The following is a 56,068-nucleotide window of genomic DNA, read 5'->3' on the forward strand; positions in this document are numbered from 1 at the left end:
CGGCGTCGAAGTACCTCAGCACCTCGGTGACCCCGGGGTGCTCCCGCTCGTACCCGCGCACCGACTCCCCGCTCCCCACGCACGGCAGCGTGAGCCGCAGCGGGTGGTTCCCGAAGGTGGGCACCGTCAGCTGCGCGGCCCCGAAGCGGTCGTCCCACGGCAGGGCCAGCGCACCGAGGCCCCCGCCGAAGCTCTCCCCCAGGTAGCCGAGCGGGCCCGCCCCCGCCAGCTCGGGTACCAGCTCGTGCAGTGCCGACGCCGCACACCACAGGTCCGCCACGCAGTCACCGATCACATACGTCTCGCGTGACCCGATGCCGTGCAGCACATGGGCGTCGGCGACGTCCGGGATGCCCGCCACCAGGCCGCGCGCCCCCATCCCCCGCACACAGGGCAGGATCGCGGCCGCCCCGGGCAGCGGCAGCGGCACATCGCGGCCCGGCTCCTGCCGGCCCCCGTAGCCGTGGCCGATGACGAAGCCATGGCGGGCCGGCCCGTCCGCGGGCAGCACGAGCCAGCCGCCCAGGCGCTCCCCGCCCACCGAGGCGAATGTCACTCCGTGGATGCGGACGCCGTCGCGCTCATCCTCCAGCGGCCCGATCTCCGGCTCCGTGGCGACCTGGCGAGCGGTCTCGTGCCGGGCGCGCCAGAAGTCGGCGAAACCGTCCGGCGCGGGGGGTGCGGGGATGGCCGACAGGTCGTCGAGAGTGCGCCCGCAGGACGGGTCAAAAGGGAAATCATGCACGAATGAAGGCATGACCACGACAATATCCCTCCCTTTCTCCGCACTCCAGGCCGCCGGTGGCCGCCTGTTCCAACCATGCGAAATCGGTCACATCGCTCCCTTTTCCGCAAACAGCACACTTACCGTTCCAAGTTGAACATTCAGATGTCCAATACGTTGCACGAGTGTGACCCAGACCCCTCTTGCGGATTCCCGAATCCCTGCCGCACAGTGATGTATGCGCTTACAGGCAGCGCATACATCCGGATTGCTCGAGGAGGAGCCCTCCATGCCCCGCACCGCCAGAACCGCCTCCACCGGTATCGGTATCGCAGTCGTGCTCGCTCTCGGTCTCACCGCGTGCGGCAGCTCCGGTGGCGACGACGTCGCCGCGGACAAGAAGCAGACGCTCACTGTCTGGGCCATGGGGGCCGAGGGCGAGAAGCTCGCGGATGTGGCCAAGGTCTACGAGAAGGCCAATCCGAACATCACCGTCAAGGTGACCCCGGTCGGCTGGGACGTCGCCCACCAGAAGCTGGTCTCCGCGGCCGCCGCCGGCAGCATGCCGGACGTGGCGCAGATGGGCGGCAGCTACATGGGCGAGTTCTCCGAGCTCGGCGTTCTGGAGCCGGTCGACACCAAGACCTTCCAGGAGAAGGACTTCTTCCCGTCCGGCTGGAAGCAGGGCGAGGTGGACGGCCAGGCCTACGGCGTGCCGTGGTACGTCGACACCCGCGTCCTCTACTACCGCACCGACCTGGCCGAGCAGGCCGGCATCACCAAGGTTCCGACCGACTGGAAGGAGATGCAGGACCTCGCCACCGCCTACCAGAAGAAGGCGGGCACCAAGTGGGGCCTGTCCATCCAGCCCAGCGGCCTGGACACGGTGCAGAACTTCTACTCCTTCCTGTACTCGGCCGGCGGCGAGATCGTCAACGACAAGGGCGAGGCCGTCATCGACAGCCCCGAGGCCGTCAAGGCGCTCAAGGAGTACGGCTCGTACTTCTCCAAGGGGCTCTCCAACAAGTCCGTGCAGCCCGGCTACGACGTGGTGAAGGACTTCGGCAACGGCCGCGTCCCGATGTTCTTCGGCGGCCCCTGGCACGTCACCCTGCTGAACGAGGGCCAGCCGCAGCTCAAGGGCAAGTGGGCGGTGGCCAACGTCCCCGCCGACAAGTCCTCCGTCTCCATGGCCGGCGGCTCCTCCCTGGTGATCTCCAAGGACAGCGAGCACAAGGCCGCCGCCACCCAGTTCATCAAGTACCTGACGGACACCAAGGGCCAGGCCGACTGGTACAAGCGCACCAAGGACCTGCCGGCCAACACCGCCGCCTGGACCTCCGGTGACCTCGCCGACGACGCCGATCTGCAGATATTCAAGAAGCAGATGGACTCGGCCAAGTCCTCCCCGTCGCTGCCCAACTGGACCGAGGTCACCGACAAGGTCGACCAGGCCATCGCGAAGGTGACCCAGGGCAAGGCTTCCGCCGAGGACGCGCTGAAGACGGCGCAGTCCCAGATCGAAGGCCTCGTGAAGTAGGAGCCATGAGCACCACGACCGGAAAGGCCGCAGAGCCGGCCAAGGTGTCCGGGCCGGGGACCGTGAAGTCCCCGGCCGCCGGGCCCAAGGGTTCGCGCATGCGCAGGAAGCCCTCGCTGGGTATGCAGAACATGGCCGGCTGGCTGTTCTCCACTCCCTTCCTCGTTCTCTTCCTCGTCTTCATGGCCGTCCCGATCATCGCCACCCTGGTGATGAGCTTCACGGACTTCGGTCTGCGCAACGTGACGCACCCGCTGGACGCGAACTTCATCGGGTTCGAGAACTACACCAAGCTGTTCAGCGACGAGAAGTTCCTCAAGTCGCTGTTCAACACGGCGTACTTCGTGGTCGTCGGCGTCCCGCTGACGATCCTCCTCGGGCTGGTCGTCGCCGTACTGCTGAACAACGGCATCGACCGGGCCCGGACCTTCTTCCGCGTCGGCTTCTACGCCCCGGTCGTCACCACCATCGTCGCGGTCGCCGTCGTCTGGCGCTTCGTGCTGGATCCGAGCGACGGTCTCGTCGCGGGTCTCTTCTCCGAGGTGGGCCTCACCGCTCCGGACTTCCTGGGCTCCGAGACGCTCGCCATGCCGTCGATGATCGCGATGGCGGTCTGGCGCAATGTCGGCACGGTCATGGTGCTCTTCATCGCAGGTCTGCAGGCCATTCCCACCGAGGTGCGGGAAGCGGCCCGGCTGGACGGCGCCGGCCTGTGGCAGGAGTTCAGGGGCATCACCGTCCCGCTCCTGCGGCCCACGATGCTCTACGCCACCGTGATCACCACGATCGGCTACCTCAATGTCTTCGAGGAGCCCTTCGTGATGACGCAGGGCGGGCCCTCGGACTCGACGCTCACCGTCTCCCTGAACATGTACCGCGAGGGCTTCAACTTCTTCCACATGGGCTATGCGAGCGCCATGGCGTATGTCCTCTTCGTAGTGATCATGGGCATCACGGTGCTGCAGCTCCGACTGCTGAAGGACAACACGAAATGAGCGCCACCAATGCACCGGGCGCCGTCTCGACGGCGCCGTCGAAGAAGCCCGGGGACGACTGGCGGAAGGGCAGGGTCAAGGAGCCGAGGTCCCTGAAGCGGATCTTCGTCTACGTCCTGCTCTCGCTCGGCCTGCTGATCATGTCGGCGCCGTTCCTGTGGATGGCCCTCTCCTCGTTCAAGACGACGAGTGAACTGACCGCGAGCCCGCCGGTCTGGATCCCGACCGAATGGACCCTGGACAACTTCCGGGACCTGCTCGACAAGCTCGATCTGCCGCTGTACTTCATGAACTCGGTGATCGTGGCGGTGCTGGTCACCGTGTCGAACCTGGTGTTCTGCTCGATGCTCGGCTACGCCCTCGCCAAGCTGAGGTTCGCGGGCCGCAACAAGATCTTCGGTCTGGTTCTCGGCGCCCTCATGGTGCCCGGCAACCTGATGCTGCTGCCGCTCTTCGTCCTGATGAGCAAGCTCCAGCTGATCGACTCGTACGCCGGGCTGGTCCTGCCCTTCGCGGCCGGGGCGTTCGGCGTCTTCCTGATGCGGCAGTTCATGCAGTCGATCCCGGACGAGCTGCTGGAAGCGGCCCGGATGGACGGCGCCGGCGAGTGGTACATCTTCTGGCGCATCGTGATGCCGCTGGTGAAGCCCGCCCTGGCGACGCTGTCGATCTTCACGTTCCTCGGTTCCTGGAACAACTTCGTCTGGCCGCTCATCGCGACCAACGACCCCGACAAGTACACCCTTCCGGTCGCCCTGGCCACCTTCGCCACCGACCCGAACAAGGCGGGTGGATCCAACGGCATGCTGATGGCCGGCTCCTTCCTGATCGTGCTGCCGGTGCTGGTCGTGTTCATCGCGCTCCAGCGGCACTTCACCCAGGGCATCGCCACCGCCGGCATGAAGTAGTCCACCCCCGGGGGCGGCCCTGCCCCGCCTCCGGACGCCCCATCGATACGTACGGGGCCGCGCGCCCCACATCCCGCCGGCCACACCCCTCTCGCACCAGAAAGACAGTTTGCGATGACTCACACCCAGGTCCCGTTCCCCGAAGGCTTCCTGTGGGGTGCCTCCACGGCCGCCCACCAGATCGAGGGCAACAACACCAACAGCGACTGGTGGGTCAAGGAGCACACCGCGGGCACCCACATCCAGGAGCCCAGCCTGGATGCCTGCGACAGCTACCACCGCTGGCACGAGGACATGGACGTGCTGGCCGGGCTGGGCTTCACCGACTACCGGTTCTCCATCGAGTGGGCCCGTATCGAGCCCGCCGAGGGGCAGTTCTCGCGGGCCGAGCTCGCCCACTACCGCCGCATGGTCGAGGGCGCCATCGAGCGCGGACTGCGCCCCATGATCACCCTGCACCACTTCACCGTGCCACAGTGGTTCGAGGCACGCGGCGGCTTCACCGCCGAGGGCGCGACCGAGCTGTTCGCCCGCTACGTCGCGGCCTGCGCACCGGTGATCAGCGAAGGCGTCAGCCACGTCTGCACCATCAACGAGCCGAACATGATCGCCGTGATGGCGGGCCAGGCCAAGCGCGGCGACATCGGCTTCCCGCCCGCCGGTCTGCCGACCCCCGACGACGAGACCAGCCAGGCCGTGATCGCCGCCCACCACGCGGCCGTCAAGGAGGTCAAGGCGATCAACGCCGACATCCAGGTCGGCTGGACCATCGCCAACCAGGTCTACCAGGCCCTCCCCGGCGCCGAAGAGATCACCGCGGCCTACCGCCACCCGCGCGAGGACATCTTCATCGAGGCCGCCCGCGGCGACGACTGGATCGGGGTGCAGTCCTACACCCGGACCAGGATCGGCACGGACGGACCCATCCCCACCGCCGACGACGTCGAGCGCACCCTCACCCAGTGGGAGTACTACCCCTGCGCCGTCGGCCACGCGCTGCGCCACACCGCCGAGGTCGTCGGCCGCGACGTTCCGCTGATCGTGACCGAGAACGGCATCGCGACCGACCGGGACAGCCGCCGGATCGACTACTACACCGGCGCCCTGAACGAGGTCGCCTCCGCCATCCAGGACGGCCTGCGCGTCGAGGGCTACCTCGCGTGGAGCGCCCTGGACAACTACGAGTGGGGCTCCTACGCGCCGACCTTCGGCCTCATCGGCTGGAACCCGGAGACCTTCGAGCGGCTGCCGAAGCCGTCCGCCGCCTGGCTGGGCGAGATGGGCCGTACCCGCACGCTGCCGCGTATCGCCGACTGACGTCGGCCCTCCGACCGGGAGCCCCTGACGGTTCCCGACCGTGCGGGGACCGGCGGTACCTGACGGCCGCCGGACCCCGCGCCGATCCACCCGGTGCGGCCCGAGCCCCACAGCTCGGGCCGCACCGGCAGCCCCACCCGAGAACGGCGCCGCACAGGCGCGGCACCACCCCGGGCGGCCCTCCTCGGCCGCATCGAGCACGCCACGAAACGCCCCCATCCCCCTTCTGCCAACGGGAGCTGGACCTTCATGGACCGTCGCACGTTTCTCACCGCCACTGGGACCGGGGCTGCCGCCCTGTCCCTCGGGGCCGTATCCGCACCCTCGGCGAACGCCGTTCCCGCCGGTCGATCCGCGCCTTCCGCGGACGCCGCTCGCCCTGTTCATGCCTTTGACGCACCGCTGCTGCTGCGCTGGTTCCGCGATACGTACCACTCGATCGAGGCGATGACGACCGATCTGGGTCTCGCCGTCGACAAGACAGACCTGAGCGGTCCGGGCGGCCCGGTACAGTCGCGCCAGACCTCGCCCACCAATATCGGCTGCGGTCTGTGGTCGACCGTCGCCGCCGGCGGGCTCGGGGTGATCAGCGACGCCACGATGCGGCGCAGGCTGGAGCACACGGTCCGGTCCGTGGAGAAGCTGGAGCGCCATCACGGCTTCTGGCTCAACTGGTACGACGCGCACGACGGTTCGGTGCTGACCGAGTGGCCCGGTACCGGCGACCCGGTCCGTCCGTTCCTCTCCTCCGTCGACAACGCCTGGCTGATCACCGGTCTGCGCATCGCCGCGGACGCGGCTCCCGCGCTGCGTCCCCGCGTCGACCGCATCCTGGCGGGCGCCGACTGGTCCTACTACTACACGCCCTTCGACCCGGCCGACCCCGTCGCCGGGCCCGGCCAGCTGCGCGGCGGCTTCTGGACCGACACCGAGGAACCCACGGGCCACCACTACGGCGCGCTCAACACCGAGCCCCGGATGGCCAGCTATCTGGGTATCGCGGACGGATCCCTGCCCGCCGACCACTACTGGCACCTGCTGCGCACCATGCTTCCCGGCAATGAGCAGGAGCAGCAGCCGCAGGGCGGATACGTCGCGATGGACGGCATCCGCGTCTGGCAGGGCCACTACACGCACCGCGGCCGCAAGCTCGTGCCCACCTGGGGCGGGTCGATGTTCGAGGCGCTGATGGTTCCGCTGTTCGTGCCGGAACCGGAGTGGTCGCCGAAGTCGTGGGGCCGTACCCACCAGCGGTACGTACGCGGCCAGATCGAGCACGGCATGACCGAGGCGGGGTACGGGTACTGGGGGTTCTCGCCCGCCGACATTCCCGAGGGCGGGTATCAGGAGTACGGGGTCGACGCGCTCGGGATGCAGCTCGACGGCTACGCCTCCAACACGGACCGCACGTACACCACGGACGGCGCTCCGCTGCCGCCCGCGTCGGCGTTCACCAACGGTGTGGTCACCCCGCACGCCTCGTTCCTCGCCCTGCCGTACGCGCCGGCCGAGGCGGTGGCGAATCTGCGGGCGCTGGACCGGGATTTCGGTGCCTATGACGACGGCTACGGGTTCCGGGACTCCGTCAACGTCTCCACCGGACGGGTCAGCGACTACCAGCTCGCCCTCGACCAGGGGATGATCGCCGCCGCCCTGGCCCAGGCTCTCCGGCCTGGGCTCCTGCAGCAGCCGTTCCGGACCGGCGGGTTCCGTTCCCGGGTACGCCCACTGCTCGTCAAGGAGCGCTTCAGCATCTGAGCCCACGCGGGACTGCCCGACGCGGCCGGGGACGGTGGCCCACCCTGGGCCACCTCTCCAGGTCGCGGGTCACCAAACGTGGACATAGCCTCGCAAACGTGATCTCGCCCGTGAGCCGAACCCGGATCCTCATACCGGGCCGGGCCCTGCTCGCCGTCCTGATGGCGGTGTGCTGGCTGGCCCTCCCCTCCGTGCTGACCGCGCGCGCCGACGCCCCCGTCACGCTGTCCCGGAACGGGCAGATCACCGACAAGGCCGGCGCGCTGGGAGACCGCAAGGACCAGGTCGTCTCCGCACTCGACCAGCTGTACGACAAACGCCGTGTCCAGCTCTTCGTGGCGTACGTCCGTGACTTCTCCGGGCGGTCCGCGCAGAGCTGGGCCGACGAAACGGCCAACCGCAACGGGCTCGGACGCGACGACATCCTGCTCGCCGTCGCCACCCACGACCGGCAGTACGCGTACTCGGTCGACCAGGGCTCCCGCTTCACCGACGCCCAGCTCCACGATGTGGCGAGCACCGCCATCGAGCCGGCGCTCAAGGAGAACGACTGGGCGGGCGCCGCGATCGGGGCGGCCGACGGGTACTCCGCCGTCCTGACCGGCGCGGCCGTGCCCACCCCGACGATCACCCCGGGTGCCGACGCCCCGGGGACGGGGAATTCCGGCGGGACGTCCGTCGGGGACCTGATTCTGCCGATCGTGGTCGTCGTCGGAGCCGGGGCGGTCGCCGTCTACGCGTACACCCGGCGCAAGCGGCGCACCGCCACCCGTACGACGCCCGGTGCGACCGGCTGGGGACCGGGAGGCACCGACCGGAGCGCGTCACCGCAACCGCCCACTCCGCTGCCGGAGCTCGACGCGCGGGCCAAGGAGACGCTGGTCGACACGGACGATGCGGTCCGCACCAGCGACGAAGAACTCGGATTCGCCACGGCCCAGTTCGGAGAAGAGGCCGCGGCACCGTTCACCGAGGCCGTCACCTACGCCAGGAGCGAGCTGACGGCCGCGTTCCGGTTGCGCCAGCAGCTCGACGACGCCTTTCCCGAGGACGACGCCACCCGCCGGCAGATGCTGGACGAGATCATCAGCCGCTGCGAGGAGGCCAACACGCGCCTGGACGCGGTCTCCGAGGACTTCGACCGGCTCCGCGCGCTCGAACGCAACGCCCCGCAGGCACTCGCCGCGGCCGAGACCGCGTTCCGTTCGCTCGCCGGCCGGGTCTCCGCGGCCGATGCGACCCTGACCTCCATGCGCAGCCGATATGCGGAGTCGGTCTCGGCCCCCGTCGCCGGCGACATCGAACAGGCCAAGGACCGGCTCGTCTTCACGACGTCCTCGCTCAATCAGGCCCGGCAGGCGGTGGACGGCGGTGACAGCGCGGCCGCCGCCGTATACGTACGGGCCGCCGAGGGCGCAGTCCGCCAGGCGGCCACCCTCGCCGACGCCGTCGACCGGCGCGCACGGGAAGCCGAGGAGGCGGCGGGCAAGCTGCCGGCCGCGCTCACCGAGACGGAGACGGACCTGGCCGACGCGGGCGGGCTGCTGGAAGGCACCGCCGAGGGAGTGCCCACAGCGGACCTCCGGGGCCGGATCGCCCGTGCGCGGTCCGTGGTCCGCGACGTGCGGGAGGAGCTGCGGGCCGGTCCGTACGACCCGATCGACGCGCTGCGCCGGGTGGAGGAGGCGGACGCCGCTCTGGACGAGGCGCTGGCCGGTGCGCGCGAGCAGGAGCAGGGCAACCGGCGGGCCCGCTCGCTCCTGGACCAGGCGATGCTCACCGCTCGCTCGGCGATCGGCGCCGCCGCCGACTACATCAGCACCAACCGGGGAGCGGTCGGCAGTCAGGCCCGGACCCGCCTGGCGGAGGCACAGCGACGGCTGGAGCGGGCCCGCGAGCTGGCCGGGACGGATGACGCGCAAGGGGCACTGGCCGAGGCGCACCAGGCGGACTCACTGGCCAGGCAGGCGCAGAGCACGGCGGAACAGGACGTGCGGGCGTACGGGAACAGGAACGGTCCGGGCGGTGCACAAGGAGGGGGCAGCGGGGGCGGGGGCATGGGCGGTGCGGTCCTCGGCGGGATCATCCTCGGCGGCCTCCTGGGCGGGGGCGGCCGAGGAGGCGGATTCGGGGGCGGATTCGGGGGCGGATTCGGAGGGGGAGGCGGCCTCGGCGGCGGGGGCGGCGGGCCGGGCAGCTTCGGCGGCGGGGGTACCCGTGGGCGGCGGGGCGGCGGCGGCCGGTTCTGACCACCCCGCGCTCGCGGCGGCAGCGTGCGGATCACTCGTATCACCAGGACGCATACGCAGCACTGGACACACAGGAGAGGTGCCATGACGAAGCAGACGGTTCTCGGACGCGTCACCCAGCTGGCGAAGGCCAACATCAACGCGCTGCTCGACCAGGCCGAGGATCCGCAGAAGATGCTGGACCAGCTGATCCGCGACTACACGTCCAACATCTCGGAGGCCGAACAGGCCGTGGCCGCCACGATCGGCAACCTGCGGCTGATGGAGCAGGACCACCGGGAGGATGCCGGGGCCGCCAGGGAGTGGGGTGAGAAGGCCCTCGCCGCCAGCCGCAAGGCGGACGAGCTGCGCGCGGCCGGGTCGGCGGCCGACGCCGACAAGTTCGACAACCTGGCCAAGGTCGCGCTCGGCAGACAGCTTCAGTCGGAGAAGGAGGCGAGCACCGCGGAGCCCACCATCGCCTCGCAGACGGAGGTGGTGGACAAGCTCAAGTCCGGCCTGGACCAGATGAAGGCCAAGCTGGCTGAGCTGAAGTCCAAGCGGGACGAGCTGGTCGCACGGGCCAAGTCCGCCCAGGCGCAGAACCAGATGATGGATTCCGTCAAGAACATCAACGTCCTCGACCCGACCAGTGAGATCAGCCGGTTCGAGGACAAGGTGCGGCGTGAGGAGGCGAAGGCGGTGGGAAAGCAGGAGCTTGCCGCTTCGTCCCTGGACGCCCAGTTCGAGCAGTTGGACACGCTGGGGGCCGGCGCCGAGGTCGAGGCGCGTCTCGCGGCACTGAAGACGTCCTCATGAGTCCGGGCCTCTTGAGCCCCGGCCGGGCCCCTGTTCAGAACATGCTCAGAAGCTCCTCCACCGTGCGCTCCGCGGCCGGCCGGCCATCGGGCAGCGGCAGTTCGAACCAGACCGTCTTGCCTCGCGGTGTCCGCCTCGATCCCCAGGCCGCGCTCAGCAGGCCGACCAGTTGCAGACCGCGGCCGCCCTCGTCCGTGTCGCGTGCCCGCCGTCGTCGCGGCTGGACGAGACCCGCGTCCCATACCTCGCACACGAGGGTGCGGTCGCGCAGCAGTCTGAGCCGGATCTCGCCCTCGCCGTACCGCAGGGCGTTGGTGACCAGCTCGCTGACGAGCAGTTCGGTGGTGTCCACCAGGTCGTCGAGGTCCCAGGCGAGCAGCTGGCCGCGGGCGAGCTCGCGGGCGCGGCCGACCGAGCGGGGTTCGGGGGGCAGCCGCCAGTCGCCGACGGCTTCGGCCGGCAGCCCCTGGATGCGGGCCATCAGCAGGGCGATGTCGTCCTCGCCGTGGCGGGTGTCGAGGCTGCTCAGCACCCGGTCGCAGACGTCCTCGAGAGGCCGCGCGGGTTCGACGAGTGCGCCGCGCAGCGCCTCAAGACCCTCGTCCAGCGGATGGTCGCGGGACTCGACGAGGCCATCGGTGTAGAGGGCGAGGAGGGCGCCCTCCTTGAGTTCGACCTCGACTTCCTCGAAGGGTTCGCCGCCGACGCCGAGCGGCATCCCGGGCGGGACGTCGAGCAGCAGCGCCGCTTCACCCGGCTCGACCACGACCGGGGGAAGATGACCGGCGTTGGCGAAGGTGCACCGCCGGGTGACCGGGTCGTAGACGGCGTAGATACAGGTCGCCAGATAGACCTCGGAGAGGTCTGCCTCGCGGGACTTGTGGGCGGCCCGCGAGGGCCACTGGGCGCCGCCGATCCCGCCGGACGAGGTGCTGCCACCGGGGGTGCCGAGGCCCCGGGCGACCTCGTCGAGTGCGGAGAGGACCTCGGCGGGTTCCAGGTCGAGCAGGGCCAGGGTCCGTACGGCGGTGCGCAGTTCCCCCATGGCCACCGCGGCGCGCAGTCCGCGTCCCATCACATCGCCGACGACGAGGGCGGTGCGGTGCCCGGGGAGTTCGATGACGTCGAACCAGTCGCCGCCCACCTCGGTCGCCGTGTTGCCGGGCAGATAGCGGCAGGCGATGTCGAGGCCGGCGGCCTCGGGGTCGCCGGGGGGGAGCAGGCTGCGCTGGAGTATCAGGGCGCGCTCGTGCTCGCGCCGGTAGAGGCGGGCGTTGTCGATACAGACGGCGGCGCGGGCGGCGAGTTCGGTGGCCAGGGCCCGGTCCCGTTCGCCGAAGGGCTCGCTGCCCTTCGTACGGGAGAACTGCACGAGGCCGACCACGGTGTCGTGGGCGACCATCGGCACGGCGAAGGTGGACTGGACGAATCCGCGGTCGTCGCCGGGCACGTCCTCGACGTGGCCGGTGCGCAGGGCCATGGCACAGGGCGAGTTGAACGGGTAGCGGTGCACCGCGCCGAGTACGGGCGGTCCGGCGGCCGTCCCGGCTCGCGGGGCGTCGCCGGCGGCGGTGTCGGGCATGGCGTCCGACACGGCGCTGGCGAAGGCGACGCGGCGCAGTTCGGCGGAGCCGCCGACCGCTTCCTGACGGAGCGAGCTCCAGCTGCCCGGCGGCGCCTCCTCGCCGGTGACGAGCGCCTGGTAGAGGTCGACGGAGGCGAGGTCGCAGAAGCCCGGTACGGCGACGTCGAGGAGTTCGCGCGCGGTGGTCTCCAGGTCGAGGGAGTTCCCGATGCGCGCACTGGCCTCGTTGAGCAGAGCGAGGTTGCGCCTGGCGCTGGCCGCCTCGCGGGCGGCGATATGGCGCCGGGTGACGTCGGTGGCCAGTCCGGCGACGCCGATGGGGCGGCCCGTTCCGCTGTGCACCCGGTACAGGTTCATCGACCAGTGGCGGCGCTCCGTGTCACCCGGGGCGGTGCCGACGAGCTGGAGGTCGGTGACGGACTCGCCGGTCGCCAGGACACGGCTGAGCGTGGCGCCCAGCCGGTCGGCCTCGGCACCGGCGAGGTAGTCGTGGACGGTGCGGCCGCGGTGGTCGTCGGCCCGGCCGCCGAAGACGGTGGCGAAGCGATCATTGGCCCGCAGCACGGTGAAGTCGGTGCCGAACAGGACGAAACCGAAGGGAGATTGGCCGAAAATCGCCTGCGAGGCCGCGAGGTCGGTCTCGATGCCGCGGAGCGCGCGGACGTCCACGACGATGCAGACCGCGGCCCGTTCGCCCGTCGCCGTCTCACTCGGCATCACATAGATCTCGGCGAGCCCGTGCAGTCCGTCCTCGCCCGGTACCCGGAAGGGGACGAGACCCGTCCACTCCTTGCCGTCGAGCACCTCGCCGATCCGGCGATGACCGTCCCGGCGCAGCTCGCCGGGCAGGAAGGCCTCGACCGGGTCCTTACCCACCGCCTGGTGAGCGGCAACGCCAAAGAGACCGGCGGCCCGGCGGCTCCACTGCTCGATCAGACCGTCGGGGCCGATCGAGAAGGAGGCGACCCTGATGTAGTCGTAAATCGAGCCAGGCGGACTGCTCTGCCACACGACGTCGCCCGCTGTCCCAGGTATTTCGCTCACGCGACCGTCCCCTCCAGCTCACACACCGGACCGGTCCTGCCCGCAGTATTCAGCACTACGGCCCTCACCGACACGGCGTTCACGATCACAGCACGGTCTCAGTCCCTTTCAGCCAGGTTCTGCATGACCTCTGGTGATCGCTGTTCGTCCCACCCCACTCCTAACCAGGCAGGGCCAGCTCGAACCACACCGTCTTGCCACTCTTTCCGTGCCTGATCCCCCAACGCCGGGCGGAACAGGCCACGAGCTGCAGTCCTCTGCCGCCTTCGTCATCGGGTCCCGCCGTACGTTCGGTGGGCGGATCCGGAAGCGGATCGGAGACTTCCACCAACAGGCCGGGGTGGGCGGCGGGGCCGTCACCGTTGAGATGAGGGCGCACCAGTCGCACATCGATGGGCCCCGAGGCATAGCGCATGGAGTTGGTCACCAGCTCGCTGACCAGGAGTACGGCCACATCCCCGACCACCGTGTCGAGCCCCCAGCCGCACAGCGCCTCGTGGACGGCGTGCCGGGCCGTGCGCACGGCACCGGGAACAGCCGGAAAGCTCCACTCGGCGCAGTCGCCTTCGGTATCGATCACGCCGATCACTTCCCAAGACCAGCAACGGAGAACGTCCTGTTTACGGGGGTTAAGCAGGACATACCCGATATTCAGCACGGGATACCGCCCGGCGCCGACACGTGGGGCGTACGGGTGTAAGGCCATGCGCACGAACGGGTGTGCGCGCGAAGAAAGGGCGCACGGGCATCGGTGCGCGCCGCACGGCAAGCACCCCGCTCAGTGGCGTGCGCCGCCAGGCAGTCGCCGTACGGCTTCGGCGACAGCGGGCCGGTCCTGCTCCAGCCAGTCGACGCTGTCGCTCTCGCCGGGGCCGAGCCAGCGCAGCTCGTCGTGGTCCTGAAGCGGCGCCGGCACGCCGGACACCAGACGGGCCGTCCACACCCGGAGCACATAGCCGGGCTTCAGCGGCCACTCGCCGGGGATGCGCTCCAGCGGCTCCGTCTCGATGCCGAGCTCCTCGCGGAGTTCGCGCACGAGCGCCTGCTCGCCGCTCTCCCCCGGCTCCACCTTGCCGCCGGGCAGTTCCCAACGGCCGGCCAGCTCGGGCGGGGCGCTTCGGCGCGCGGCGAGCAGCCGCCCCCGGTCGTAGACAGCCCCGGCCACCACCACACGATCACTCATGCCCCGGAGCGTAATACCCGGCCCCGGCACCGGAGATACGGCGGACTGCCGGACCGGCGGGCCGGCGCACTACGGCCGCGCGGTCTGCCCGATGCGCTCGACCCAGTAGAGCTGCTTGTGTCCGCGTTCATCGAGCTTGTCGGCGGTCCGCTGCGCCTCGTCCTGCGTGGCGTACCTGCCCACGCGGTAGCGGCTGCCGTTGTCGTCCTGCCGTATCACCAGCCAAGGGAGCACGGCACCGCTGTCGCTCATCGTGTCCCTCCCGAGCATTGCGCCCCTCCCCTGAACGGCGTGCATGTTTCTAAGGATCCCCAGGAAACCGCAGTACGCATATGCCCGAGCGTACGCCTGACCTTCACGGAACGAATACGTAATTGCACAAAGAGATACGGATCCGGCCAGGAGTGGACCAACTCCAGGGGGCGCATCCAACTGGATGCGCCCCCTGGGCGGTTCGGGCCGAACCAGGCGGCCCGCACTCGGGGACTACGCCTCCACCGCTCCCGCCCCCGCGCAGCAGCGGCCACCAGCGCCTCAGGAAGGCCCGGCACGGGAAGTTAGGAGCAGGACATGACAAGCCATCACAGATGACGATCGCCCAGCCGTTACGGGACCCGGGCGGGCGTCAACTCGTGGTCACGGGCGCCGGACGGGCGCCACCAGGGTGACCGAGGCCTTCCGTGGCCGGTCACCTGACAGGCAGGTGGTAGGCGATCCGGTAGCGATCGGCGGGCACCACGACATCGGCGGTCTCGACCGGCCGCCCCGATGCGTAGTACGTGCGCTCGATCACCATCACGACATGGCCCGGCACCCCGCCGAGCGCCAGGAGCTCCTCCGCCAGCCCCGGGCGCGCGCCGACCTGTTCGGCCACGTTGTCCACGACCACGTCGATCGCGGCCATCCGCTCGACCACCCCGCAGCCGCCCAGCGGGCCCTCCTCCGGCAGCATCACCGGCGTGCGCCCCGTGACCGCGAGGGTCTCCCAGGAGGTCGAGAGCATCATCGGCTCGCCCGCCTCCCGGAACACGTAGCGCGTCCGCATGACACGGTCGCCCGGCTCGATCCCGAGCCGTTCGGCGATCTCCGGGCTCGCCCCCTCCTGCTCGCTCCGGGACTCCCAGGTCCCCCGCGCCCCCTCCGCGGTCTGCTCCTGCCGGAACGGGCTGGCACCGGTCTCCGAACGGAAGCCGGAGCGGGCGATCCGGCGCGGGACCGGGCGCTCGCGCACATACGTACCGGAGCCGGAGCGGCCCTCGACCAGCCCCTCGGCCATCAGCACCTTGCGCGCCTCCAGCGCGACGGTGTCCGAGACCCCGTACTCCTCGCGGATACGCGCCTGCGACGGCAGTCGCGTATGCGGCGGCAGTGAACCGTTGACGATCTTCTCTCTCAGATCGCCCGCAACGCGCAGATAGGCGGGCTGCTCACCGAAAGTCACAAGCCACTCCCCAAGAGGTTGACAGACTGCAACAGCGTGGCAACCCTCGGTTCCGGACCGCAAGCGCAGGCCAGAGATTCACTCGAAGTGATGATTCGCCGTCGACGTGCGCATACCCGGCACGAGCCGCCAGGGCGCTTGCGGCCATCGTCTCGACGGCGAGCTGACGGCCGCCGCCGGCCGAGAGCTCTCCGGGCGGCAGGAGCTCCCCGCCCTCCTCCTGGCATGCTGGCTGCCATGGCCACCGCATACCGCTGCCCACAGGACGGAACCCGTGCTGACGTCACATCGCTGACCTGGTGCTGTCCGGTCTGTCGCGGCCCCTGGGACCTCGACTTCGAGATCGCGGGCCCCCTCCGTCCCGAGGCCCTGGCCGGCCGGGTCAACTCGCTCTGGCGCTACGAGGAGGTGCTGCCGCTCGCGTCTCCCACGACCACGCTGGGCGAGGGCCGCACCCCGCTCGTGCCGCTCACGGGTACGGTCTCGGCCAAACTCGACTTCCTCATGCCGACGCTCTCCTTCAAGGACCGCGGCGCGGTGATGCTCGCCGAACTGGCCCGTCGCCTCTCGCCCGAGCGCGTGGTGGCGGACAGCAGCGGCAACGCGGGCACCGCCGTGGCCGCCTACTGCGCCCGTGCCGGGCTGCCCTGCACGGTGTACGTCCCCGAGGGCACGTCCCCGAAGAAGACCGAGCAGATCCGGGCCCATGGAGCCCGGCTGGAAATCGTCCCCGGAGACCGCGAGTCGACCGCCCTGGCCGCCCGAGCCGCCGCCGACACACCCGGCACCTTCTACGCCTCGCACGTCTTCAACCCGTACTTCCTGCACGGCACGAAGACCTACGTGTACGAGCTGTGGGAGGACCTCGGCGGCAGGCTCCCCGACGCGCTCGCCGTACCGGTCGGCAACGGCACCCTGCTCCTGGGCGCGGCGCTGGCCGTCGCGGAGCTCCGTGCCCAGGGCCTGATCGACACCGGTCCGGCCCTGATCGCCGTGCAGGCCGAGGCCGTCTCCCCGTTGGCCGCCGCCTTCCGCGCCGGGGCGGACGTGCTCCCCGACACCCCGCCCGGCGCCCTCTCCCCCACCCTCGCCGAGGGCATCGCCATCCCGCGGCCGCCGCGGGCCCGGGCGATCCTGGCGGCGGTGCGTGAGTCGGGCGGCACCTTCCTGACCGTGACCGAGGATCAGATCCGCGGCGCACAGCTGGATCTGGCCGCCCGAGGCTTCTACGTGGAGACGACGGGCGTCGCCTGCTGGGCCGCGGTCGGTGGCTGGACGGACCGCGGCGTCGTCGTACCGCTGTGCGGCGCGGGCCTCAAGACGGGGCTCGCGGCCTGAGCCGGGCCACCCCCACGTCCTCGGGCCCACCGCTTCGGCCGGATCCTCGTTCGGCCGGCTGCCTCATCAACCGTTCACCCGCGCGCCGTGCGCCGCCGCGCGGTGCACGTTTGCCTACGTTCGTACCGTGAGCCTCTCGCGCATCTCTCTCCTCACGTCACTGGTCGCATGCGCTCTGATCGCGCCCTTGCCGCCCGTCTCCTACGCCTCGCACCGGGCCGCGTCCGCTGCCGCCGCTCCCGATCCCGACGTGGCCTGCGGCCTCGACACCGACCCCGCCTGGGCCCCGACATCCACCACGTTCGGCGAGGCCGAGGGCTACGACCCCTACGTCGGCAACGGATACCTGGGCCACCGCGTGCCCGCCGCGGGCGCCGGATACGCGGAGCCGGGCGAGAAGACCGGCTGGCCGCTGTACACGCCGCGCTACGACGGGGCCTTCGTCTCCGGACTCTTCGGCCGCGACCCGGACCTGGCGGCCGGCCGCGAGGTGGCCGCCGCGCTGCCGAGCTGGACCAACCTCGACGTACGCGTGGGCGACGAGACGTACGGCTCCGCCACCCCGGCGGGCCGGATCTCCCGGTACCGCCAGACGGTGTTCCTGCGCTGCGGACTGGTGCGTACGTCGTTGCGCTGGACGACCGCCGACGGCCGCGCGACCGACCTGACGTACGAGGTGCTGACCGACCGCGCCTCCGTGCACACCGGCGCCGTACGACTGCGGATGACCCCGCACTGGAGCGGCACGGCGACGGTCACCGGCCGGCTCGACCCGCGCGGCGCACGCCGGATCGCACTCGATGACGACGGGACGTTCCGCACGCGGGGCACCGGAACGGCCGGCGCGATCGTGCAGACGATGCGCCGGGACTCCGGCGTCACGGGCCGAACCTCCGACACCTCAACCCCGGTCGCCGGCACCACGACCGCGAATCCGTCCCAGGTGAGCGCCGGGCGCACGTATACGTTCGAGAAGTACGTCGGGGTCGACACCACGCTCACCTCGCGCGCCCCGCGCACCACCGCGCGCGAGACGTCCCGGCGCGCGGCTCGGCTCGGCTGGTCCGCCGTCCTCGCCGAGAGCGCCGCCGTCTGGCGCCGGGACTGGTCCGCGGACGTCCTGGTACCGGGCAGCCCTGACCTCCAGAAGTGGCTGCGCTCCGCGCAGTACGGGCTCCTCGCGTCCACCCGCACCGGTTCCCGCGACAGCATCGCCCCGGCCGGGCTGACCAGTGACAACTACGCGGGCATGGTGTTCTGGGACGCCGAGACCTGGATGTACCCCGGGCTGCTCGCCACCCGTCCCGAGCTGGCCCGTTCGGTGGTCGAGTACCGCTACCGCACCCGTGACCAGGCCCGTACCAACGCCGAGAAGCTGGGTTTCGAGGGGCTGTTCTACCCCTGGACGAGCGCGAGCGAGGGCAACCTCTGGTCCGAGTGCCAGAGCTGGAACCCGCCGCACTGCGTCACGCAGAACCACCTCCAGGGCGATGTCTCACTGGCCGTCTGGCAGTACTACCTGGCCACCGGCGACCGCGACTGGCTGGCCGGTCACGGCTGGCAACTCCTTCAGGGAATCGCGGACTTCTGGGCCTCGCGCGCCACCGCGAACGACGACGGCAGCTACTCCGTGAAGGAGGTGGCGGGCCCGGACGAGTACAGCAACGGCGTCACCGACGGGGTGTTCACCAACTCCGTCGCCGCGACCGCCCTGCGCAACGCCACCCGCGCGGCGCAGCTCCTCGGCCACCCCGCTCCGGCCGGGTGGAACAAGGTCGCGGACGGTCTGCGCATCCCGTACGACCCGGAGCGCAAGCTCTTCCTCCAGTACGCGGGCTACGACGGCTCGACGATCAAGCAGGCCGACACCGTGCTGCTCATCTACCCGCTGGAGTGGCCGATGGAGCCGGGTGCGGCGGCCGCGACGCTCGACTACTACGCGGCTCACACCGATCCGGACGGCCCGGCGATGACGGATTCGGTCCACGCGATCGACGCGGCCGCGATCGGGGAGCCCGGCTGCGCCACGTACACCTACCTCCAGCGTGCCGTGCGCCCGTTCACGCGCGGTCCGTACGCCCTCTTCAGCGAGGCGCGGGGCGCGAAGTCCGGCGCGCAGGATCCCCTGTCCGGGTTCCCCGCCGAGGACTTCCTCACCGGAAAGGGCGGCTTCCTCCAGGTGTTCACGCACGGGCTGACGGGGTTGCGGCTGCGGGAGGACGGGGTACGGCTGGACCCGATGCTGCCGCCGCAACTGCGCGAGGGCGTCACGCTGACGGGCCTGCGCTACCAGGGGCGTACGTACGACATCGCGATCGGCCCCCGGACGACGGAGGTCCGGCTGACCTCGGGTGCCCCGTTCACCCTCGACACGCCCGCCGGCCCGCGTCTCCTGTCCACCGCGCTCACCCTGCCGACCCGGCGCCCCGACCTCACCCCGACCACCGACGCGTCGCGTTGCCGCCCGGCGACGGCGACCTCGGAGACCCCCGGCCTGTACGCGGCGGCGGCGGTGGACGGCAGTACGGCGACGGCCTGGTCCCCGGACGGGGCGACGGGCACGCTGACCGTGGACCTGGGGCGGACGGCGGCGGTGACGGCGGTCGTGCCGGAGTGGACGGACGTACGCCCCGCCACGCACCGGCTGGAGAGCTCGGCCGACGGGGAACGCTGGGAGCCGTACCGGGCGGGGGCGGTGGCCCGCGAGGTGCGGGTGACGGTCCGCTCGGCGGATGCGGACGAGCCCACGGGCGTACGGGAGTTGAGGGTTACCCAGCCGTAGACGATCCGGGTGCCCCGGTGGGCCCGGCGGGTCGCCCGGCCCCGGTGGGGCACTCCTCGGCCGAGCTGCGGGCTGTCGGCCGGCCGAGGAGGATTCCGCCCAGCACCAGGACGAGCCCGCACACCTGTCTGAGGGTGAGCGACTCCCCGGCGATCAGGGTGCCGAGCAGCACTCCGGTCACCGGGTTGAGCAGTCCGACCAGGCCGACGGTCGCCGCGGGCAGATGGCGCAGGCCCGTGAACCAGGCGGCGAACGCGACCGCGGTCGCCACCACGGCGACGTAGCCGAACCCGAGGACGGCCGGCCCGTCGAGCGCGGGCGGCGCGCCCTCCACCACGGCGGCGAGGGGCAGCAGCAGGAGGCCACCGGCGATCAGCTGCCAGGAGGTCGAGGCGAGCACGTCGGCACCGGCGCCCCAGCGCTTGACGAGGATGTAGCCGAGGGACGACATCAGCATGGCGGCGACCGAGGCCAGCACTCCGCGGGCGTCGACGGAGACCGAACCGGTCAGCAGCATGAGGCACACCCCGGCGATGCCCGCGGCGGCGCCCAGCAGGGGCAGCAGGCCCGGCCGTTCCGCGACCAGCGCCCAGGCGATCAGCATCATGGCCACCGGCGAGGCCGCCATGATCGTCGAGGCGGTGCTGGTGGGAAGCAGTTGCGCGGCGACATACACGAGGGCGAAGAACCCACCCATGTTGAGGACTCCGAGGACCGTGGCCTTCCACCACCAGGAGCCGCGGGGCAGTTCCCGCCGGACGGCCAGGAGCAGCAGGCCGGCGGGGAGGGCCCTGATCGCGGCACCGTACAGCGGGGTCTCGGCGGGCAGGTAGGCGTGGGTGACGTAGTAGTTGGTGCCCCAGGCCACCGGTGCGATCGCCGTGATCAGTACCCATCGCAATGTAGCTTCCATGGAAACTATTATGCCTTCCACGGAAGCTATAGTGAAGCCATGCAGGATTCCTCCCCCGCCTCCCCCGCATCCCCCTCCTCCTCCGCCTCCTCCCCCGCCCCTCAGCCCCTGGACCACGTCGCGCGCATCCAGGCGGAGTGGCACCGTGAACGCCCGGACCTCGATGTGAGCCCACAGGGCGTGATCGGACGGCTGCACCGGCTCGGCCGGCTGCTCACCGAGGAGCTCTGCGTGGTGTACCGGCGATTCGGCCTGAGCGAGGGCGAGTTCGACGTGCTGGCCGCTCTGCGGCGGGCCGGGGCCCCGTTCGAGCGGGCCCCCGGGGAGCTGGCGACGCACACCATGGTCACCACCGGCGCGATGACCAAGCGCATCGACCGTCTGGAGCACGCCGGCCTGGTCACCCGCCAACGCGCGGCCGGGGACGGCCGGGGCCGGGTCGTCGCCCTCACCGACGCGGGCCGGGAGCTGATCGACCAGGCGTTCACGGAGCACATGCGCAACGAACGCCGCCTCCTGGACGCCCTGACCGGGGACGAGGCGGCGGCGCTGGAGCCGCTCCTGACCGCGTGGCTGGCGCGGGTGGAGCCACCGCAGGAAGGCTGAACCCGCACTCGTCGGGCGACGGGCGGAGGGCGGCGACCTCCGCCCGGCTGCGCCGCCGACCGGTCCGGACGGTCAACCGGTCCGGACGGTCAGACGGGAGGCCGTGGCCGTGTCTCCAGGACCGTCGCGGTCCCGCCCGCCTCGGCACTCTCGTACAGCGTGATCCGGTCCCCGGGGACCGGGTGGCCCCACCTGCCCGGGTCCTGCGCCGTACCGCGGGCACTTGGGTGAATCCCGGCCGGGCCGGGAATAGCGGGCGCGGGCCACTGTTGGCCACTGCATGACTTCTGAGACGCGTGAGGCATTCGGACGGGTCGGAATCTGGAGCAGCGCCCTGCACGGGTCGCGGGCGGACGACGCAGGGAGGCAAGCGATCACGGAAGCCGTCGCCGAGCTCGAAGAGCTGGGGTACGGCACGCTCTGGATCGGCGGCAGCCCCTCGCCCGACGACGCCGCGGCGGTCGTCGCCGCCACCCGTAAGGCCACCGTGGCCACCGGCATCCTGAGCATCTGGGACCACACGGCACAGGACGTGGCGGCACGGATCGCGGCGATCGACGCGCAGGCGCGCGGGCGGTTCGTCCTCGGCCTGGGCGTCAGCCACGGCCCGATGGTGCCGCAGTACGCGAAGCCGTACAGCGCGATGGTCGCCTACCTCGACGCGCTGGACACCGCCACCCCGCCCGTGGACTCCGGGCATCGGGTTCTCGCGGCGCTCGGCCCGAGAATGCTGAAGCTGGCCACCGACAGGGCGCTGGGCGCGCACCCCTACCTCGTCACCGCCGAGCACACGGCGGAGGCGCGCGAGGCACTCGGCCCCGACGCACTGCTCGCCCCGGAGCTGTCCGTCGTGCTCGACACCGACCCCGACCGGGCCCGCACCACCGCGCGGACCATGCTGGGACGGTACCTCCAGCTGCCCAACTACACGGACAACCTGCTGCGCCTGGGGTTCGTGGAGAGCGACTTCGAGGGCGGCGGCAGCGTCCGCCTGCTGGACTCCCTCTTCGCCCTGGGCGACGCCGAACAGGTGAAGGCCCGGACCCAGCAGTACCTCGACGCCGGCGCCGACCACGTCGCCCTCCAGGTACTCACCGCGGACGAGGGTGGCGCCGGCCTGCCGAGAGCCGAATGGCGTGAGCTGGCCGAGGTCTTCGGTGACGCGCTGTAGCCGGTCCGGTCGGGGCGGGGCGGGGCGGGGCGGGGGGCCGGGAGCGGGGGGCCGGGAGCGTCACCGTGCGTGGGGTAGTTGTCCTTGCAGTAGAGGGTGTGCCAGGGCACTGAGGAGGTGTTCCAACTGGGATCGGCCAGGTCGATGTCGGGGTAGTTGATGTAGGACCCGTCGCTGACCCTGCCGGTCACGGGGACACCCCGGTGTCCCCGTACACGTCCCGGTAGAAGTCACGGACCCAGGCGAGACGGGCCGCGTCGTCGGCCTCGTCGAGCCAGACCGTGTGGAAGTCGGCCTCCATGACCGAGTCACGCCGGGCCACCTCGGTCCGTCCGGGCGGGACCGTGTTCACCTGACCCCGTACCCGAACAGCTCCAGGCCGTCACGGCGGACACGAAGTCCGTCACCAGGCCGTCCGCGCCCGGGACGTCCGCGTCGATCTGGACGATCACGCGGAAACTGCCCGCGCTGCGGTGCGCCGCTTGCAGGATCGCGTACAGGTTCACCTCCGGGGTACCGGCCGCGCCGTTCCGTTCGTGCCGGACCTCGAAGTCGCGCAGCAGCGTGGTGAACACCCCCTCGGTCATCCGCTCGTCCCAGGCCCAGACGACCACGCACGCCAGGAGCCTTGCGGGGGCGCGCGGCAGCAGCCGGGATCGGTACCGGTGGTGGCGTCCGGTGCGCGCGGCCAGTACTTGGTGACGACCCCGAAGTTGCCTCCTCCACCGCCGGTGTGCGCCCACCACAGGTCGGAGTTCGGATCGTCCGGTTCACGGGTGGCGGCCACGGTGCGCACGGCGCCAATGGCCGTCGACGACCACCACCTCGACGCCGCAGAGGTGGTCCACCACGGATCCGTACCGGTGCGAGAGCGGCTCCGCCGTTCGGCCGGACGGCTCTGCCGCGGCTGCGGCACCCGCTCCGCGGCCGGTCGCCGGCGCCGGCACCGTACCGCCGGCAGCCAGCGCCCCGGCGGCGGCGAACAGGCCGCGCCGGTTCACTCGCGGACCATCCCCCGGCCGGTCCGCTGAACCGGCTGCACTGACTGAATCCGTCTGCGGTTGTTCCCTTGGGCCATTCCAGTCACTGCACACGGAGCAGACCTGGTCATTCGCGCTAGGGGCCCCGTAACGGCGTGGGGATTCCCGGTGAGCCTCACCGTGTGCTCAGCTCCCGGACGGGGGGCCTTGTTGCGGGCCGAGGGCCGGTTCGAACGCGGCGGTGTAGCGGTCGAAATGGCCCTTCCAGGCATCGGTGGCGACGGTTTCACCAGTTTCACCAGCGAGGTGGCTCAGACAGATCTGCCAGCCGGCCGCGTTGCGGGCAGCGATATCCGGGGGCGTCTCGTCGGTGAACACCAGGCGGGTGCGGCCGTCCGGCTCCGGCGTCAGGGTGAAGCGGAGGGTTTCCTCGCCCCAGGTGTAGGCGAGAGTGTGGGGCTCCTCCGCTTCCAGGACAATGCCGGTGAGGGTCATGTCGGTCCCGGGGAACGGGAAGCTGATCCTGGCGCCGGCCTCCCAGGAGTCGGCGATGACCTCGGACGGAAACCACGCCTTGAGTTCCTCGCGGTCGGTGATCGCACGCCAGACCGCCTCGGGAGGCTGGGCCAGAACCCGTTCGAAGCGCAGAACCGGCCGGGCACCGCCCGTGCTCAGCGTGACCTCGGCCGGGTCGGTCGGGTCCATGGAGTCCGTGGGTCCTGTGGGTCCTGTGGGTCCTGTGGGTCCTGTGGGGGTGTTCATGATGCTCCTTCCTCCAGATGCCGGCCCAGGCGGTCCAGGCTCGTGCTCCACAGGCTGCGGTAGGAGGCGAGCCACGCATCGAGCTCGGCCAGCGGCTCCGGGCGTATCCGGTACAGCCGCCGCTGGGCGTCGACCCTGGCCTCGACCAGCCCGGCATCGCGCAGAGTGCGCAGGTGCTTGGATACGGCCGGCTGCGTCAGCCCCAGCGCGTCGACCAGCTCACCAACGGGCCGCTCGCCGTCCTTGAGGAGGTCGAGTATGCGCCGGCGACTGGGCTCGGCGAGTACTGCGATGACGTCACTTGCCGGGGTACTCACCAGACGAATATACGACGCCAGCTATATGCCTGCAACCGCATATACGCCCTGGCGCAGCACAGAGCACGGAACAGAGCACGGCAAGCACCAACCAGCTGATGTCTGTGCTGACGAGTCGGTTCTCCCCACGGGGAATCCTTCCCGTGGTGCACGACTTGTTACAGGGGGCATCCGCTGCGACAGGCGACGTCCGGCACGTGAATTCCGACACGTGACGTCCGGCTGAAGGAGGCAATTTCATGACGCTCAGTCACACTGATGCTGATGCGTCCGCCCAGGTCAGCGACGAGGCGCGCCCGCTCCCCGAGACCCGCGCCGCCTACGACGCCGCCGCAGGGAAAGGTATGAGCCCATGAGCCTCCGTCAGTTCGAGTACGCCCTGGCCATCGCCGAGGAGGGCTCGGTGACAGCGGCGGCGGAGCGGCTGCACGTCGCTCAACCGTCGGTGTCCCAGCAGATCCGCGGCCTGGAGCGGGAGCTCGGCGTGCAGCTGTTCGCCCGCACGCCGGCCGGACTGGTGCCCACCGTGGTCGGCCGCGCGTTCCTGCGGGAGGCGGAGGTCGCGGTGAGCGCGTCGCGGCGGGCGCGGGCGACGGCGCGGGCCGGTGCCGATGAGCTGGTCGGCGAGCTGACGGTCGCGGTGCAGATGGGCTTTGGCACCCGACAGTTGCCGGGCGCGCTGGGCGCGCTGCGCCGCCGCTACCCGCGACTGGAGGTCACGGTCTTCGAGGAGCCGAGCTCCGCGGAGCTGGAGCGGCTGTGTCGCCGGGGTGTGCTGGACCTCGCCCTGATGGCGGCGTGCGAGCGGAGCCCCGCCGACGCCCACCACCTCGGCGACGAGGAGTTCGTCGTCGTGCTGGGCCCCGGGCACCGGCAGCTCACCGCGGACCGGGTAGAGCTGCGCGAACTGGCGGGGGAACCGTGGGTGAGGTTCGACCGCGACAGCGCGCTCGACAGCGTGCTGCTGAACGTACTGCGGGACAACGATCCGGCCCCGGCCACGGCCGCCCGCGTGTCCCAGACGGCGACGGCCGTGCGCTGGGCCGCCCAAGGGCTGGGAACGACGCTCGTCCCGGCCTCCGCGGTACCCGGCGGTCACGAGCACCTCGTTCGCCCGGTGTTCCCGGTCGTGTCCCAGCCCGTCATCGCCGTGCTCCGGCACGGCGCGGGCCCGGCGGAGACGGCCCTACTCGAACTCCTGCGTAAGCAGACCTGGTCCGAATCCGAGTCCGCTTCCGAATTCGAGTCCGAATTCGAGTCCGAGTCCCCGTCCGGGTTCGAGTTCGCTGCCTTCTCCCCGGCTCCCTGACAGCCGGGAGAGGGCGGACGCGAGCGCCACGTAATTCCCTTTCCGGAAAACCGTGTTCCGGAATGCCGTCGGCGTTTACCTCAGCCCCTGGGGAATTCGCCGCCGTCCACGATGAGATTGCTCGCGGTCAGCCAGCTCGCCCGATCGGACAGGAGGAACAGCACCGCATTGGCGATGTCCTCGGGCCGGCCGTCGCGCCCCAGCGGCGTGGTGTCGGCCGCGTTGGTCAGGTCCGGCCCTCCGCCCATGCGCGCGGACACCTCCGCCCACTGCTCCCGGGTCGTTTCGCCGCCGGGGGTGGCGGTTCTGCCGGGAGACACGGTGTTGACCCGGATTCCGAACGGGGCCAGCTCCAGAGCCAGTCCCTGACTGTAAGTCTCCAGCGCCGCCTTCGCCGCCACGTAGTGCAGGAACGGTCCCACGGGGGTGAGGACCGCGGCCGATGAGATGTGCACGATCCTCCCCGAGCGCCGCTCCCGCATCCCCGGTACCAGCAGCGAGTTCAGCCGCACCGAAGCCAGGTAGTTCAGGTCCAGCGCGTCCTGCCACTCCTCGTCGGGGATGGCCAGGGCACCCTCGTGAGGCTGCGCCCCACCCGCGTTGTGAACCACGATGTCCACCCCGCCGAGCATCTCCTGCGCGGTCGCGGCGAGCGCCTCCGCACCAGCCCGTGTCCGCACATCGGCCGCCACGAAATTGGCCCCCTCCGGCACTGTGCCCGTCGCCGACCTGGCGGTCGTGAGCACCTCGGCGCCCGCGTCCAGGAGCTGGCGCACGACGGCTGCCCCGATTCCGCGAGATCCACCCGTGACCAGGGCCCGCTTTCCGGCGAGTTCCTGCGTTCCCGGCCCGTTCTCGACTGTGGTCATGCCACTGGTCCTCTCGATCGCTTTTTAGTCCGCTCGAAGAAAATGGATCGACGCACACAGAGCGCGAATTCCGGTGAATTCACGGTGAGCACCTCGTCGAGCCCGTTTTACGGTACGGCCGGAAGGGAACGAGGGGCAAAGACGAAATGTCAGCAGACGCCATAGGGAACTCCTATGGCATCCCGGTCACGGAACGGCACGTCCAGGGGTTCAGTTGGTGCGGCATGGCGCGTGACGCCGCACCCGGGACGGTGGGGTGTGCGGACTGCCTGAGCGGGCTGCATGCGCTGCCCGCCGGGGCGGGGGACCTCGCTCAGTTGGGGACCTCGCTCAGTTGCCCGCTCCGAGGGCGCCGCCCGGTCCGGCGCCCCGCCCGAGGAGCGGGAGCATCACGCCCGCCAGCTCGTGGCCGACCTGCGCGCCGCCGCGGGCCGCCGCTCCGGCGATCCGACCGTCACCGGCCTGGTCAAGCGGCTGCACGCCGTGAGCGACGACTTCAGCCGGCTGTGGGCCGAGTACGAGGTGTCGGTCAGACGCGCCGACCGCAAGACCATCCTGCACCCGCGGGTGGGACCGCTGCTGATGGACTGCGAGACCCTGCTGACGCCCGACCTTGGGCCAGCAACTGATCGTCCTCACCCCGGCGGACCCGGAGACCCGCGAGCGGCTGGACCTGCTGCGGGTGCTCGGCACCCAGTCATTTCCCACGGGTCACCCCACCCCGCCGGCACGGCGACCCGACCGCCCCCTGCCCGGCAGCAGCGCCCTACCGCACCACCTGTGGAAACACCGTCCTCCCGGTCCCCCGTCAGCGAACGGCGCCCCAGCTCTCCGGCCGCGCGGCGGCCACCAGCCCCGCCAGCGGCAGCGTCGATGCCTGGGCGTCCCGGGCCGGCCGCGCCAGATCATCCCTGGGAGACGCACGGTCGCGGCGTAGAACAAGAACGGGGCTCCGGAGTGCTCCGCGAACCGCTCGACCAGTCGCGACTTACCCACCCGTCGCCGCCCACGCAACATCACGCACCGACCTGGCCGCTCCCCGCCGGCCCCTGCCGCCACCTTCCGCAGCTCTCGCTCCAACGTCGCCGGCTCCCGCCGACGGCCTACGAAATCCACCACGCCTGTCGAACCTTGCGGCACCTGACCGGTCCCACCAAGGAGGGGCCAAGGCCGACATCCCACAAGGAAGTCGCCGCCGTCGTGTCCATCGAGGTGCTCCGGAAGCACCAGGAGCGGGAAGAGCGCGAGATCAACCGGATCGTCGATGAACGCATGGCGAATCCGGCAGCCGGCATCCCTATTGAGGACATCATGAAGGAGACTCTCGCGCGCGGTGTAGTGAGTACCGCACCGTCTTCCGACCCGAAGCCCAGGCGGAACTCCGCAAGATCCCCCGAGACATGGCGCTCCGCATCCTGGCCAAACTGACCGGGCTGGAATGCGACCCGCTCGGCTTCAGCACCACCGCACTCGCATCCCGGCCCGAACACCGTCGCCTAAGCTTGACGTTTATCCAGTTGGGCTGGCGATGCGGGCGGTGGGCGGTCAGAATCCGCTGGAGGTAGCGGCACCAGTGTCCGCACCGGCCGTGCGGGGTTGTCAGTGGCGGCTGCTCCCATGACGCCATGAGCACTGTGCACGAGACCGCCTCCCTCCTCCTCGACCCCGCCGAACTACGCAGCTATTTGCGTGCGTTGGCCGTTCTGGACGCCACGATCGGCGACGACCCGAGGCTCTGCCACTACGCCTTCGACGCCACCTGGGGCCCCGGCGAGGAAGCGGCCTTGATGGAGAACGGCTCGGGGGACGACTTCTCGGTCCTCTTCACCCCGGACGGCGTGCTCATACGCGACTTCGACCACGAGTGGGAGATGAGCCCGTACGGGACGGACGACGAGCAGGTCTGGCCCGGCGTCATCGACGATGCACCCGCCGCACTGCGCCCGCTTCTGGACGAACCCGCCTTCTGCGATGAGGGCGCCGACGCCCCTCGGATCACCGCTTGCCTGTGGCGGGAGACCGGCGACACGGCCTGGCGCACCGGCTCGGGCATCGGCTTCCCGCCCGGCAGCGAGGACCCGGACGGCTCCGGATTCCTCTTCCGCCTCCTCGCCGACCGCTCCCCCGAGGCTGTCCGGACCCACTTCGAGGACTACTACGAGCGCCCCGTCCCTCTCGGCGCCGTCCGCCACGTCCTCGCCGGACATCCCCTCACCCCTGCGGTCGCCGCGGCACTCAACCCGGCCGCCCTCTCGGGCGACGCCCTGCTCCGCAGGGTCGCCGCGCATCCCGAGGTCGCCGCCTACCTGGCCTGCGACGGCGAGTTCGACCTCGCCCGCACCGACCCGATCGAGTCGATCGCCCTGCCCAACGGCGTCCCGGTGGAGCCTGTCGCCGGCTGCAACGCGGGCGGCACCCACTACCTCTGCGGCCCAGAGGTACCCGGCGGCCCCCGCCCGGTCCTCTACACCGACTCCGAGGGCCAGGCCTCTCCGACCGCCGAGTCCCTCGCCGAGGCCCTGACCCTCACCATCACCATCACCCTCCCGTCCTGGCACGACGCCCTGGCCGGCTTCCGACCTCCGGCCCTCAACTCCGACTACCTCGACGACCACCCGGACCACCCCGTCGTCCGCGACCGCCTCCTCGCCGCCTTGGGGCTTCCTCCGGCAACCGACCAGGAAGTCCTGGACCGCCTCCTCGCCGCTGCGGCCCGCACCATCCACGACGGCTTCCTCCCGTACGTGCCCGATGAGGAGGACTCCCCCTTCGAGCCGATGCTCGGACTGCCTGCCGACTGAGGCTCCACGCAAAGGTGATGGTGCGTCAGGAGTTCCGGCACCCATCCAGCGCGGGAAGCAACAAAGGGTCGACTCCCGAAAGAGTCAGCCCCTTGCCACCTGCGAACTCGACGAAAAATGGCGCGCAGCAATCAATCAACTACACGCTGAAGCGGAATGTATGCGGGCTGATCTTGCACCTGCGGCAGAACCCAGTTCAGGGCGCTTCCCTGCGGTTTCGCCGTCTTCGTTGCGTTGACCTCCGACGGACGTGTACGAATGTCCTGCGGACTGGCTGGTCCTCCAACGGCCTGGAAATACGTGGCCCCAGGACCGGCCCATCGATGAGGCTGCGCGGGTGAGCGGTCCGCCCTCCGGCCGAGGACGAGCCGCTCGACCCCGCCTGGCGACCCATCGGCCTGCCACGCGCCTCCTTCGAGGACTGGGACACGGACGAACGCGCCCCGTGGCCCGACGACCGCTCGGTGCTCTACTGGTGGCCCCGACCCTCTGGCGCCGCAATCACCCGGCTGGCGTCCCCCATCGAATCCCTCGTCCAACAGCTCGACGGGGATGACGATGCCCTCGTGCGCCGCGCTCGCGCAGCTTGTCGCCATCGGTCGTAACACGACGCTCACGATCGGCGGCGGACTACCCCCCGGGGGGCTCGGTCAGCTGACCGCCATCGAGCGTCTTTGAAGAGGTAGGGGGCCCACGCTGCGGCCCCGCCCCACGAAACGGACGAGAAACAACCAAGAACGAAAGAGGCAACGGGCAACACCGCCGAACCCCGATTCTCCAGGCGCGCGCCATGCCAGACTCACTTTCGGATGCGGACCGAAATGACGCCGTCACAGCAGGTGTTCGGCGTCGGGCTTCGTGTCGACCGGTGATCGTCGGATGACGGTGCCCGTGAAGGCGGACGGCTCTCACGTTCACCGTCAAGGGGAGGTTGATGATGAGCACGAATTTACGTTTTGGCCCGGAACTTCGCCGTTTACGAGTAGAAGCGGGGCTGACTCTGACTGAGTTCTCCGTGGCGCTCAACTACGACAAGGGGCACATGAGCAAGGTCGAGCGTGGGGAGCGTTCCGCGTCCCCCGAACTAGCCCGGCGGTGCGATGCCTTCCTCGGCGCGGACGGCGAGCTGCAACGCCTGGTCACCCGTCCCGAGACAGACTCGGGCACCGCTGAATCCCCCGCCGGTCCGAGCCGCTGGCTCGTCGGGCGCCGGGCGGTCCTCTCGGCGGGTGCGGGAGCCCTGATCGACGTCGGCCTGAACCTCGGCAGTCAGGCGCTGCCCTCCACCGACACCCCCCTCCTGCCCTCCTTCCGCATGCAGTTCGACCAGTTGCGGAAGCTGGGTCAGTCCACCGCGCCCGAGGTCCTGCTGCCCCTGCTGGAGACGCAGACCCGCATGATCGCCGGACTGGCCGCCGACGCCCGGTCCGCTTCTCGGGCCCCCGCGCTCCTGCTCGCCTCGCGGTTCGCGGAGTTCACCGGCTGGATGGCCCAGGAGGCGGGCGACAGTGACGCAGCACTCGGTTGGACGGGCGAGGCCGCCGCACTGGCGCGCGCCGGGGGTGACCCGCACCTCGGTTCCTACGCACTGGTGCGACGCGCCCTGGTCACAATGTACGGCGGCGACGCCGCTGGCACCGTCGCCCTGGCCCGGCGTGCCCAGAGCAGCGAACTCCCGCCGCGTATCCGGGGACTCGCGGCCCAACGGGAGGCCCAGGGGCACGCGCTCGTCGGCAACGAAGTCGACTGCCTACGCAGCCTCGACAGGGCGCGGGAACTGCTCACCAGCGACGACGCCCGCAATGGCGCTGAGCCTGTGATCGGCACCTCCCATGTAAGCGATCCGGCGGCAATGTCGACCGGCTGGTGCCTGCACGACCTCGGCCGCCCCAAGGCCGCCGCCGAGGTACTCGACCGGGAGTACCGCCGCCTTCCGCCGCACGCGCTGCGTACCCGCGCCCGGTACGGCTTCCGCCGGTCCTTGGCCCATGCCGCCTCCGGGGAGGTCGAGCACGCGTGCGCGATCGCCGGAGATCTCCTGGGCGTGATGCCGGCCGTGCCCTCGGCGACGGTGAACAGCGACGTCCGGCGTCTCGCACTGGAACTCTCCCGGTTCCGGAGCAGCCGCGCCGTACGTGATCTGCAGCCCGCGCTGGCCCGCGTACTCGCCCCCGTGCACGGCTGACCCCGGCTCCACCACTGGCACCGGCTCGAGTCGCCCGACTCGCCGGCCCTCTCGTCCCGACCCAGGTCCGTCCGGACCTGCGGACTCTCTGATCCGCTCCCGACGCAGAGTGCCGCGCCCCCGCTTTCTTCGGGCTGCCCGCGACCAGTGACGCGCTGGGCGGTGTGCCCTCCTCCGTACGCCTTCCCATGACTGCCCCATGCCGTCATGAGGTCACGCCCTCCGTCTTCGTCTTCCATTGCTTTCACGAAGGGAATCCGTATGTCCGACGTCTTCATCAACTACCGCACAGGCGACGAGGAGTCCGCCGCGACCCTGATCGCCCGGGAGCTCATCCGGCGGTTCGGCCGCGAGCACGTCTTCTTCGCCAGCGACTCGATCGAGCTCGGACGCCGCTTCCCAGCGGAACTGGCCGGGGCGGCGGAGAAGTGCGACGCGCTCATCGCGGTGATCGGCCCGCGCTGGGCGGAGGTCCGGGGGCCCGACGGCCGCCCCGCACTCGAAGCCGAGCAGGACTGGACCCGCCGTGAGATCCGGACCGCGCTCGACCGCGGAGTTTTAGTCATTCCCGTGCTCGTCGGAAAGGCCACGCGGATCGACCGCGTGGCCCTCCCGGAAGACCTGCGTGAGCTGGCGGACTGCCAGTACAAGCGCTTCGACCACCGCAACGACGACGCGGACCTGGCGGTGCTCGGCAACACCCTCGCCCGACAGTTGCCCGAGCTGGGCAAGGTGGACCGCGACGCCCCCGCAGCGCGGGACAGGGCGGAGACGAAGTCCCGGAAGGGGTCGGCCAAGGACGCGGGGCACACCAGGATGCGGACGCGCGACGTCGAGCAACGCGTGCGCGGCGGCATCGGAAACCTCAACGGCGACCTCGGCACGTTCATCACCGAGCCGCAGGGGCCGGTGAACACCGGTACGGGGCCCCAGTACAACGCCCCCCACTTCGAGGGCGACAACACCGGCGTCCAGTTCACCGCGGGCGACAACAGCGGCACGGTCCACCAGCGCTTCGAGCGCGAACGCCGGTACTCGGACGACGGACGATGACCGCACAGGACCGCGTCACCGTCAACGATGCGCGTGGCCCGGTGAACAACGGTCCGGGGCCCCAGTACGTCATCTACAGTGGAGCCACCCGGAAGATCCGCAGAAGTGCGAAACCTCTGCGAATCGTCCGTGAGGACCGGCTGTATCTGGCCGACCGGTTCGCCCCGCCGGCGAACTACCGCGTCGCCGCCGACCGCCTGGAGAAAGCCGGCTCGGTGTTACTGCTCGACGCTCCGCCCGGCACCGGCCGTCGCGCCGCGGCGATCATGCTGCTGCATGAGCTCGGTGAGGACGGGGACACCGACGAGGGAGACGTCCGGTTCGAGGAACTTCCCGTCCCGGACAAGCCCAGGGACGGGGGCAAGAACGAGGACGAAGACGGGGAACCCGCTGCCCCCGGTGCGGGGGACCGCTTCCTCCTCGACCTTTCCCGAATCGCCGACGAGGAAGCGTATGCCGGGACCCAGCACCGCTTGGCCGTGCTCCGGTCACAGGTCCAGTCGGCCGGAGCCCACCTGGTCGTCGTCCTGCCCTCGGGCATGACACACGCCCATCGGCCGGAACTCGCACCGCACACGGTGACGCTGGGACGTCCCCGGGGCATTGCCGTCATCACCCGGCACCTCCGGATGGACCTGATGCCCTTCCACCCCACTGAGCTGGAACGCCCTGACCTCCGGCTTCTGTGCGACCGCTCCCCCATGCGGGAAGTGGCGCGGCTCGCGGGGCTGGTGCGGACCGCTCGCGACAGCGGTCGGTTCGGCACCGACTTCGCGAGCTGGCTCGACCAAGCCCTGCGCGCGGTGACCGACCGCGCCACCGAGGTGGGCCGGCTAGTGGCCGGGACCCAAGCCGCGCCGGAGCGGGCCCTGCTGCTCGCGGCAGCGGTGTTCGAGGAAGCACACGCCGACACCGTCCACGAGGCGTGGCGCGGCCTGCTGAAGACGGTGGGGCACGAGGAAGAGGCGACCACCGAGCTCGCGCGGACGGATTTCGGGCAACGGTTGACGGCCCTCGGAATCGAGCGGGACCCGGACGGGCTGCTCCGCTTCAAGCAACTGGCCTACGCCGACGCGGTACGGACGTACTTCTGGGCCAACTTCCCAGGACTGCGCGACAAGCTCGCGGAATGGATAGGTGTGGCCGCCGGACTCACCGGTCTGACCAGCGACGATCGGGTGAGCGTCGTCGTCCGCTTCGGCGAGCAATCGCTGGCCGCCGGACGACCCGACCACCTATTCGACCTCGCGGCCCGGTGGGCGAACGACGCGACCGAGGCGTCCAGCGACCCGCGAGCCGTAGCGGCCCTCGAACTCGGCCTCAGCCACGAGGGCTCCGGGCTCTGGTTCCGCAGACGGATGTACGACTGCGTGAACTCCAGCTCCTTGTCGGACGGTCTCGTCCGCACCCTGACCACCACGTGCGTCCAGAGTCTCGCCTCGACCCACCCCGATCAGGCCGTGGTGCGGCTGCGGCACCTCGCCGTACGGAAAGGGGAGGCGGCCCGCGCAGCCGGGGAGGCACTCTTCGGGCTCGTCGGCAACGACTGCCGGCTGTACCGGTTACTGATCGACCGTCTACGGGTCCCGGCGCGCCGGGAGTCCCGCGCGGCCGAGCCCTCTCTTCGGCTCCTCACCGAACTGTTGCGGAGCGACCGGGCGCCGGACCCACCACAGTGGCCGGACCTGTGCCTGGGCTGGGAAACGGTGTTTTCCCAGCCGCCGACGAAGCTCTGGGACCCACTGGTGAAGAGCTGGCTCGACGCCGTGGCGGGCGACCGGACACGGGAGATGGCGCTGGACGGGATGGTCAGGGCGACGCACGGCCGCACAGTCGCCCTCCACCGCCTCTACGCCATCACCTGCGACTGGGCGGGCGCGGCACGCGACCCGGCCCGGACGGCCGTCGCTGCCCGCTTGTGGCAGCACATCGACCGGGCGCAGTACGCCCGCGCCGACCGTACGCAGCGTGCGGGCAACGGACCACGGACCACGGAGGAGGCACGATGAGAATCCGCCTTCCCAGCCTGCTGCTGGTCGCTCTCTGCGGCCTCGCACCGGCTGCGCTCGGAAACCTCCTGCACTGGTCGGTGTGGCTGTGGGGCTTCATGTCCACGGTCACGGCCTCGGGCTCACTGCTGCTCGTGCTGACGTTCCTCGGCAGTGGCCACCCGCGGGCCGATCCGTACGGGACCGAGGAGCCCGAGCCGCCCGCAGCGCCCACGGAACAGCCGTACCAGGAGACGCGCGTGATCGACGCGGCGCTGCCGAGCGCCGTGGACGGCTACGACTTCCTCTTCTCCGCCACCGTGTGGTGGCGGCCGGCCCCCGACCACACCGGCCGGTCCGACGGCGCTTCCCCGGCTCTCGCCGTGTCCGCGGTCGTCAGCCGGGCCCTGGAGATCGTCTGTCGCAAGCAGCCAGGCCGGGCGAGCTTCGCGCGGTTCTTCCTTGAGGGAGAGCTGAGCGTCCCGCTCCCCGACCGGAGCGGACGGGTGATGGCGCTGGCGGCCGACGCGACGCTGACGCTCGCCCCCGCCGACCGTGAGCGCCTGCGGAAGCTGAGTGATCTGCGCAAGGACGAGGAGATCTGGGAGTACGAGCGCCAGCACGAGCGCAACAAGCGGCGCTACCTCGGTGACGACGTGCTCCAGAGTGCGGGCAGTGCGGTGGTCTGGTGGCTGGCCCGGCACGAGAACGAGATCGAGAAGGCGGTCGACATGATCGGACCACTGGCCCAGATCGCTGCGGCCGCCAACGACGAGGAGGTACCCGAGCTCTTCCGCCACCTGCTCGTCCCACCCGTGGGTGCGCGGAGCGAAGCAACCGTCGGCGGCCCGCTGTGGGACGCCCCCGGCCCGGGAGCAGAGCCGTTCGACCGCGAGGCGGAGGTCGGGGCCGCCGATCGGCTGGTTCTGCTGATGGCGGCGGTGGGCGTGAAGCCGGACATGGACGAGTACACGGTGCTCGTGCACCGTGTCGTAACGAGCTTGGAAATGGCCGAGCTGTACGAGGCCGCCGACGAGATCAGGCGGGCCCTTCTCCCGATGTCCGACCAGGACGACGGCGCAGGCGAGGGCGAAGGCCCGGACGCCGATACGGGCGAAGGCGACACGGCGTCCCGGCCCTTCCGGGACGCCTCCCACCAGCCACACCGGCCCACAGCGCCTCGCGCACAGAACGAGGACGGGGACGAAAGCTGATCCGTCAGGCAGGTACGCCGACAGGGGCCGGCTCCGAAGTGAAGTTCCCCCCGAGTGCTGGACAGCCGGTGCCTACGCTGCTGGAGCGAGGTCCTGCGCCTCCGGGTCGCCGTCCGGGTCGGCAAGGAAGGCCGCCTGGTCGAGGAGATCCTTCAGGTACTGGCCGAGCTTGCGGTTGTAGAGACGGATAGCAAGCGCGAGGCGGGGGTTGAGGCGTCGGGCGGAGAGCGCGGCCCGGATGTTCGCCTCGTCGTCATGGACGAGGGCGAGCGCGGCGGCCTGCTCCACACCGGCGTCGAGCAGCACCTCGTCGGTCAGTTCGGATGCCTCGATCAGCCGCTCGGGCGCGTCGTCCCCGCAGACGACCATGTGGCCACCGGAGTTCTGCAGGAGCTCCGGCCCTGGTAGCGGCTGTGGGGGCACGTGGGTCACACAACGAGCCTGCCTGGTACGGCAGTCGGGATCAAGGCGCCCCGGCGTGTCCCCACCGCGGCGCCGTGGCCGGCACGCCTGCTGTCGTGCCGGCCCTCTCCGGTACGGCCCGGACGCCGCGTACCGGCGTCCTCCCACCGCCCTGTCCCCGCGCCGCTCCGGACAACGGACCCTCGTGGCTCAGCCCGGACTGATGGCCATCGTCACGGCCTTCGGCTCGGTGAAGAACTCCCGGCTGAAGGTGCCGCCTTCACGTCCGATGCCCGAGTCGCCGAATCCGCCGAAGGGGGCACGCAGGTCCCGGACGAAGAAACAGTTGGTCCACACCGTGCCCGCGCGCAGGGCCGCGGAGACGCGGTGGGCGCGGGACAGGTTCTCTGTGAAGACCATGGCGTTGAGGCCGAACGGGGTGCCGTTGGCGGCCGCCACCGCTTCCTCCTCCGTGTCGAACGGTGTGACCACCACGACCGGGCCGAAGATCTCCTCCTGGGCGACACGCGCCGAGGCGGGTGCTCCGGTGACGACGGTCGGCCGTACCGTCCAGCCGTCACCGAGACCGCCGAGGGCCACGGTCCCGCCGTCCGCCTCCACCGTGTCGATGTACGAACGCACCTTGTCGTAGTGGGTCTTCGACGCCAGCGGACCGAGCTGGGTCAACGGGGACTTGGGGTCGCCGATCACCAGTTCCTCGGCGGCGGCGCAGAACCGCCGGAGGAACTCGTCGTACACCTCGCGCTGGACGAACAGCCGGCTGCCCGCCAGGCACACCTGCCCGGCGTTGCTGAAGATGGCCTTCACCGACCAGTCGACGGCCAGGTCGAGGTCGGCGTCGGCGAACACCAGGTTGGCGCCCTTGCCGCCCAGTTCGAGGCTGACCGGGGTGAGGTTCCCGGCTGCGGCGCGGCCGATGATCCGTCCCGTGCCGGACTCCCCGGTGAAGGTGATGCGGTCCACCCGGGGGTCCTGGGTCAGTGCCTCCCCGGCCGAGTCGGGCCCGTAACCGTGGACGACGTTGAGCACGCCGGGAGGCATTCCGGCCTCCAGGGCGAGGCGCGCCAGGATGGTCGCGGAAGCCGGGGTGTCCTCGGCCGGCTTCAGGACGACCGTGTTGCCCCAGGCCAGGGCGGGCGCGATCTTCCAAGTCTCCAGCATGAGAGGGAAGTTCCACGGCGCGATGGCGGTGACGACGCCGGCCGGTTCGAAGCGGGTGTAGGTGTGGTGGCCGCTGTCCATCGGCAGGGCCTCGCCGGCCGACATCCGGGCGTGGTCGGCGAAGAAGCGGAAGTTCATCGCGGACCGCGGGACGTCCTTGGCCGTGCTGTCCGCGATGGGCTTGCCCATGTCGGTGGTGTCGGCCATGGCGAGTTCGTCGCGGTGCACGTCGATCAGGTCCGCGAGCCGGTGCAGGACCGCGCCCCGTTCGGCGAAGCCCATCCGTGGCCACGGCCCCTTGTCGAAGGCGTCGCGTGCGGCGCCGACGGCCTCGCCGGCTTCCTCCGCTCCGCCGAGGGCCACCTCGGACCACGGCTGCCGAGTCCACGGGTCGACCGTGTCGAACCGCGCCCCGTCGCGGGACTCCTGCTCCTTGCCGTCAATGATGTGCGGAATGAAGTCCTTCATCATTGCCCTCTTCTCTCTTCGATGGTCACGTCTCCCGCCGCCCAGTGCGTGGGCGGCACTTCGCGGACGATGACGCGGATGCTGTCTCTCGGCGCGCCGACGGAGGTCTCCACCGCGTCTGTCACCGAGGTGATGAGGGCGCGCAGTTGTTGCGCCGACCTGCCCTCCACGAGCGTCACCTCGATCAGGGGCATCGCTGTCCGGACTCCCCCGCGGCGGGGGCGAACGCCCCGGCAGCCGCCTCCAGGGGAACGACCTCGGCGAAGACCGTGCCCATCAGTCGCAGACTGTTGTGGTGCAGTTCCTCGAAGTAGCCGGCGACAGCCTCCTCGGGCACGATCGCGTGCAGGTCGCGGAAGAAGGCGTCCCGGACGGTCGACTCGATGCAGAAGTCGGTGCGCACGCCGGCCACGACCACGGTGCCGACGCCGAGCCGCTCCAGTACGTCGGCCAGCGCGGTGCGGTGGAAGGCGCTGAAGCGGGCCTTGACCACGACGGTGTCGTCGGGCAGCTGATCCAGGCCGGGCACGACGGCGGCGCCCCAAGTCCCTTCGCGCAGGCCCTCGGTGCGCAGGAAGGGGCTGCGCTGCGCGAGCAGCCCCACCGCCGCGTCGTCCGCCCACTCCATCCGGACCCAGATCACCGGCTGTCCGGCCGCGCGGGCCGCGGCGATCAGTGTGTTGATGTGCGCGGTGAGGGTGTCGAGTGCGTCGACGCGCAGGCCGGCCCGGGCGAAGACGCCCGAGGGGTCGCAGAAGTCGTTCTGCATGTCCACCACGACCAGGGCCGTCCTCGTGGTGGTGCCGTCCCGGCTGTCCGGGACTGTGGTGCGTTCTGTACTCATTCCACTCTCCTCACGGGTCGGCCGTCAGCGCCGCGTGGACCGCCAGCACCTCGTCGAGAACGGCCTGGTCTCCCCCACCAATGGCGTCCACCAGACGCTGGTGCACCTCCGCCCCCTCCAGGGTCGATGTGGACTCGGCCGCGGGGGTCACCCGGCGCAGCCGGCTCTCGACGAAGTCCAGGAGGGATACGTAGGTGTGCCGCAGGATCTCGTTCGGGGTGATGGCCGCGATGCGTTTGTGCAGCGACCAGTTAATGGCCAGGTAGGCCGCCATGTCCGAGCCGACCTCCGTCATCTGCCGCACCAGGGCGTGCAGTTCTTCGAGGTCCGCGGGACTCCGGTGCCGCATGGCCTCAAGGGTGACCAGCGGTTCGAGGGCATGTCGCATGGCGAGGGCGTCGGAGACGGGTACCGAATCCCCGCTCAGTTCGAGCATCTTGCGGCCGAGGCGGACCAGGGCCGGCGGCGAGGTGACGAAGATGCCGCCCTTGGCACCGGGACGGACGGAGATGGTGCCCCGTGAGCTGAGCAGCCGCACCGCTTCGGTGAGGGTGGCCGCCGCCACGTTGAACTCCTGCCGCAGGGTGTCCTTCGTACCGAGGCGGTGGCCACTGGGCAGGCTCTGTGCCGAAATCCGCTCCTCGATGGCCTTGGCCACCGTTTCGGCCCGGGACGAGGCCCGGAGGAGCTCGATGACGTCGCCATCTGCGTTCATGGTCCATGCCCTTCGACTGCGGTGGATTCGATCGCGAGCGTAGCGAGACCGGCCCCGATGTCCGAGCGCCACCTCCGCGCTCGGAGGTCAAGAACCGGTGGGCCTGCCCCGCCCACCGTAGCCCCAGCGACCACGGGGGAGAGGCCGCGCAGCAGTGCCGCGGCGTTGCCGCCGAGGACCGCGTCCTCCTGCGACGCCTCCAGACCCAGCGCACGAACCGTCGCCACGGGCTGCTGGTCCCTCAGGTCGAACGGCGCGTCCGTGCCGAGGAGAATGTGCTGCGCGGTCATGTCCTCCACCAGCCTCGCCAGCGTCTTGGTGTCGAACACCGCCGTGTCGTAAAACAGGCGCCGCAGGTACTCCGTCGGCACCCGCTCAGTGACCCGGGCCACCGGTTTGCGGTGCCAGCCGAGGTCGAGGCGGGGTGCGACGCCCGGCACGCAGCCGCCGCCGTGCGTCAGGCAGAGCACCAGGTCGTGCCGGTCCAGGACGCCGCCGAAGATCAGCCGCGATACGGCCAGTGCGGTCTCCATCGGGTATCCCAGGAGCTGCACCAGGTGGTAGTCGGCCAGCCGGTCGCGCGAGGACACCCGGCTCGGGTGCAGGAGGGTGAAGCACCTGCGCTCGGCGAGCGCCGCCCACAGGTCCTCGTTGACCGGGTCGTCCAGTTCCCGGCCCGCCCCGTAGCTGCCCACGGTCGCGCCCGCGAAGCCCAGTTCGTCCATGCACCGGGCCAGCTCCTCGGCCGCGTCGGGCAGTCCGACGGGGACCGTGGCCAGGCCCACCAGGCGGCCGGACGACGCCGCGACGAACTCCGCGAGGGCGTCGTTCGCCCGGCGGGTGACGTCCATGACGAGCGAGGCGTCCGATGACTCGGAGGCGAAGACGAACGGCGGTGCCGCGACCGCCTGGTGGGTCACACCCATGCTCTCCAGTGACGCCAGGCGCAGCTCCAGGTCGTACTGCTCGGGCGGGAACGGGATGGCGGCGCCGGGGGCCAGGCCGCACAGGTCGGGGTCGAGCCTAAGTACGTGATCGCCCATGCCCGACAGGTCCGCGAGGCCGCGGCGTTCCAGCTGCCGCAGCAAAGGCATCGGCAGGGCGTGCGTGTGGATGTCGATCACGGGCCGGTCTCTCGCGGCCCGAGCGCCCATCAGCTGTTCACTCATCGCGCTCCGCCATGTACGTCTCGAACTCGTCGCCGAGCAGTGAGCGGATGAGTGCGGTGGCGGCGTCGGAGGTCCCGGCTTTCTCACCGTTGCCGTGCACGAGGCGGGCGAGCTGGGAGAGCAGGTAAGGGTGCAGGCCCAGCTCGTGCAGCACGCGGTAGTCGCGGGTGCTGATGGCCGTGCGCTCCTCGTCGGTGAGCGGGTAGTCCGCCAGCACTCGCTGCTCGTCGGACTCGAACCGCTTGCGCAGCTCGGTGTCCCATTTCAGGTCCTGCACCAGGTCGTTGGTCCGCAGCAGCGGATTGAATCGGTCGAGCGCCATGTCACTGGTCCTTCCGTCATCCGGTCGTCGGGGAGGGAGCCGATCGTCGAGGTGGTGGCCGGTCGGCCACCGCGAGGGTCACAGGTGCCACTGCACCGCGCCGACGCCGCAACGCCACTGGTCGACCGCGGCGTATCCCAGCGACGTACACGGCCGTGGTCCGACGGCTCCCATGACGACCATCCAGGACAGGAGTTCGGCGGTGCCTCCGGAGCCGACTTCCTCCATGCGCTCGAAGGTGGCCTGCGACAGAACCTGCTCGTGGTCGCCGGCCTCCAGAAGGTCGAGGAACCAGCGGTCGAACTTCTCGTCGATCTCCAGGTAGCGCGGCCCGCCCGGTTCGTGGCTGAGTCCGCCGGACCCCAGCAGGCCGACCCGCAGTCCGTCGGGCAGTTGGGTCCTGATGGCGTCGCCGAGCGTCTGGCCGAAGCTGTAGCAGGCGCGTTCGTCCGGGACCGGGGGGACGGTGCAGTTCTGCAGCACCGGCACGATCGCCACCCCGGCGGACTCCAGGCGCGCCATGTGGACCGGGACCGACAGGTTGTCGTCGAAGCGGAGGTTGTGCTCGACACCCCTGACGTTCAGTCCGGTGTCGCGTACGGCCTCGTGGAGAATCGCGGCGCTCTCGGGTGAGCCCGGCAGGTCGTAGTCGGCCATGCGCAGCCACGGCTTGAACCAGTCGTCGGGGCCGGTATGCCGGGGGGCCTGGCCGAAGGTGAAGTCGGCGTAGTCGTTGAGCCGGGCGTTGGCCACGTGGTCGTTGCCGATGACGAGGAGTATGTCCGTGCGCGACTCGACCACGGCGTCGTGGATCGCGTCGTAAGCCTTGCGGACCGTCGCCTGGTCCGCCTCGGGGGCCTTGTCGAACCAGCCGGCCAGGCCAGGAGCGTGACTGGCGGCCATCGCCAAAGATATCTCTGCCATCATTCCTCCGGATTCAGATACCGCCGTAGTTGGATACGCCGGTTTCCTTAAGCTGCTTCAGCCTCGGTCGGCCTTGCCGACGGCGGAGCCGTCGCCCGACGTGGTGTGGTACGTCTTCGCCCGCTGCACCTGCTCGTGGACGTGGGCCCGCAGTTCCCCGAAGCGGGGCGCGGAGCGGGTGGTTATCTGGTCCCGCTCGGCGGGCAGGTCGACCGTGATGTCCTCCATGACCACCGTGGGTGACGCGGACAGCACCAGGACGCGCTGCCCCAGGTACACCGCTTCGTCGATGTCGTGGGTGACGAACAGCAGCGTCATCCCCAGGCGCTGCCACAACGACCGTGTGAGGTCCTCCAGTTCGGCCCGGGTCTGCGCGTCCACGGCGGCGAACGGCTCGTCCATGAGCATCACGGCCGGCTCGTAGGCGACGGCCCGGGCGATGGCGACGCGCTGCTGCATGCCACCCGACAGCTGCCAGGGGTGGGCGTCGGCCACATCGGTCAGGCCGACCGCCTCCAGCGCCTGGGCCACCAGTTCGGCGCGGCGCCCCTTGGACAGCTTCTTCTGCTTCAGCGGCAGGTCGATGTTGCCCTGGACCGTCATCCACGGAAACAGGCTGCGGCCGTACTCCTGGAAGACCACGGCCATGCCCGGCGGCGGCTCCACCACCCGCTCGTCACCGAGCCGCACCTCGCCGGAGGTGGGGGCAAGCAGGCCGGCGACACACTTCAGGAGCGTGGTCTTGCCCGCCCCGGAGGGGCCGACTATGCAGACCAGCTCTCCCCCGCCGAGACTGAAGGTGAGGTCGCGTACCGCCTCGACGCTCCGGCCGGCACCCTGGTAGATCTTCTGCACCCCCCGCACGTCGAGACGGGCTGGGCCCGCACCCGTGGACAGGGCGGAGTCAACATGCGTCATGGTCATTTCTCTCCCCTTTGGGAACGCCGCAGGCCGTGGTACCAACCGAGAACTCGGGAGTCGAAGCGGTCGAAGAGCAGTGAGAGGGCGAACCCGAGCAGGCCGAGCAGGATGATCCCGCTCCACATGGCGGGGACCGCGAAGCTGCGCTGGAACTGGACGATGGTGAAGCCGAGTCCGTTCGAGCTGGCGAACATCTCGCTGATCACCATCAGGATGATCGAGATGGACAGGGCCTGCCGCATGCCCGCGACGATCTGCGGACTCGCCGCGGGCAGGACCAGATGCCGCAGCCGGGCGAAGCCGGTGATGCCGTAGCACCGCGCGCTGTCCGACAGCACATTGTCGACGGCCCGTACGCCTTCCACCGTGTTGAGCAGGACCGGCCAGACGGCGCCCGAGATGATGACGAGGATCTTCATTCCGTCACCGACACCGCTGAAGAGCATCAGGATCGGGATCAGCACCGTGGGCGGGATGGCCCGGAAGAACTCGAGGATCGGCTCGGTCAGGGCCCGCAGCCGGGGCAGGGAGCCCAGGAGCGTGCCGAGAACCACGCCCACACAGACGGCGCCCGCGTAACCGGCGGCAAGGCGGGCCAGGCTCGGCAGCACATCTCCGGTGACGCGTTCCCACCCCCAGGTGTCGGCGAACGCGGACAGGATCGTGCCGAGCGAGGGGTAGTAGAAGCTGGTGGTCCGGCCGCCGAGCACCGCCCATGAAGCCACCAGCACCGCCGGTAGTGCGAGCAGGTAGGCCGCCTTGCGGGCCCATACGCCGAGGACGCTCACGCCGTGCCCTCCTTGCGTACCGAGGTGTGCCAGGACAGCAAGGTCCGCTCCAGTACCCGGAAGACGATGTTGACGCAGAGTCCGAGCAGCCCGGTCACCGCGACCAGCGCATAGGTCTCCGGTACGGCGTCGGCGGCCTGGGCCGAGGCGATCAGGCTGCCGAGCCCGGAACCGCCGATGATCAGCTCGGCGCTGACGGCCAGGATCAGGGCCACCGAGGCCGCAAGCCGCAAGCCGGTCATGAAGTACGGCAGCGTGGTGGGCCACAGCAGGTAGCGCAGGCGCGCCAGTGGCGACAGCCGGTAGGAGGCCGCGGTGTCCCGGGCCACCGGGTCGATGTCCCGTACACCGCTGAGTACTTGGAGGAGCACGGGCCAGAACGAGGCATACACGACAAGGAGCAGGGTGGAGCGCAGCCCGGTGCCGTAGACAAGGACCGCCAGCGGGACGAGTGCCACCGAAGGGATCGGCCGCAGGAACTCGATGGTCGAGGCCGTGGCCTTACGCAGCACCTCCACGCTGCCGAGCAGCAGCCCGAGGGCCGTCCCCGCCACGACGGCGATGGCCAGTCCGATCCCCCAGCCCTGCAAGGTGTCCGTCAGCGCCGTCCAGAAGGCGGAGCCCCCCGCTTCCCCCGCCAGGGCACGGGCCATGTCGCTGACCGGCGGCAGGTGGCGGTCACTCACCAGGCCGAGCCGGGGCAGCGCCTCCACCACACCGGCGAAGATCAGCACTCCGGCCGCCCCGAGGACCGGGTCGGGTACGGACCGGCGCCGCGGCCGGCCGTCGGGGTCCGGTGCCGGACGGACGCCGGAGGTCTGGCTCTTCGTCACGGACGCCGGACCGTCCGCGGTCCGTTCGTCCGCAGCAGATGCGGACGGCGTCGCCGGTCCGTCACCGCTGTGCGGCTGTAGTTTCACGTCGTCTCCCTCCTTGCAGACATCAAGTGGCCCAGGTGCACGCTGAGTTCACGGGGCCGCGCTTTCCTCACTTCGCCAGGAGGCTGTCCAGCGCGTCGGCGTTCTTGATGAGCCCCGCGTCGACGGTGTATTGCGCCAGCGACTTCATCTCCGCCGCGTCCGTCGCCGGGTCCCATCCGGGCAGCGTCACCTTCTCGCTGACACCCGGCTTCAGCTTCAGGTAGGTCTTCAGGACGGCCCTCGCCTCGTCGGGGTGGTCCTCCGCGTAGGTCAGCGACTCCTGGAGCGCGGCCTTGAAGCGGGACACGACCTTGGGATTGGCGGCCGCGTACTGCTCGGAGGTGAACCAGCCGGCGAACGGGGACAGCTTTCCGAGGCTGGCGTAGCTGACCGGCAGTGCGCGAGCGCCGTCGGCCTTGGCCGTCGTGGTGAACGGCTCCCCGATCAGTGCTGCGGACACCTGCCCCTTCTCGATCGCCGTCTGCATGTTGGGAATCGGCACCTCGACCAGCTCGATGTCGTCGGCCTTGACGCCGTACTTCTCCAGGCCGGTGCGGACGGCGACTTCGCTGAGTCCCTTGAGCGTGTTGACCGCGACCTTCTTGCCCTTCAGGTCACCGGCCTTCTTCACCTCTGGGTCACTGGTCAGCAACTGACCCGAGCCGTCTTCCGACACGTCGTCGGAGGCGCGGGCACCGACGGAGACCATCTTCACCGGCAGCTTCTCCGCACGGGCCACCAGCAGACTGACGATGTTCGAGTAGCCGAACTGGTAGCTGCCGCTCACCACCGCCGGAACGATGACGGCGCCACCCTGTGCGTCCTGCATGGTGATCTTCAGGTCTCGCTTGGAGAAGAAGCCCTTCTCGATGCCGAGCCGCACGGGTGCTACATCTATGACGGGCATCGTGCCGAGTTTGATCTCGGTGATACCGGACTCGGAAGAGGCTGCTGCTCCCTCCTGGCTGCCACCGCACGCGGTGACCGCTGTCAGCCCCAGGACGACGCACGACGAGGCGATCATGAGCCGGTGTTTTCTCGCGATGAAGGACATACGACGCTCCATGCTCCAGAGATTCGGGAAAGATCAATCCGCCACGGCCAGGGCCGATGACAGCCGGGGGCGGCCGGAAGGCCGGGCGCGCGACACGTGCGGGGTGACGCGGAGGAACTCGGTTCGCGGTGCGCGTCTGCGAAAGCGGGAAGCCGTCGCGGCCGGGGAAGCCCGGTGCGCCCCGCGGCGAGCGTGGTCCGCGCCTTGAACTACGGGTGGCCGGAGGTCACCGTCAGGCTGCCGAGGTGGGCGAACTCCACCGAGACCGTGCGTCCCGGCTCCACGAACACCGCGTCCGTGAGCCCACCGGTCAGCACGGTCCAGCCCGCTTCGACCGCGATCCCCCGCCGGGCCAGGCTGTTGGCGGCGAGCGCCAGCGCCTGGGCGGGATGCCCCTGCACGGCCGCCCCGGTGGCCGAGTGGATCAGCTCACCGTCCACGGAGATCGTGCACGCCTCGCCGACCAGGTCGAGCCCGTCGGGCGCGAAGCCTTCGGCGCTCACCGCGAACCGTGACGACGAGGCGTTGTCCGCCACGACGTCGGGCAGGGCGAAGCTGAAGTCTCGGTAGCGGCTGTCGATGATCTCGAACCCGGCGTGCACGCTCTCCACGGCGGCCAGCGCCTGCTCCCAGGTCACCCCGGGGCCCTCGAGGCGCCGGCCCATGACGAACACGATCTCGGGTTCGACGCGTGGGTGGATCATCTCGGCCACGGGCACCGCCTCCCCCGTCGCGAGCGTCATGGCGTCCGTGAGCCATCCGGTCAGCGGCGAATCGATGCCCATGCGCTGCTGCTTGGCCTGCGAGGTGAGCCCGAGCTTCACGCCGACGATGTTCTCCCCGGCCCGGCGCTTGCGGTCGATCAGCGCGTCCTGGACCCGGTAGGCGGTGGCCAGATCGAGCTCGGGCCACTGGTCGGTGATCCTCCCGCCGTCCTGCCGTTCCCGCTCGCGCCGGAGGAGTTCCTCGACGGCCCGGTCGATGGTCCAGTCAGTCATTGGCGTTCTTCTCCCTTGAGCGGGTTTGTGGTCTGCGTGCGGCGGCGTCTGGGTGAGTCGGGTTCCTCGTCTGCGTGAGGCGTACGGCGCCGGGAATCCAGGCGGGAAATCGGTACGCGGAGTCGCTACGAAGGTCAGTACGCGGGGCTATTGAGCGGGGCCGGAGGCCGGGCCGGGTTATCCGGCCGTCTCATCGCGTCCACGTGATTCGAACATCGGCAACCGGGTCATCTCGGTCGAAGTGACCGTGTTCCGATGGCTTGAAGTATGCACAGCAGAACCACTGGAATCAATAGGTTGAATATAGTCGGTTGGTGGTCTTCACTCGAGAGATGCGCACTTCCCGCGTGATCCGCTCGCACCGTCCCCGCATGCCGCAGGACCCCTTCACCAGCCCGGCCCGACGCGACCTCACCCCTCACACACCCCACCTGAGCAAGGCATTCACCGGACTCGGCCGCAGGTCGATGGCAACGACGGCAGCGGTGCCGATCACATACGAAGGGGCTTGACCGTGACGCCCCGCGTTACTGACACTCCTCGCAGCGAACAGACGCCGCACCCGCATGATCAAGCCACAGGGCACGGACTGCCGGGCGGTCGCCCGGCCCGAGAGCGGAGGACACCCATGCACGGTGCCGACAGTTCGTACACGGACGGAACTCACGAGGACAGGCCGCGCGAGGACGGGCCTCACGAGGACGTCGACAGCGACGTCTTCCGCGACACCATCGCGGAGATGACCTGGCAGGAGGTGGAACGGGCCGCGGACGACGGCGCGGTCCTGCTGTGGGCCTTCGGCGTGATCGAACAGCACGGTCCGCATCTGCCGGCCGGCACCGACGTGTACCTCCCGTCGGCCCAACTTCGCGGTGTGCGCCGGGAACTGGCCCGACGCGGGGTGCCGGCCCTCATCATGCCCCCGTACTACTGGGGAGTTAACGTCGTCTCCGGGTCCTTCCCCGCCTCCTACAATGTGCGCCCCGAAGTGATGAAGGCCCTGATGGCCGACGTGCTGACCGGGATCGGCAAGGACGGCTTCCGCCACGTCTTCTGCTTCAGCGGCCACGGCGACGCGCTGAACAACCGGACCGTCCACGAGGGCATCAGGCTGGGCAGCCAGCTGACCGGCCTGGACATCAGCTTCGTCATCGACCACCGGCTCGCCGAGCGGCTTGGACTCGATCCCGACGATCCGCATGTGTCCCCCACCGGCGCGGCACTGGCGAAGTCGGACACGTCGGCGACGCCCGCCCACATCGACGTGCACGCCGGCGACTGGGAGACGTCGCAGATGCTGGTCGCCCAGCCCTCCCTCGTCAGGAACGACGTGCGGGCCGGACTCAAGAGCACCGAGTACGGCCCCGAGGATCTCGCCGTCTGGCGGAAGGGGTACGGACATGCCCGCGTAAAGACCCCACTCGGCTACTTCGGCGACCCCGCGTCGGCCGATGCCGCCAACGGACGGCGCCTGCTGGAGCAGCAGGTGACGAACGCGGCGGACGCCATCCAGGAACGACTGCGCCTGACGGGACGGGCGTAGGGTCTGTCCGGTGCCGGGGCTGCCGGTGCCCCCAGGGTGGGAACGTCCCTTGACGAGCTCGTGCACGGTTGGCCGTGAGGCGTCGAGGATCGCGGCTGGGCCCGGTGTTCACACCGATCGTGCCGGCGTCAGAGGAACCGGCCCAGCCGCCGGCACTGCCGGATGCGGAGAACGCGGCTCTGCGGAAGAAGGTCCGCGAGCTCGAGGAGGAACGCGAGATCCTGCGGGAAGCCGCCAAGTATCTCGCCGGGGAGACGCGCTGGTGAACCGCTTCCAGCGCGTCGCCGACCACCAGCGCCGCTACGGCGTGAAGCGGCTCTGCGGCATCCTCGGCGTCAGCCGCTCGAGCTTCCGCTACGGGCGCCGGACAGCCGCGGACCGGGCCGCCCGGCAGGCAGGCAGGCAGGCGGACGACGCCCGGGTATCAGCCGCTGTTCACGAACTGATCGAACCGGTCCAGGTAGATAGTGGACATGACGGGTGAGGCGATCCCACCCTGCGGACAGCCACTGAGCGTGTCGTGCCACCGCCAGCCCTCCAAGTACCCGGCCTTGAGCGTCCGCCCGATCAGTTGCAGGAAGCGTCCATCGCGCATCTTCTCCGCCGGCGTCGAGAGCAGAAAATCATGATCAAGACTCCCGAAGCAGTCGGAGATGTCCCCTTCGATGAACCAGTGTGTTCCTTTCCGTACCTCCACCACCTCGCTCAGCCCGGTGTGGCACCCCCGCCGTCCGGGGCGGAACCCATGGGAGTGATCACTGAACGTCGGTACACGAGTCCCGTCTGACTCGCTGTCACCACCTTCCCGATGAGCTCGCTGCTGCCCGCGCGGACCTGGCCGACGCCGAGTACCTCAGCAGCTCGGGAGTCCCAGCCGCGTGAACATCCCCTGCCCGCGCGGTGGAACCCGCGGTCCGGGAACTGCTGCGACAGACCCCGACCATGCCGGTGAACGTGACCGCGACCGTGACGGCGGAACGGATCGGCTGAGAACGCGGGCTGACTGTCCTGCGGGAGCGGGTACGTGAGCTGCGGCCGGTGTATCCCCCGGTGGACCCGGCCTCACGGACACAGGCCCCTTCGGGCGCTCCGGCTCAGACGGCGGTGCGGGCCGCCATGTCCAGCGCGATGTCAGTGATCATGTCTTCCTGGCCACCGACCATGCCGCGCCGCCCCACCTCCACCAGGATGGCCCGCGTGTCGACACCGTAACGGCGAGACGCGGCCTCCGCATGGCGCAGGAAGCTGGAGTAGACGCCGGCGTAGCCGAGGGTGAGCGTCTCGCGGTCGACCCGCACCTCGCGGTCCTGGAGCGGGCGTACGACGTCGTCGGCGGCGTCCATCAGGGGGAAGAGGTCGCAGCCGTGCCGCCAGCCCATCAGGTCGGCGACGGCGACGAACGCCTCCAGCGGGCAGTTGCCCGCTCCGGCGCCCTGTCCGGCGAGGGACGCGTCGACGCGGGTGACGCCGTTCTCCACGGCGACGACCGAGTTCGCGACACCGAGGCCGAGGTTGTGGTGAGCGTGGATGCCGATGCCGGTCGACGGGTCCAGGACGTCGCGGTAGGCCCGGACACGGTCGCGGACGCCGTCCATGGTCAGGCGCCCTCCGGAGTCGGTGACGTACACGCACTGCGCGCCGTAGGACTCCATGAGCTTGGCCTGCTCGGCCAGGCGGGCGGGCTCGGCCATGTGGGACATCATGAGAAAGCCGGCCACGTCCATGCCCAGGTCGCGGGCGGCGGCGATGTGCTGGGCGGAGATGTCGGCCTCGGTGCAGTGGGTGGCCACCCGGACCGAGCGGATACCGAGGCTGTGGGCCTGGCGCAGGTCGTGCAGGGTACCGATACCGGGCAGCAGCAAGGTGGTGGGAACCGCCTGGGTCACGGCGCCGCAGACGGCCTCGATCCACTCCCAGTCGGTGTGGGCGCCGACGCCGTAGGTAATGCTGGAGCCCGACAGGCCGTCGCCGTGGGCGATCTCGATCGCGGCCACCCCGGCGGCATCGAGGGCGCCGGCGATGGTGTGGGCCTGGTCGACAGTGTAGCGGTGGCGGACAGCGTGCATGCCGTCTCGCAGGGTCACGTCCTGGACGTAGAGCGAAGTCATCGGGACAGCACCTCCGTGGCGGAGCGGGCAGCCATGCGCTCGGCGGTGCGCAGGGCGGCCGAGGTCATGATGTCGAGGTTGCCGGCGTAGGCGGGCAGGTAGTGGGCGGCGCCCTCCACCTCCAGGAAGACGGACACCTTCGCGGCGTCGCCGGCACGGGAGGCCGCAGGCAGCAGGGAGCGCAGCGGGTCGTCGGCGTCCACGCGGTCGAACTGGACTTTCTGCTTGAGTCGGTAGCCGGGGACGTAGGCCTGCACGCGGGCGACCATCTCCTCCACCGAGGCGGTCACCGCGGCGTCGTCGCAGTCGCCGACCAGGCAGTGCACGGTGTCCCGCATGATCAGCGGCGGCTCGGCGGGGTTGAGGACGATGATCGCCTTCCCGCGGGCGGCGCCGCCGACCTTCTCGATGGCCGCGGAGGTGGTCTCGGTGAACTCGTCGATGTTCGCGCGGGTGCCGGGACCCGCCGAGCGGGAGGAGATGGAGGCGACGATCTCGCCGTAGTGGACAGGGGTCACGGAGGCGACGGCGGCCACGATCGGGATGGTGGCCTGGCCGCCACAGGTGACCATGTTGACGTTGGGCGCGTCCAGGTGGGCGTCGCCGTTGACCGACGGCACCACGTAGGGGCCCAGAGCGGCGGGGGTGAGGTCGACGACGGTGCGTCCGAGACCGCGCAGCACCTCGTCGTGGCGCCGGTGGGCGCCGGCCGAGGTGGCGTCGAAGACGATCGACACCTCCGCGAACTCGTCCAGTTCCACCAGCCCGTCGACACCCTTGTGCGTGGTGGCGACCTTCAGGCGGCGGGCCCTGGCCAGGCCGTCGGAGTCGGGGTCGATGCCCACCATGGCGGCGATTTCCAAGGACTCGGAGAGTCGCAGCACCTTGATCATCAAGTCTGTGCCGATGTTGCCCGACCCGATGACGGCGACCTTGTTGATCATGCTCCTGCTCCTTGTGCCGTGGAGGGGGCGAACGAGGCACTGACCGTGCCGAGCCCTTCGATGCGGGCGGTGAACTCGTCGCCCTCGGTGGCGACGGCCATGGGGCCCAGGGCCCCGGTCAGGACGATGTCGCCGGCCTTCAGCGGATCCCCCAGGCCGGCCAGAGTCGAAGCGAGCCAGAGGGCGGCGGTAAGCGGGCTGCCCAGGCAGTCGGCACCGGTGCCCTCGGAGACGGTCTCGCCGTTCTTGGTGAGCGCCATCGCCACGGCGCGCAGGTCGACCCGGTCGAGCGGTACGGGGGTGCCGCCGAGGACGAACAGGCCGCAGGAGGCGTTGTCCGCGACGGTGTCGACGATGGTGATGTCCCAGCCGGCGATCCGGCTGTCGACGATCTCCAGCGCGGGCAGGGCGAAGGCCGTGGCCCGCAGCAGGTCCGCGACCGTCGGGTCCGAGTGCGGCAGATCCGCGCCGAGAACCAGCGCGACCTCCACCTCGACCTTCGGCTGCATGAGACGGCCCGGTGCGATCGGTTGCCCCTGCGGCACCGCCATGTCGGCGAACAGGGCCCCGAAGTCCGGCTGGCCGACACCGAGCTGCCGCTGCACGGCGGGCGAGGTCAGGCCGATCTTCCGGCCCACCAGCCGCCGGCCTTCGGCGACCGCCCGCTCGACGTACAGGCGCTGCACGGCGTACGCGGCCTCGACGTCCTGCTCGGGCAGCAGCGAGCGGACCGGCGGACAAGGCGTTCCCGTGCGGGCGGCCTCGGCCAGGACGGCCGCCGCCTCGGTCACGGCACCTGCGGACTCGTACGGGCTCATGCCGGCCTCCGGGACATCACGGCAGGACGGTGCGGGACAGACATGCGGGTTACCTCCGGAACGGAGCGACTGGTGCGGTGCAAGGCGGCGACGGGCTTCGCGCCGATACAGAACAGATATAGAAGCGGCGACCGGAAACAGGCAAGATCTGTTCCATGACACGGAACAGCGCACTGGGCAACATGCTCGACAAGGCGAACTCCATCCTCGATTGTTACCGACCCGACGGCGGGGCGTTCCGCCTGACGGAAATCTCCACGAAGACGGGTCTACCCAAGGCGACCGCGTTCCGGCTCTGCGCCGACCTGGTGCGTCTGGGGCTCCTGGAACGCGAAGGCGACACCTACCGGCTCGGGGGCAAGCTCTTCGAACTCGGTTCGCTGGTGCCCCGCCGACACGACCTGCGTGAGACGGCGCTCCCCTTCCTGCAAGACCTCTTCGAAGCCACCCACGAGACCGTGCACCTCGGAATCCGGGAGGGCCACGACGTGGTGTACGTCGAACGGATCCACGGCCACCAGGCGGTGACGCTTCCCTCCCGGATCGGCGGCCGGCTCCCGCTGACGTGCACGGGCGTCGGCAAAGCCCTGCTGGCCTTCTCCGGCACGGACCTGGCCGAAGAGATCCTGGCGGAGCCGCTGCCTCGGCTGACCCCGCACTCGATCACCGACCCGGCACGACTACGCACCGCCATCGAGCAGATCCAGGTATCCGGCCTCGCCTACGAAGAACAGGAGGCGGCCCCCGGCATCAGCTGCATCGCCTCGCCCGTCTTCGACGGACCGACAGCCGTCGCCGCCCTGTCAGTCGCCGTACCCCGAGACCGGTTCCGGCCCGCACAACTGGCTCCCGCAGTCCGCACAGCGGCACTCAGTCTGTCCCGCGTGCTGCGTGCAAGCACGCACGCGGGACGCTACTCCCGACCGTGACATGACGGGCCCTCGGCGACATCCGGCCTCGTCGCCACGTGTACCCCTCACGGTGGTCAAACGGGATTCGGGTTCCCGTCCGCGTCGATCCAGGGCAGCTCGACCACCTCCTCGATTACGCCGATGGTGCACTGCCCGTCGGCGAACCGCGCCTCCGCGAGCCGGGAGCTGGTGCATGCGTCGAGGACAGCCCCGATGAGCAGCACTCCCACGCTCGATCCGTACAGCCAGGCGAAGACCTCGGACCGGTCGGTGCCGGCGATCCAGAACCGGATGGCGAGCCCGATGCCGACAGGGACCGCCGCAACGAACGCCACGGCACCGATCAACAGGATCCGCTGGGGACGTCCTCCCACTGCGACCACCGGCGGATCCGTGTCCGGGTCTCGGAGGTCTTCGCTCGGCTCGTCCACTCCTCGGTCTGCCCACCGGTCATGACGCCGCTGCCTTCCGCGCGCGGCGATCGTTGGCGAACCGGCGCAGCAGCAGGTCCGATCCCGGTCCCGGTTCCTGATGCAGCACGTAGGTGCCGAGGTCGTATCCGGAACGGATGACGTCCTCGTGGGCTTCGGCGAGGATGACCCGGGTCCCGTGGTCGTTGTTCAGCTCGGCCGGGTCCTCGAACGCGTACACGTCCCAGACCGAGCCGACCGCGAAGCGCGCAAGGCTTTCCGCGGCGACGATGTCGGCGATCGTCGTGTCGACCTGGACGCCGTCGATGTCGACACGGACTTCGAGGAGGTCGTAGGCGGGCGTGTCGCTGTCGGAATCGGGATCCACGTCGAAGTGGACGTGCCCGGTGACGGTGGCCTGCCGTGGAGTCCGGTCGAGCGCGGGGAGCGTCTTGCGGTAGCCCCTCGTCCCGATCATGGGCGCGGCGAAGCAGCAGGCGAGGCAGCAGGCGATCCACCGCTCCGGCCACGAGGCCGCCGGCTCCCGGACGAACCCGAAGGCCAGCCAGGCGACCAGCCCGGCGACCACGATCCACATGGTCCCGAACATCCGGGCCTCGGAACGCAGGCGGCCCTTGGGCTGCGGGTGCACGGGCACACGCCCACCGCTGATGCCCGCCTCATGACCGGTCGGATGCTCGTCGCTCATGTCGTAAGCCTCCATCTCCCGTCATCGCGCAGGAGTCTGCTGGTCCGTCATGACCAGGCTCCGCAGCGAGATGATCCTCGGCCAGCTCAATCCGCACTCCTTCCCGCTGCCTTCCGGTAGAGCTTGCGGCCGATCTTCCGCAGCTTCTCCTCCAGCGGCACCGTAGTCACGCGCATCGCCCCTTCGGCCTGGCCCGCTGCGTGTACCGGGAGCCCGGCCACCGCACCGGCCGCGTCTACTGCTCCATCCCACCGAGCGGGAGACCGAGTACACGGCCCGCGGCCCTCTTCCTCGGACGCCACGTCGAGGACGCTCAGCAGGGCCGGCCCCACAGCGGTGCGGCCTGACACCTCCGGCGAACACCCGGCATGGCCGCCGTAGTGCTGCGGCGGGCCCGAATGCCGATCTGGCCATGTCAGCCTTCGGCCACGCCCCGTCCGGGATCTTCTCGTCGGCCGTGCGAGGGGGGGCTGGCTCGTACGGCCGCATCGCATCGAGGTCATGCCCCGCAGCGTACGCCCGCCCGGGTCTTTCAACGAGCGGTGCAACTCGGGTTGTTGAGGGTTACTGTCGTGCTGCGGAGAGTCGGCCGCCGAAGGTGATGGGCCTTGACTCCTGGTCTGACGACATCGACGACATCACTGATCATGTGTCGCTTGCCGCCCGGCTCACCGAGCCCCCTGAGCCGGGCGTCAGCCACGTCAGCGACGTGGTGGAGTTCAGTTGTTGAAGCGGAATGTCTGCCGCATGATTCTGACCTGCGAAGGAGCCCCATCCAGGCCCCTGACCAGCCATTTCTCCGTTGGCTCGCGTTGGCCTGCGACGGGCGCTTACGGGTGTCCTGCGGACTCTCCGCGGACCGGACGGATACCCGTCCGCGCAGTCCGCGCGGCCACGACCATTTACACCCAGAGACTTACGACCACCGGTAGCATGGGCACCATGAGCAGTAGCAAGAAGTACTCGATCAGCCTGCCAGAGGACCTCGCCGAAGCCGCACGCGCCCACGTCGGGCCCGGCGGTTTCTCCTCCTACGTCGCCGAAGCCCTCGAACAACGGGTCGCCATGGACAAGCTCCGGGAGATCGTCGCCGACTTCGCGACCGACAATGACGAGCTCACCCGCGAGGAGGTCGAAGCCGCCCGCACGCTGCTGCGCCATGACCACCGGCAGGTCGGCGGGGCCGCAGCCTGATGCCCGGCACCCTACTGCTCGACAGCGAAGGCCTCTCCAAGCTCTACCGCAAGGACCGCACCGTCATGGCCCTGATCCAAGCGGCAACAGAGGAAGGCATCCGCGTGGCCACAAGCGCCATGACCACCCTCGAGGCCGACTACGAGCGCATTCACCCCGCCCGGATCAAGTGGGTCCTCTCCCGCGTCGACGTTCACGACGTCACCAAGGAGATCACCGATCAGGCCGCAGCCCTCCTGCGCAGCCACCGCCTCCACGGCCACAAGTACGCCATCGACGCAGCCTTCGCCGTCATCGCCCGCACCGCACCCCAGCCAGTCACCGTCCTGACCTCCGACCCCGAGGACCTGACGCTCCTGTGCGGCCCCGCCGTAGAGGTCGTCAAAGCCTGAACGCCGACCGCAGTCACACCAACCAGACCCGTCACCAACACCTCAGCGCTCTGCGGCACAAGGACTCCACGCGGACGCACACCTGCGCCCGACCCGCCAACAAGCGGGCCGGGCACAACTCTTGACTGCTCGTCAGACGTTGAAGCGGAACTCCACCACGTCCCCGTCCTGCATGACGTAGTCCTTGCCCTCCATGCGGGCCTTGCCCTTGGCGCGGGCCTCGGCGACCGAGCCCGTTTCGACCAGGTCGTCGAAGGAGATGATCTCCGCCTTGATGAAGCCCTTCTGGAAGTCGGTGTGGATCACACCGGCCGCCTCGGGGGCCGTGGCGCCCTTCCTGATCGTCCAGGCGCGGGCTTCCTTCGGGCCTGCCGTGAGGTAGGTCTGCAGGCCCAGGGTGTCGAAGCCGACGCGGCCGAGGGTGGCGAGGCCGGGCTCTTCCTGGCCCATGGACTGGAGGAGTTCCAGGGCCTCGTCGTCGTCGAGCTCGATCAGCTCGGAC

At 70.3% G+C, this 56,068-nt stretch carries 53 protein-coding genes and 7 pseudogenes (2 of these 60 cut by a window edge); 26 read left to right on the plus strand and 34 right to left on the minus strand.

What is annotated here, in order from left to right:
- Positions 1–757, minus strand: the 5' portion of a protein-coding gene (locus tag AB0I52_RS04895; protein ID WP_363068963.1) for an acetylxylan esterase. The gene continues 239 nt to the left of window position 1, outside the view; the window shows 757 of its 996 coding nt (coding positions 1–757); it begins with the start codon at positions 755–757; its stop codon lies off the left edge, out of view.
- A gap of 256 nt (positions 758–1,013) precedes the next feature.
- On the opposite strand from AB0I52_RS04895, the gene AB0I52_RS04900 reads away from it, so the two are divergent.
- The 7 genes from AB0I52_RS04900 (at position 1,014) to AB0I52_RS04930 (ending at position 10,289) form a co-directional block, all read left to right on the plus strand.
- Positions 1,014–2,264 (plus strand): sugar ABC transporter substrate-binding protein, encoded by a 1,251-nt coding sequence (locus AB0I52_RS04900; protein ID WP_363068965.1) that lies wholly within the window; start codon positions 1,014–1,016, stop codon positions 2,262–2,264.
- Positions 2,265–2,269: 5 nt separating this feature from the next.
- Complete coding sequence (locus tag AB0I52_RS04905; RefSeq protein WP_363068967.1) at positions 2,270–3,259, plus strand: sugar ABC transporter permease; 990 nt, start codon at positions 2,270–2,272, stop codon at positions 3,257–3,259.
- The gene (locus AB0I52_RS04910) at positions 3,256–4,167 is read left to right on the plus strand and encodes a carbohydrate ABC transporter permease (RefSeq protein ID WP_363068969.1); all 912 of its coding nucleotides are present in this window, start codon (positions 3,256–3,258) and stop codon (positions 4,165–4,167) included. The genes AB0I52_RS04905 and AB0I52_RS04910 overlap by 4 nt, the downstream gene beginning before the upstream one ends.
- Before the next feature lie 114 nt (positions 4,168–4,281).
- Positions 4,282–5,484 carry a family 1 glycosylhydrolase gene (locus AB0I52_RS04915; protein WP_363068971.1) on the plus strand — a complete coding sequence of 401 codons (1,203 nt, stop codon included), beginning with the start codon at positions 4,282–4,284 and terminating at the stop codon, positions 5,482–5,484.
- A gap of 249 nt (positions 5,485–5,733) precedes the next feature.
- The gene (locus AB0I52_RS04920; RefSeq protein WP_363068973.1) at positions 5,734–7,242 is read left to right on the plus strand and encodes a glucoamylase family protein; all 1,509 of its coding nucleotides are present in this window, start codon (positions 5,734–5,736) and stop codon (positions 7,240–7,242) included.
- Between the two features lie 161 nt (positions 7,243–7,403).
- Positions 7,404–9,491, plus strand: a complete 2,088-nt coding sequence (locus AB0I52_RS04925) for a TPM domain-containing protein (RefSeq protein WP_363069151.1) — start codon at positions 7,404–7,406, stop codon at positions 9,489–9,491.
- Between the two features lie 84 nt (positions 9,492–9,575).
- Positions 9,576–10,289 carry a PspA/IM30 family protein gene (locus tag AB0I52_RS04930; protein ID WP_363068974.1) on the plus strand — a complete coding sequence of 238 codons (714 nt, stop codon included), beginning with the start codon at positions 9,576–9,578 and terminating at the stop codon, positions 10,287–10,289.
- A gap of 34 nt (positions 10,290–10,323) precedes the next feature.
- Here AB0I52_RS04930 and AB0I52_RS04935 read toward each other — a convergent pair whose 3' ends face one another.
- The 5 genes from AB0I52_RS04935 to AB0I52_RS04955 form a co-directional block, all read right to left on the minus strand.
- Complete coding sequence (locus tag AB0I52_RS04935) at positions 10,324–12,885, minus strand: SpoIIE family protein phosphatase (RefSeq protein WP_363069153.1); 2,562 nt, start codon at positions 12,883–12,885, stop codon at positions 10,324–10,326.
- 193 nt (positions 12,886–13,078) lie between these two features.
- Positions 13,079–13,507: an ATP-binding protein gene (locus AB0I52_RS04940; protein WP_363068976.1), complete on the minus strand. Its 429-nt coding sequence runs from the start codon at positions 13,505–13,507 to the stop codon at positions 13,079–13,081.
- A gap of 189 nt (positions 13,508–13,696) precedes the next feature.
- Positions 13,697–14,101 (minus strand): (deoxy)nucleoside triphosphate pyrophosphohydrolase, encoded by a 405-nt coding sequence (locus AB0I52_RS04945; protein ID WP_363068978.1) that lies wholly within the window; start codon positions 14,099–14,101, stop codon positions 13,697–13,699.
- A 69-nt stretch (positions 14,102–14,170) separates the two neighbouring features.
- Positions 14,171–14,371, minus strand: a complete 201-nt coding sequence (locus tag AB0I52_RS04950; protein ID WP_363068980.1) for an SPOR domain-containing protein — start codon at positions 14,369–14,371, stop codon at positions 14,171–14,173.
- 418 nt (positions 14,372–14,789) lie between these two features.
- Positions 14,790–15,542, minus strand: coding sequence for a GntR family transcriptional regulator (locus tag AB0I52_RS04955; RefSeq protein WP_362955739.1), 753 nt, complete (start codon positions 15,540–15,542; stop codon positions 14,790–14,792).
- A gap of 225 nt (positions 15,543–15,767) precedes the next feature.
- Between AB0I52_RS04955 and AB0I52_RS04960 the strand changes: the two genes are divergently transcribed.
- Together AB0I52_RS04960 and AB0I52_RS04965 are read left to right on the plus strand one after the other, a co-directional pair.
- Positions 15,768–16,880, plus strand: a complete 1,113-nt coding sequence (locus tag AB0I52_RS04960; RefSeq protein ID WP_363068982.1) for a threonine synthase — start codon at positions 15,768–15,770, stop codon at positions 16,878–16,880.
- 127 nt (positions 16,881–17,007) lie between these two features.
- Positions 17,008–19,662, plus strand: coding sequence for a discoidin domain-containing protein (locus AB0I52_RS04965; protein WP_363068984.1), 2,655 nt, complete (start codon positions 17,008–17,010; stop codon positions 19,660–19,662).
- On the opposite strand, the gene AB0I52_RS04970 is transcribed toward AB0I52_RS04965, so the two are convergent.
- Positions 19,649–20,575: an EamA family transporter gene (locus AB0I52_RS04970; RefSeq protein ID WP_363068986.1), complete on the minus strand. Its 927-nt coding sequence runs from the start codon at positions 20,573–20,575 to the stop codon at positions 19,649–19,651. The genes AB0I52_RS04965 and AB0I52_RS04970 overlap by 14 nt on opposite strands.
- Positions 20,576–20,614: 39 nt before the next feature.
- On the opposite strand from AB0I52_RS04970, the gene AB0I52_RS04975 reads away from it, so the two are divergent.
- Complete coding sequence (locus tag AB0I52_RS04975) at positions 20,615–21,181, plus strand: MarR family transcriptional regulator (RefSeq protein WP_363068988.1); 567 nt, start codon at positions 20,615–20,617, stop codon at positions 21,179–21,181.
- A 280-nt stretch (positions 21,182–21,461) separates the two neighbouring features.
- A complete protein-coding gene (locus AB0I52_RS04980; protein WP_363068990.1) occupies positions 21,462–22,352 on the plus strand; it encodes an LLM class F420-dependent oxidoreductase in 891 nt (296 codons plus the stop codon).
- Between the two features lie 187 nt (positions 22,353–22,539).
- On the opposite strand, the gene AB0I52_RS04985 is transcribed toward AB0I52_RS04980, so the two are convergent.
- The 5 genes from AB0I52_RS04985 to AB0I52_RS05005 form a co-directional block, all read right to left on the minus strand.
- Positions 22,540–22,674, minus strand: a complete 135-nt coding sequence (locus tag AB0I52_RS04985) for a hypothetical protein (protein WP_363068992.1) — start codon at positions 22,672–22,674, stop codon at positions 22,540–22,542.
- The gene (locus AB0I52_RS04990) at positions 22,661–22,966 is read right to left on the minus strand and encodes a hypothetical protein (RefSeq protein ID WP_363068994.1); all 306 of its coding nucleotides are present in this window, start codon (positions 22,964–22,966) and stop codon (positions 22,661–22,663) included. Before AB0I52_RS04990 ends, AB0I52_RS04985 begins: the two co-directional genes overlap by 14 nt.
- A 156-nt stretch (positions 22,967–23,122) precedes the next feature.
- Positions 23,123–23,353 carry a hypothetical protein gene (locus AB0I52_RS04995; protein ID WP_363068996.1) on the minus strand — a complete coding sequence of 77 codons (231 nt, stop codon included), beginning with the start codon at positions 23,351–23,353 and terminating at the stop codon, positions 23,123–23,125.
- A 165-nt stretch (positions 23,354–23,518) separates the two neighbouring features.
- The gene (locus AB0I52_RS05000; protein WP_363068998.1) at positions 23,519–24,094 is read right to left on the minus strand and encodes an SRPBCC domain-containing protein; all 576 of its coding nucleotides are present in this window, start codon (positions 24,092–24,094) and stop codon (positions 23,519–23,521) included.
- Positions 24,091–24,411 (minus strand): metalloregulator ArsR/SmtB family transcription factor, encoded by a 321-nt coding sequence (locus AB0I52_RS05005; protein WP_363069000.1) that lies wholly within the window; start codon positions 24,409–24,411, stop codon positions 24,091–24,093. Before AB0I52_RS05005 ends, AB0I52_RS05000 begins: the two co-directional genes overlap by 4 nt.
- 352 nt (positions 24,412–24,763) lie before the next feature.
- On the opposite strand from AB0I52_RS05005, the gene AB0I52_RS05010 reads away from it, so the two are divergent.
- Entirely contained in the window at positions 24,764–25,720 is a 957-nt protein-coding gene (locus AB0I52_RS05010) for a LysR family transcriptional regulator (protein WP_363069002.1), read from the plus strand.
- Between the two features lie 80 nt (positions 25,721–25,800).
- On the opposite strand, the gene AB0I52_RS05015 is transcribed toward AB0I52_RS05010, so the two are convergent.
- Positions 25,801–26,589 carry an SDR family oxidoreductase gene (locus AB0I52_RS05015; RefSeq protein WP_363069004.1) on the minus strand — a complete coding sequence of 263 codons (789 nt, stop codon included), beginning with the start codon at positions 26,587–26,589 and terminating at the stop codon, positions 25,801–25,803.
- A gap of 342 nt (positions 26,590–26,931) precedes the next feature.
- Between AB0I52_RS05015 and AB0I52_RS05020 the strand changes: the two are divergent.
- A pseudogene (locus tag AB0I52_RS05020) lies at positions 26,932–27,301 on the plus strand (transcriptional regulator); the annotation flags it as partial.
- A gap of 111 nt (positions 27,302–27,412) precedes the next feature.
- Here the strand turns inward: AB0I52_RS05020 and AB0I52_RS05025 are convergent.
- A pseudogene (locus AB0I52_RS05025) lies at positions 27,413–27,708 on the minus strand (ATP-binding protein); the annotation flags it as partial.
- Between the two features lie 12 nt (positions 27,709–27,720).
- Here AB0I52_RS05025 and AB0I52_RS05030 point away from each other — a divergent pair.
- The 7 genes and pseudogenes from AB0I52_RS05030 to AB0I52_RS05060 form a co-directional block, all read left to right on the plus strand.
- A pseudogene (locus tag AB0I52_RS05030) lies at positions 27,721–27,921 on the plus strand (hypothetical protein); the annotation flags it as partial.
- Between the two features lie 56 nt (positions 27,922–27,977).
- A pseudogene (locus AB0I52_RS05035) lies at positions 27,978–28,088 on the plus strand (type II toxin-antitoxin system RelE/ParE family toxin); the annotation flags it as partial.
- Between the two features lie 126 nt (positions 28,089–28,214).
- Positions 28,215–29,390, plus strand: a complete 1,176-nt coding sequence (locus tag AB0I52_RS05040; RefSeq protein WP_363069006.1) for a hypothetical protein — start codon at positions 28,215–28,217, stop codon at positions 29,388–29,390.
- A gap of 937 nt (positions 29,391–30,327) precedes the next feature.
- Complete coding sequence (locus AB0I52_RS05045; RefSeq protein ID WP_363069155.1) at positions 30,328–31,575, plus strand: helix-turn-helix transcriptional regulator; 1,248 nt, start codon at positions 30,328–30,330, stop codon at positions 31,573–31,575.
- Between the two features lie 261 nt (positions 31,576–31,836).
- On the plus strand, positions 31,837–32,628 hold the full coding sequence (locus tag AB0I52_RS05050) for a toll/interleukin-1 receptor domain-containing protein (protein WP_363069008.1): 792 nt from the start codon (positions 31,837–31,839) through the stop codon (positions 32,626–32,628).
- Positions 32,625–34,637: a hypothetical protein gene (locus tag AB0I52_RS05055; RefSeq protein WP_363069010.1), complete on the plus strand. Its 2,013-nt coding sequence runs from the start codon at positions 32,625–32,627 to the stop codon at positions 34,635–34,637. The genes AB0I52_RS05050 and AB0I52_RS05055 overlap by 4 nt, the downstream gene beginning before the upstream one ends.
- Positions 34,634–35,830 carry a hypothetical protein gene (locus AB0I52_RS05060; protein ID WP_363069012.1) on the plus strand — a complete coding sequence of 399 codons (1,197 nt, stop codon included), beginning with the start codon at positions 34,634–34,636 and terminating at the stop codon, positions 35,828–35,830. Before AB0I52_RS05055 ends, AB0I52_RS05060 begins: the two co-directional genes overlap by 4 nt.
- A 108-nt stretch (positions 35,831–35,938) precedes the next feature.
- Here the strand turns inward: AB0I52_RS05060 and AB0I52_RS05065 are convergent.
- The 13 genes and pseudogenes from AB0I52_RS05065 to AB0I52_RS05125 all read right to left on the minus strand — a co-directional run.
- Positions 35,939–36,172 (minus strand): annotated as a pseudogene (locus AB0I52_RS05065) (NAD-binding protein); the annotation flags it as partial.
- Positions 36,173–36,442: 270 nt separating this feature from the next.
- Positions 36,443–37,882, minus strand: a complete 1,440-nt coding sequence (locus AB0I52_RS05070; protein WP_363069157.1) for an aldehyde dehydrogenase — start codon at positions 37,880–37,882, stop codon at positions 36,443–36,445.
- Positions 37,882–38,076: a 2-hydroxymuconate tautomerase gene (locus tag AB0I52_RS05075; RefSeq protein ID WP_363069014.1), complete on the minus strand. Its 195-nt coding sequence runs from the start codon at positions 38,074–38,076 to the stop codon at positions 37,882–37,884. The genes AB0I52_RS05070 and AB0I52_RS05075 overlap by 1 nt, the downstream gene beginning before the upstream one ends.
- Positions 38,067–38,726: an isochorismatase family cysteine hydrolase gene (locus AB0I52_RS05080; RefSeq protein ID WP_363069016.1), complete on the minus strand. Its 660-nt coding sequence runs from the start codon at positions 38,724–38,726 to the stop codon at positions 38,067–38,069. Before AB0I52_RS05080 ends, AB0I52_RS05075 begins: the two co-directional genes overlap by 10 nt.
- A gap of 10 nt (positions 38,727–38,736) precedes the next feature.
- Entirely contained in the window at positions 38,737–39,441 is a 705-nt protein-coding gene (locus AB0I52_RS05085) for an FCD domain-containing protein (RefSeq protein ID WP_363069018.1), read from the minus strand.
- Positions 39,438–40,610 carry an amidohydrolase family protein gene (locus AB0I52_RS05090; protein WP_363069020.1) on the minus strand — a complete coding sequence of 391 codons (1,173 nt, stop codon included), beginning with the start codon at positions 40,608–40,610 and terminating at the stop codon, positions 39,438–39,440. The genes AB0I52_RS05085 and AB0I52_RS05090 overlap by 4 nt, the downstream gene beginning before the upstream one ends.
- Positions 40,603–40,932, minus strand: a complete 330-nt coding sequence (locus AB0I52_RS05095; RefSeq protein ID WP_363069022.1) for an extradiol ring-cleavage dioxygenase — start codon at positions 40,930–40,932, stop codon at positions 40,603–40,605. Before AB0I52_RS05095 ends, AB0I52_RS05090 begins: the two co-directional genes overlap by 8 nt.
- Before the next feature lie 78 nt (positions 40,933–41,010).
- Positions 41,011–41,835, minus strand: coding sequence for a hypothetical protein (locus AB0I52_RS05100; RefSeq protein ID WP_363069024.1), 825 nt, complete (start codon positions 41,833–41,835; stop codon positions 41,011–41,013).
- Positions 41,836–41,913: 78 nt separating this feature from the next.
- Entirely contained in the window at positions 41,914–42,780 is an 867-nt protein-coding gene (locus AB0I52_RS05105; RefSeq protein WP_363069026.1) for an ABC transporter ATP-binding protein, read from the minus strand.
- Complete coding sequence (locus tag AB0I52_RS05110) at positions 42,777–43,565, minus strand: ABC transporter permease (RefSeq protein WP_363069028.1); 789 nt, start codon at positions 43,563–43,565, stop codon at positions 42,777–42,779. Before AB0I52_RS05110 ends, AB0I52_RS05105 begins: the two co-directional genes overlap by 4 nt.
- Positions 43,562–44,398 (minus strand): ABC transporter permease, encoded by an 837-nt coding sequence (locus AB0I52_RS05115; protein ID WP_363069159.1) that lies wholly within the window; start codon positions 44,396–44,398, stop codon positions 43,562–43,564. Before AB0I52_RS05115 ends, AB0I52_RS05110 begins: the two co-directional genes overlap by 4 nt.
- A gap of 154 nt (positions 44,399–44,552) precedes the next feature.
- Positions 44,553–45,551 (minus strand): ABC transporter substrate-binding protein, encoded by a 999-nt coding sequence (locus AB0I52_RS05120; protein ID WP_363069030.1) that lies wholly within the window; start codon positions 45,549–45,551, stop codon positions 44,553–44,555.
- Between the two features lie 197 nt (positions 45,552–45,748).
- The gene (locus AB0I52_RS05125; RefSeq protein ID WP_018552336.1) at positions 45,749–46,537 is read right to left on the minus strand and encodes a fumarylacetoacetate hydrolase family protein; all 789 of its coding nucleotides are present in this window, start codon (positions 46,535–46,537) and stop codon (positions 45,749–45,751) included.
- A gap of 628 nt (positions 46,538–47,165) precedes the next feature.
- On the opposite strand from AB0I52_RS05125, the gene AB0I52_RS05130 reads away from it, so the two are divergent.
- Positions 47,166–48,080 carry a creatininase family protein gene (locus AB0I52_RS05130; protein ID WP_363069032.1) on the plus strand — a complete coding sequence of 305 codons (915 nt, stop codon included), beginning with the start codon at positions 47,166–47,168 and terminating at the stop codon, positions 48,078–48,080.
- A gap of 119 nt (positions 48,081–48,199) precedes the next feature.
- Positions 48,200–48,346, plus strand: a complete 147-nt coding sequence (locus AB0I52_RS05135; protein ID WP_363069034.1) for a hypothetical protein — start codon at positions 48,200–48,202, stop codon at positions 48,344–48,346.
- Positions 48,347–48,516: 170 nt separating this feature from the next.
- On the opposite strand, the pseudogene AB0I52_RS05140 reads toward AB0I52_RS05135, so the two are convergent.
- Positions 48,517–48,849, minus strand: a pseudogene (locus AB0I52_RS05140) (reverse transcriptase/maturase family protein); the annotation flags it as partial.
- Between the two features lie 128 nt (positions 48,850–48,977).
- Between AB0I52_RS05140 and AB0I52_RS05145 the strand changes: the two are divergent.
- Positions 48,978–49,151 (plus strand): annotated as a pseudogene (locus tag AB0I52_RS05145) (IS21 family transposase); the annotation flags it as partial.
- 23 nt (positions 49,152–49,174) lie between these two features.
- On the opposite strand, the gene dmpG reads toward AB0I52_RS05145, so the two are convergent.
- Genes dmpG through mhpD form a run of 3 tightly spaced genes read right to left on the minus strand, consistent with a single transcriptional unit; the run spans position 49,175 to position 51,950 of the window.
- On the minus strand, positions 49,175–50,188 hold the full coding sequence (dmpG, locus tag AB0I52_RS05150; RefSeq protein ID WP_363069036.1) for a 4-hydroxy-2-oxovalerate aldolase: 1,014 nt from the start codon (positions 50,186–50,188) through the stop codon (positions 49,175–49,177).
- The gene (locus AB0I52_RS05155; protein WP_362955787.1) at positions 50,185–51,132 is read right to left on the minus strand and encodes an acetaldehyde dehydrogenase (acetylating); all 948 of its coding nucleotides are present in this window, start codon (positions 51,130–51,132) and stop codon (positions 50,185–50,187) included. Before AB0I52_RS05155 ends, dmpG begins: the two co-directional genes overlap by 4 nt.
- The gene (gene mhpD / locus AB0I52_RS05160) at positions 51,129–51,950 is read right to left on the minus strand and encodes a 2-keto-4-pentenoate hydratase (RefSeq protein ID WP_363069038.1); all 822 of its coding nucleotides are present in this window, start codon (positions 51,948–51,950) and stop codon (positions 51,129–51,131) included. The genes AB0I52_RS05155 and mhpD overlap by 4 nt, the downstream gene beginning before the upstream one ends.
- 182 nt (positions 51,951–52,132) lie before the next feature.
- Between mhpD and AB0I52_RS05165 the strand changes: the two genes are divergently transcribed.
- The gene (locus AB0I52_RS05165; RefSeq protein ID WP_362956094.1) at positions 52,133–52,879 is read left to right on the plus strand and encodes an IclR family transcriptional regulator; all 747 of its coding nucleotides are present in this window, start codon (positions 52,133–52,135) and stop codon (positions 52,877–52,879) included.
- A gap of 56 nt (positions 52,880–52,935) precedes the next feature.
- Here the strand turns inward: AB0I52_RS05165 and AB0I52_RS05170 are convergent, their stop codons facing one another.
- On the minus strand, positions 52,936–53,196 hold the full coding sequence (locus AB0I52_RS05170; protein WP_363069040.1) for a hypothetical protein: 261 nt from the start codon (positions 53,194–53,196) through the stop codon (positions 52,936–52,938).
- Positions 53,197–53,311: 115 nt separating this feature from the next.
- Entirely contained in the window at positions 53,312–53,980 is a 669-nt protein-coding gene (locus tag AB0I52_RS05175) for a hypothetical protein (RefSeq protein ID WP_363069042.1), read from the minus strand.
- Positions 53,981–54,922: 942 nt separating this feature from the next.
- On the opposite strand from AB0I52_RS05175, the gene AB0I52_RS05180 reads away from it, so the two are divergent.
- Both AB0I52_RS05180 and AB0I52_RS05185 read left to right on the plus strand, forming a co-directional pair.
- Positions 54,923–55,174 (plus strand): hypothetical protein, encoded by a 252-nt coding sequence (locus tag AB0I52_RS05180; protein ID WP_205018628.1) that lies wholly within the window; start codon positions 54,923–54,925, stop codon positions 55,172–55,174.
- Complete coding sequence (locus AB0I52_RS05185; RefSeq protein WP_363069044.1) at positions 55,174–55,566, plus strand: DNA-binding protein; 393 nt, start codon at positions 55,174–55,176, stop codon at positions 55,564–55,566. The genes AB0I52_RS05180 and AB0I52_RS05185 overlap by 1 nt, the downstream gene beginning before the upstream one ends.
- Positions 55,567–55,698: 132 nt before the next feature.
- On the opposite strand, the gene ychF is transcribed toward AB0I52_RS05185, so the two are convergent.
- Positions 55,699–56,068, minus strand: the end of a protein-coding gene (gene ychF / locus AB0I52_RS05190; RefSeq protein ID WP_363069046.1) for a redox-regulated ATPase YchF. The gene runs 719 nt beyond the window's last position; the window shows 370 of its 1,089 coding nt (coding positions 720–1,089); its start codon lies beyond the right edge, outside the window — the gene reads right to left on this strand; it ends in the stop codon at positions 55,699–55,701.

This window comes from Streptomyces sp. NPDC050423 (genome assembly GCF_040655445.1).
In the GTDB taxonomy this organism is placed as follows: Bacteria; Actinomycetota; Actinomycetes; order Streptomycetales; family Streptomycetaceae; genus Streptomyces.

Coding starts and splice junctions, on each gene's coding strand:
- AB0I52_RS05165 (WP_362956094.1), top strand. CDS start 52,133: ATGCTCGACAAGGCGAACTCCATCCTCGATTGTTACCGACCCGACGGC.
- AB0I52_RS04905 (WP_363068967.1), top strand. CDS start 2,270: ATGAGCACCACGACCGGAAAGGCCGCAGAGCCGGCCAAGGTGTCCGGG.
- AB0I52_RS05055 (WP_363069010.1), top strand. CDS start 32,625: ATGACCGCACAGGACCGCGTCACCGTCAACGATGCGCGTGGCCCGGTG.
- AB0I52_RS05075 (WP_363069014.1), bottom strand. CDS start 38,076: ATGCCCCTGATCGAGGTGACGCTCGTGGAGGGCAGGTCGGCGCAACAA.
- AB0I52_RS05010 (WP_363069002.1), top strand. CDS start 24,764: ATGAGCCTCCGTCAGTTCGAGTACGCCCTGGCCATCGCCGAGGAGGGC.
- mhpD (WP_363069038.1), bottom strand. CDS start 51,950: ATGAGCCCGTACGAGTCCGCAGGTGCCGTGACCGAGGCGGCGGCCGTC.
- AB0I52_RS05180 (WP_205018628.1), top strand. CDS start 54,923: ATGAGCAGTAGCAAGAAGTACTCGATCAGCCTGCCAGAGGACCTCGCC.
- AB0I52_RS04900 (WP_363068965.1), top strand. CDS start 1,014: ATGCCCCGCACCGCCAGAACCGCCTCCACCGGTATCGGTATCGCAGTC.
- AB0I52_RS05120 (WP_363069030.1), bottom strand. CDS start 45,551: ATGGAGCGTCGTATGTCCTTCATCGCGAGAAAACACCGGCTCATGATC.
- AB0I52_RS04920 (WP_363068973.1), top strand. CDS start 5,734: ATGGACCGTCGCACGTTTCTCACCGCCACTGGGACCGGGGCTGCCGCC.
- AB0I52_RS04960 (WP_363068982.1), top strand. CDS start 15,768: ATGCTGGCTGCCATGGCCACCGCATACCGCTGCCCACAGGACGGAACC.
- AB0I52_RS05155 (WP_362955787.1), bottom strand. CDS start 51,132: ATGATCAACAAGGTCGCCGTCATCGGGTCGGGCAACATCGGCACAGAC.
- AB0I52_RS05130 (WP_363069032.1), top strand. CDS start 47,166: ATGCACGGTGCCGACAGTTCGTACACGGACGGAACTCACGAGGACAGG.
- AB0I52_RS05185 (WP_363069044.1), top strand. CDS start 55,174: ATGCCCGGCACCCTACTGCTCGACAGCGAAGGCCTCTCCAAGCTCTAC.
- AB0I52_RS05000 (WP_363068998.1), bottom strand. CDS start 24,094: ATGAACACCCCCACAGGACCCACAGGACCCACAGGACCCACAGGACCC.
- AB0I52_RS05095 (WP_363069022.1), bottom strand. CDS start 40,932: ATGGCGCTCGACCGATTCAATCCGCTGCTGCGGACCAACGACCTGGTG.
- AB0I52_RS05175 (WP_363069042.1), bottom strand. CDS start 53,980: ATGAGCGACGAGCATCCGACCGGTCATGAGGCGGGCATCAGCGGTGGG.
- AB0I52_RS05090 (WP_363069020.1), bottom strand. CDS start 40,610: ATGAGTGAACAGCTGATGGGCGCTCGGGCCGCGAGAGACCGGCCCGTG.
- AB0I52_RS04925 (WP_363069151.1), top strand. CDS start 7,404: ATGGCGGTGTGCTGGCTGGCCCTCCCCTCCGTGCTGACCGCGCGCGCC.
- AB0I52_RS05080 (WP_363069016.1), bottom strand. CDS start 38,726: ATGAGTACAGAACGCACCACAGTCCCGGACAGCCGGGACGGCACCACC.
- AB0I52_RS05050 (WP_363069008.1), top strand. CDS start 31,837: ATGTCCGACGTCTTCATCAACTACCGCACAGGCGACGAGGAGTCCGCC.
- AB0I52_RS05040 (WP_363069006.1), top strand. CDS start 28,215: ATGAGCACTGTGCACGAGACCGCCTCCCTCCTCCTCGACCCCGCCGAA.
- AB0I52_RS05070 (WP_363069157.1), bottom strand. CDS start 37,882: ATGAAGGACTTCATTCCGCACATCATTGACGGCAAGGAGCAGGAGTCC.
- AB0I52_RS05045 (WP_363069155.1), top strand. CDS start 30,328: ATGAGCACGAATTTACGTTTTGGCCCGGAACTTCGCCGTTTACGAGTA.
- AB0I52_RS04975 (WP_363068988.1), top strand. CDS start 20,615: ATGCAGGATTCCTCCCCCGCCTCCCCCGCATCCCCCTCCTCCTCCGCC.
- AB0I52_RS05100 (WP_363069024.1), bottom strand. CDS start 41,835: ATGGCCGCCAGTCACGCTCCTGGCCTGGCCGGCTGGTTCGACAAGGCC.
- dmpG (WP_363069036.1), bottom strand. CDS start 50,188: ATGACTTCGCTCTACGTCCAGGACGTGACCCTGCGAGACGGCATGCAC.
- AB0I52_RS04945 (WP_363068978.1), bottom strand. CDS start 14,101: ATGAGTGATCGTGTGGTGGTGGCCGGGGCTGTCTACGACCGGGGGCGG.
- AB0I52_RS05125 (WP_018552336.1), bottom strand. CDS start 46,537: ATGACTGACTGGACCATCGACCGGGCCGTCGAGGAACTCCTCCGGCGC.
- AB0I52_RS04970 (WP_363068986.1), bottom strand. CDS start 20,575: ATGGAAGCTACATTGCGATGGGTACTGATCACGGCGATCGCACCGGTG.
- AB0I52_RS04930 (WP_363068974.1), top strand. CDS start 9,576: ATGACGAAGCAGACGGTTCTCGGACGCGTCACCCAGCTGGCGAAGGCC.
- AB0I52_RS04980 (WP_363068990.1), top strand. CDS start 21,462: ATGACTTCTGAGACGCGTGAGGCATTCGGACGGGTCGGAATCTGGAGC.
- AB0I52_RS04910 (WP_363068969.1), top strand. CDS start 3,256: ATGAGCGCCACCAATGCACCGGGCGCCGTCTCGACGGCGCCGTCGAAG.
- AB0I52_RS05060 (WP_363069012.1), top strand. CDS start 34,634: ATGAGAATCCGCCTTCCCAGCCTGCTGCTGGTCGCTCTCTGCGGCCTC.
- AB0I52_RS04950 (WP_363068980.1), bottom strand. CDS start 14,371: ATGCTCGGGAGGGACACGATGAGCGACAGCGGTGCCGTGCTCCCTTGG.
- AB0I52_RS05105 (WP_363069026.1), bottom strand. CDS start 42,780: ATGACCATGACGCATGTTGACTCCGCCCTGTCCACGGGTGCGGGCCCA.
- AB0I52_RS04915 (WP_363068971.1), top strand. CDS start 4,282: ATGACTCACACCCAGGTCCCGTTCCCCGAAGGCTTCCTGTGGGGTGCC.
- AB0I52_RS05015 (WP_363069004.1), bottom strand. CDS start 26,589: ATGACCACAGTCGAGAACGGGCCGGGAACGCAGGAACTCGCCGGAAAG.
- AB0I52_RS05085 (WP_363069018.1), bottom strand. CDS start 39,441: ATGAACGCAGATGGCGACGTCATCGAGCTCCTCCGGGCCTCGTCCCGG.